Genomic DNA, 57,671 nt, shown 5'->3' with positions numbered 1-57,671 from the left:
CCGACCAATCTGGATGTGGGTTATCTAATACCGTAACTGGTGCGCCGCGCCAGTCAGAAAGTAGGGTAGTGACACGTTCAGTTACCAGATCACTGTTGAACACGCCACCGTTCAGCAATAAGCCAACTGGGATCGCGTTTTGTTTGTCGTCTTCAATGCCAAGAGCGGCACGAGACACTTGCTGATGCTGAGTTAAGAATTCGGCAACGTGCTTACTGACGGCTGGGTCAGCAACGTATGGAAGACCAAACTCGACAACCGCGCTGCGGCGTTTGTCTGGTACTTCACTGAAATCAGAAAGCGGGAAGAAGCCATCTAATGCGATTTGGTGCACTTCTTGTTTGCTTAGAGCAATACTCTTTGTGCCCCCAAGCAGCTTAGAACCACTGCCTAGCATGGTGATCTTTACTTCGTCAGGCGCGCTTGTTGAGAGCAGGTTTTCTTTGGCTTTACGAGTTTGTTGAATCAGCTTAGTCAGGCTTGCTGCAGTGAGTTTTTTGTTTTGACTGAAGCGACTTTCAGCAAGATGCGCTAACGCTAAGTCGAGGTTATCACCCCCTAGCATTAAGTGTTCACCAACGCCAATACGATCAAGTGCTAAGTCGTCATGAGTGAACTTAGCTTCGATAAGACTTAAGTCTGTTGTACCACCGCCCACATCGCAAACAAGGATTAGTGGCAGATCTTTTAATTCGTTAGCCGCGGTTTGCTGGTGGCGTGCGTACCAGTCGTAACACACCGCCTGTGGCTCTTCGAGCAAGACGATTTTTTTCAAGCCAGCAAGCTCGGCGGCTTCAAGTGTCAGTTTACGCGCGGTTTCATCAAATGATGCCGGAACGGTGACAACTACGTCTTGATCTTCGAGTTTGTTACTTGGATGACGGTAGTTCCATGCTTGACGAATGTGATTGAGGTAACTTGCACTGGCAATAACTGGCGAGACTTTATCCACGTCTTGCGCACCAGCCCAAGGAAGAATGTCTGAGTTACGATCAACCGCTTGATGTGAGAGCCAGCTTTTCGCGCTGGATACCTGACGGCCTTCTACTTTCGCGCCTAATTCGCGAGCCCATTCACCAACGATTACATTGTTAATGTCGCCGGCAACAGGTTCGTTGTCCCAAGGAAGAGTGAGGTCAGAAGGGGAGATTTGACCTACAGCTGGATGATAGCGGAAAGAGGGCAGAAGTGGTTTACGAACGACTTCGCCCGGACCAATCAGTTGGTCAATGTCAAATAGGGATACTTCGGATTGTTCAAGGTTGTCGGTTATTTCACAGTAGGCCACCACAGTGTTTGTGGTGCCAAGGTCAATACCAACAAGAAAACGAGGAGATGCCATACAAAACCAAACCTTCGTGTATTTAAAAACGGCACCCGATTGGATGCCGTTTGACTTCTAATTATTGTTCTTCGTTTGAGTCACTTTTCGCGTCTTCGCGCACATCGAACTCAACATGCCATTTTTGCCCGTTATCTGCGGCGATGGCTTCTAAGTAAAGCGTGCCAAGCTCTGTGACGCGAGAAGCTAGGGTTACTGGAACCACTTCACCTTCACGACGACCTTCAGATACAGGCAGCGTTACTTGGATTTCTGGTAGCTCTTCAAGCTCTTCTGGTGCCCAGTAGTCTAAGTGAGTACCTGCTAGGTCATCACGACGAACGGTTGAGCCGAAGAATTGGAAGTTAACTGGTTGACCGATGATCAAACCAAACTCTTGGCTTGGTACGTCAACGCTTGAACCTTCTTCCATACCAAATGGTGCGACACAAAGTGCTTCCATTGGAGGCGTCATGCCCGGAATCGCTGGCATCGCACTTTCGATACCCACGTAGTACGCCGAAGCAATACCACCACGGATACGCACACCTTGACCACGACGCACAGAGCCGTAGTAAGCCGCACCGCTAGCAACCGCAAGGTCTAAATCCACACCTGTTAGGCGTTTCGCCATTTCTGCATCTGCTTCAATTAGCCATTCATTGATCGTGTCTTCTAGACGAGTTGCTAGAAGTTTCGATTTCAGAACACCGCCGTTGAACAGGATTGCTGTTGGCTTGATAAAGTCAGCCGATTGCGCAGCATCCGCGCCAGGCATACCTGGCATGTTTGCAAATGGGTTGAAATCTTGAGCTTGAGCTGATTCACCACCGCTTTGCGCGTGTGCTTGCTTAGACAAGAATGCTGCAATGTGGCGAGTAATACCCGCATCTTGTGCGTAAGGCAGACCCATTTGTGTTAGTGCACCACGGTTGCGTTGAACAGGGTGGTCGGTAATCGCAACTTGAGGGAAGAAACCGTCAACTAATGTTTGTTGTACTTCTTCTTGAGTCAGTTCAGTTTTCAGCGTTGCACCAAGCAATTTAGAACCGCGGCTTGGTACAACGATTGGCACTGACTGAAGCTCGCTGTCGTTCAATAGCGCTTCTTTAGCATCACGACATGCGTGCGTCATCGCCTGAACTTGCCATGGCTGTAGCTCTTTGCCTTCTTGCGCGAGCTTCATCTTCAAGCGGTACGCAAGTGCAAGGTCCATGTTGTCACCGCCAAGTAGGATATGTTCACCTACCGCGATACGGTTCAGAGTTAGGTTGCCTTCGTCTTCTGTTACTTCAACTAAAGAAAGGTCGGTTGTACCACCACCGATATCGACCACAAGCACGATGTCGCCAACTTCAACTTCGTCGCGCCATTTGTCGTTGCTGTTATCAATCCAGTTGTAAAGCGCAGCTTGAGGCTCTTCTAGAAGCGTTAGGTGCACAAAACCAACGTTGCGCGCAGCTTCGGCTGTCAGGTCACGAGCCGCAGGGTCGAAAGATGCTGGAACCGTAATGGTAACGTCTTGATCGGCAAGTTTGTGGTTTGGATTCGCGTGATTCCAAGCGTCCTTTAGGTGCTCAAGGTATAACTCGGTTGCGCGAAGAGGGGATACTTTTTCCACTTCTTCTGGGCTACCTGCTGGTAGGAATGCGTCACGACGGTTTACACCAGCGTGGCAAAGCCAAGATTTTGCACTAGCAACTAAACGAATTGGTGTTTTTGAACCTAGGTTACGAGCAATCGCACCGACAAGTGCCTTTGGTTCGCTAGACCATGGTAGAACGCGTGATTGCGGGTTCATTTCGTGCTCATGCGGCTGGTATAGGAACGAGCCTAATTGGCTACGAGTTTCTACAGTACCCGGAGCTGTTAGCTGCGGGATAGGCATGACTTGTACACGAGCGTCTTCGTCTTGAGTATCAACGTAAGACATTACGCAGTGAGTGGTACCTAAGTCGATACCAACACTGAATTTAGGAGACTGTTGCTCTTGCACTGTCTCTTGAGAAAGGTTTTCTTGGTTCATGTGTTCCATTACAGCTCAACCTCAGCTGGAGCAATCACAGAAGCATCGTAGTTCTCAGCCAGTTTAGGCAGGTTCATAGACGTTGCCTTCCAACCTTTGTGAACTAGAGTGCCGTGGAACGGCGCGCTGCCTGTCACGTTACCAGTTAGGCGGATTTCTTGTGGGTTGAAGCCTTCTTCAACCGTAATACGAGTTTCTTCTTCTTCGTTACGAACGTGCGCAAGTGTCACGTAATCGTTCAATACTTTTTGACCGCCAGTGTGAATAACACGAGCCGCAGCGCCTACTTCTTCATCAGAGAACGAAGTTAGGTCTTCTTTCAAGAAGTCGATTAGACGCGCTTCTTGCTGCATGATAGAAAGCAGCTGCATTGCAGAATCAGTAGAAGCTGTTGCAAGTTTTGATTCAACTTCCACCACTTTTTCTACGACTTTCTCTACTTCTACAACCTTTTCCACTTCAACGATCTTCTCGACTGGCTTTTCAACCTCGACGATTTTCTCGACAGGTTTCTCTACCACTTTCTCAATCACTTTTGATTTGCGTGATACTGCGATCAGAAGAAGCAATACGCTCGAAGCCGCAAGGCCTGCGTGCAGCATATCGAACGTTTGAGGAATTAGGTTCAAATCAATGTTCATGACGTTTTTTCTCTTTCTATTGATTGCTCGGTGCTCAGTGTTGGCTCAATTTATTGAATAAAAGCGATCGTCTTTGCGATCTTGCACCAAGTTTAGACATTAAAATGATGACGGATGGTAGCATATTCAAGGCCTAAGGCTGTAATAATTCGTGAATATACCGTACGATCAGCGTGAAAAATCAACGATTGGACTAAGCTTGGTAGGTTGCTGCTTGATGTTTATTCGCTGGTAACGCAGTATTTCCCTAAATACCGAAGTTTAACTTACGGAAATATCAGTAGACGAGATGACCACAAGCACTGCTCAAAAGAGCTTTATAAAGAGACACTCTGATTCCATTTCTGCTTTTGTAGCGGCGCTCCTCGTCACTGCAGGCGTAGTTGGTGTGGCCTACCAAATTCAGCAACGATATACCCTCGCTACTTTTGCAACCCTTGCAGATCGACAAGCTGAATCTCTAAAAGCAAATGTTGAAAATGATTTGAAATTTATCGGAGCGGGGGCCAATTTTTATCATTCTATAGACAGTTCTTATTGGTCAGCATTTCCCGTTTATGCAGAGCAGGTTATCAATAGCTCGCACAGTTTGATTGGTTTGCAGTGGATGCAACGAGTAGAGCGAGAAGATTTAGACGCGCACATTGCTAAAATGCGTCAAACATACCCAGATTACCAAATCTTTACCGTTCCAAAAGATCAGCCCAAAACCTTTGGCTACATTCTAGAAAACAACACTCCTGTTTACGTTGCAACGGACATCTACCCAAGAACCCAAGCCAACTTATCTTTACTCGGTTTTTACTTCTCTCGAAAGCGTTTTGATTTGATCTTTGACGACATCTCGACGAACAAACGCGCAAATGTTTCCGATAAAGTTCGTCTGCTTCAAGACGGCTACGACAAATCCATCCCCAAATCGGGCTTGCTGGTATATCACCCGGTCTTTGACTTCGAGAATAAAAACCTGTTGGGCGTGGTTACAGGTGTGATTCGTAGCACTGTTTATTTCGAAGAACTGATCACCAAGACAGCGACGGAACTTGAGATGTCGGTCAGAGTGGAAGATTTAGGTTTTGATGCCTCTGACGACCCGTTTTTGTTTCAAAGTGAAAACTGGGATCGGATCAGCGGTAAAGTGATCAGCCGAACGATTCAGCTGCCTAATCGACAATGGCGAATTGATTTCAAACTTTCAGATGCCGTGTCTGCTTGGGAGCGCTCCATTTTAACGGGAACGACCATCGCAGGTCTTCTGATTGCGTTTTTGATCAGCTACATCGTTAACTTACAGTCACGAGAAAAAGAGCGTTTAGCCGAAATGCTTGATATTAAGACGGTTGAACTAAAACGCATGGCCGAGTTAGACCCTCTGACGCAATTGTTGAACCGTCGCGTGTTTAACGACAATTTGCTCAATCAAATTAATAGCGGTAAACCGTTCTCTTTGGTTGGTTTCGATATTGACCACTTTAAAGTGATTAATGATAAGCACGGCCATTTGGCGGGTGATGAAGCGTTACTTCATGTCACGAAATTGGTTAATGCCAACTTAAATGCGGGTGACCGATTCTATCGTGCAGGTGGAGATGAGTTTTGTATTCTTTCCACGGTGACGGACACAGAAGAGCTAGAAGCGTATCTTGAAAAATTACGCGGCATCGTGGCGAGCTCGTCATTTGACTATGAAGAGGCGTCTATAATTTGCACATTGAGTATTGGTGCGGTAGTTCATCACGACGAAGATCCGGAAAACTTGTACCACAAAATGGATGCTCAACTGTACTTAAGTAAGGAAAATGGCCGCAATACCGTGTCGATCGGTGATTAAATCAGCGCGCAAATTCGAGTTTTTCATAGTGTTGCGGTAGAATCGCACCCTTTCAAATTTACGCTAGGAACCAAGACAAGCTATGAACCATAACCGTATCGTCTGCTTCGATTTAGAAATGTGCTGCTGGAGCGAGAATGGCGTCGGCCGCACGGGAGAGATCATCGAAGTAGGGTTAGCTGAAATAGATTTGTCTAAAGGCGAGATCGTCAAGCGTGCTCAATACTACGTGAAGCCAGAACATGATGAAGTGTCACTGTTTTGTGCCGAGCTGACGGGCATCACGCCGCGTAAAATCGAAAAGCAAGGCAGACCATTGGCCGAAGTAATCAAATCTATGATTAAGAACTTTGGTGGTCGCAACAAGATTTATGCTTCTTGGGGACGTGACGATGTCATTCTTCTTGAAGAGTGTAAACAAAAAGGCATTGAAGCGCCGTTTACGGAATTCATCAATCTCGCGACGCTGTACCGTATTCAAAACCGTTTAAAAGACAAGCGGATTGGCCATCGAGCTGCGCAAGAAGCAAAAGGGATTGAGTGGGAAGGGCGTCAGCACTCGGGCTACGTGGATGCGCACAACCTAGCGAAGCTTGCGCTCACCATGCTGTAATTAGTTCGTCATCCAATCATTGTTGTTTTGTCATGGATGTAGCTTAGTGTAGAAGCTGTCAAACACATTCATACCTTGACCAGTATTTTAATAACAATGTCGTTGGCTGAAGAAAAAACGCGCGTAATGCGCGTTTTTTTATTGGTAGAAAATGAGCATTGAGCACAAGTTTTATTACCACAGCGTTACTGTGATTGCAGTTTTGCTCGGATAAAATCGCTGTGGTCAACGTACAAGAGTTCTGCGGTTTTGCGAATTACGGCATCCTCAAGTGGGTCGATTTGTCCATCGGCATAAGCGACTTCCCACATGCTCTTAATCAAGTTGTAGCGAGTCTCTTGTGTGAGTTCTCGAAGCTGGGAAGTAAAATCGTACAAAGAGGTAGCGTCTTGCGTTTTTTCTTTTGCCTGAGCAAGTAATTGCTCCGATTCTTGCTCGTTTAACTCGAGCAACTTCATTAGTAAAGAACGCTTTGTGCTTTCTTCTTTTTCATCAATTAGATGATCCGCACCAGACACTTCACACAGCAGACATGCGATCGCCATGTTTGGCGACAGTGCATTGGTTTTGCTCAAATCCGAGCCGTCGATAAGTTGTTTGAACAACGAAGTAAGAGAATTAAACATAGTAAGCACCAAGCTGTTTTCTTTTAAGATGGTAATAGATACGGAAAATCTCAAGGTGTCGTATCAAATTTAGCACCGCACTGACAGGTTATTTTCCTTTATCTTCTGCGCGAGTTGGAGGGAAGTTAATCTCCTCTCCGTTGCTAGTCAGAATGCCGATGTGACTCGGTTTTCCTTCATCGTCCAAGCGTAACTCTCCTATAGCACTGTGATTAACTAAGCGATAAAAATTGTGAGTGCTTGGCGCGCGTTTGTAGATCTTCAAGCGTTTACGTTTCGTAAACCAGTTGAGAGGTGAACGCGGACTGTAAAGCATTCTGTCTAGGCCATCGCAGATCGTGAGCAGTTGCGTAGGGAACTGGTTTTTAATTCCGCTACAGGTGATTTGATAAATATTCGGGCTGTTTTTTCGATAACGCAATTTGATGTCATAGGCGAACGAGTAGTGAACGTCACCAGACAAAATCACAAAGTTGGTTGGTGTTTTGGTATGCGTAAAAATACTGATGAGCGTATTGGCACTGCCCGGATGCGCCATCCAGTTTTCGGCATCGACCATCAACGGTTTGCCAAGCATTGTTACCACACGCTGCAAGGCTTCAATGAATTTCACACCAAACATGGGAGCGGCAGAAACAATAATCACTTTGTCTTGATGCACCAGCTCTTGGTGGAAGTCAATCATCGCTTCCCAATCCATCAAACCCGATGGTTTATTCATGCGAGATTCAGACCGCCAGCGGCGAGTTCGTGTGTCGAGTACCACGACCTTTGGTGAAGTAGGGATAGTGTAATGCCATTCTTCGAAGCGATAGAGATGTTGAATAAAGGCATCTTGAGCTTGCGAAGAGGGCGCGTCGAAAAAGTGGTTCGCGTGTCGCCAAAACGTCTCGTTAAACTTTTCTGGCGCGTTTCCCCAGCCTTGGCAAAGCCAGTACGCGATCAAACTGTTGCCGATAATGCGTTTTGAGAAAGCGTTGCTGTAAGCCGCTTGTTCCCAGCCGATGGTTAAGTTCCAATCGTCGGTTACGTCGTGATCATCAAAGATCATATAGGTAGGAATGTGCGCGAGCAGTCTTTGTACCTTCGCCAAACCTGCAACAAAGTTATCGATTTGGACTTTTTCCTCGCGCCATTGCTGCTGCCATTTTGGTTCGAGAGTTTTTCCACCAACCGTGAATGCATTTTCCAGCAAGCGGTCGCGTTGGATTAGATCCCAAAGGGTAGGTGACCAAACTAGCAGATACATTGCAAAGCATTCAGCGAAACTGACTAGGTGGTTTTCACACTCTTTCGCACTAAAAATGGGTGTGCCGCGATGAGGGAACAGCTTGGTTAACAAACTACCGTCATCGACATAATGTGGCAGAAGCTTATCGCGTCCATAGTAGCAATCTGGGTGTTTATACAGTGCTTTTGTATCTGCAATGGGCGCTTGCTCAAATTGCTCGTCTGGTAACCCTAGTAGCTTAACGACCTGCTCAATGGCGTCCAAAGTCGGCCCCGCTACGTGGTCTGCATAAATTTGGTCACCACTCATGAGCAGCATGTCTGGTCGCTCATCAACACGTAAGCTAGCGACCTTTTCGTCTGCAGTGACTAAAGTGTCTTTACTAAAATGGTGAGGATTTCGACAAGAGCCATGAAGAACGTAATCGGCTTTCTCGCTGATCACAAACTCCAATCCTTGATGTGAATGTTGGTCTTGTTCATAGCTCAGATGTGGTAACAGCTCAGTCAATAGACCATCTTGAGTTTGAATTTGGTAGCGAAGCGGTTGATGAGTTGGGTAATCACCTTTAATGGCGAGTAAGCTTGCCCATGCTCTCTGACCTATTTGGATCTGCTGAAGTTCATCAAGTGATTGTGATGTGTATGCGTTGTGAGTGCTTGCATCCATTATTTCAACCACGCCTTTAAGAGGCTTGGTCGTCACTAGCCAAATGTTGATTTCAGACGCGGTAACTTTGCGCAGGACAGGCCCGGCAATAACAATAGGAAGGGGAGTAGGTTCAGTATTGGTCAACGTTGTTGGCAAAGCGCTTCCTTATGTATCTGATTCTTCTTCTAATACTTCGATGACTTGAGAGCTGCTAAGTTCATGCCCCATTAAGAACAAACCTAACATCGCATCCGCTTTTGATGCGTTGTCACTGTCTTCATCCAGAATTTGTTGCAGGCGAGTGCGGATCAAATCTATTTCATGATCGACAAAACCACGGCCTTCTTCGTCACCTTGTCCATCTTCAGGTGCGTTATCGAAGTGCAAAAACAGGAGCTCACCATCGAGCTTGGTATCCACTAATCTTTCAGGTAGCCACTCTTCTCCCATCACGATGTCTGGGTTGGAGTTAGACGGCAAATTATTGAGGATAGAGATAAGTTCTGATGCTTTCACGTTTACTTCGTTATGTTTAAGTTCAAGCTAAACCCATAAGTGGCTGCTTTTAATGATTTTTGATGACGACATGCCTAGATTACTGGCATAGTTCGTTGTTAGGTTAACAACGCACTGAGATTATGTTCATGCCAACGTATCAAAGTGCATGACGCGAACTGTCACGCACATGACAACGTTAAGTATTGTAACGGCTAATATCGAAAGAACATAAGCTTAATTCACTGATTTTCTCCATCAACTTTGATTAAAACCCATGAAGAGATTGAAACAAGCCACCATGATGCTTCCGCTCGCTGCGGCTGTATCAACGGCTTATGCAACAGATGAGCAAACGTGGGGCATTGCCGCCATGTATCGCACGGCCTCGATTCCTTTTTACACTGCTAACGATGACTCTACGGTGAGCACCTTCGTGCCGATGATGTTTTTTGAAAATGAACATTTGTACATTAACGGACTCGAGGGCGGCGCTTTTCTGTTTAACGAAGAGGATTCTGACTGGCGAGTGAGCGCGATTACGCGCCTTCGTTTTGTCGACATTCCTAAATCCGTTCAAAACGCGTTTGAAGGTGATCGCGTCGATTTTGGTGGCCAACTGCGTTATGACTTCAATGAAAACTGGCGCGCTGAAGTGGAATTGATGACGGATGACGAGTTTCAGTTCCACTCAAACTACAGAATTGCAGCAAATTACGAGCTGGGTGATTGGGAGTTCGAACCATCTTTTACCATCCGTTATAAGGACTCTGATTTCAACAGCGAGTATTACGCTTTCAAAGATGTGACAGGGGAAAGAATCGGTGCTGGCGCAGATGCTAATCTTGGCATCAGAGCGCGTTATCACGTGATTTCTAACCTCTATTTGTTGGGCGAAACCAGCGTGACGCGCTTAGACAACGAAGCTTACAAGAGTGGAATTGTCGAAGATCGTTACCAAGGTGAAGTGTTTGTCGGTTTCGGCTTCTTTAACGACAAAGGCAAAGAGCGAAAATCTGACCTTCACAATCGTCCATATTTGCGAATTGCGCACGGTTGGGCGACGCCTTCCAATATGGGCGACATTTTCAAGTTCAACGCTGAAAAGGATGAATACGATAATCAGCTCACTTCGTTTTTCTACGGACATCCGTTGACTGATGAACTGTTTGGTTTGCCTCTTGATATCTATTTAACGCCTGGTTTGGTTCACCATTGGTCGTCGGATGTTCAGTCATCTAGTACCGAATATGTCATGGCGATTAAAGCGTATTACACCTTTAACTGGCCGACTCAATGGCGCTTTGGTGTTGCGGAAGGGATGTCTTACATCGACAACATCACCTATATTGAAGGTACAGAAATGGAAGAGAAGGGTTACACGCCAAGTAACTTGCTTAACTATCTGGACTTTTCATTGGATGTGAACGTCGGTGACCTATTTAACCAAAAAGATTGGGATAACATGTGGGTGGGGTATTCGTTACACCATCGCTCTGCGATCTTCGAAAACGCCTCTCAATTCGGCAGAATTAAAGGCGGAAGTAACTACAACACGATTTATTTCCAATACGAATTCTAAATACATTATTAAGCCCTGTAATCCTACAGGGCTTTTTATTATCCAATGATTGATAACAATTACTATTTTTATTCTTCTGTATTCTATTTTTGTATTTATATATTCAATTTAGATTAGTAAATATTATCTATTTTACCTAGCTCTGACCTATTCATATTTCATTAATAAAAAATCGTAAAATGAAATATAAGATTACGCATCGTGCCATTTATAAATTGATAGTGGTCAAACTTATTAACCATTAAATCTACAAGGATATCGATAGTGGTTTCTTGTCGGGCTTTAGTTGCTCAAGGCCTGATAAGTAAAGCTTGATTAATAGATCTTAGAAATGTCACTTTGACCTCAAAGTGTTTTAGATATTTCCAAATCATGCCTATTTTGAAAATACGATCTCTATATCTTATTTGTTTCTAATTAGTGTTCTTTCCCCACTTGTTATTAATTAAGCGCCACTCCCAATTTTAAATGCACTTAGGAAAAAACCATGAGTCAAAATGGTAAGTTTAATATTACTCGGCGTGATGCTTTAAAGGGCGGTTCTGCACTTGGCGCTTTAGCGTTAGCAGGAAACGCGCTTTCTCTCCCGTTCGCAACTAAAGCGGTTGCCAAAGAAACGCCAGCAAAACCCAATGAAAAAATTGTCTGGTCGGCATGTACCGTAAACTGTGGTTCTCGTTGTCCGCTTCGTATGCACGTGGTCGACGGTGAAATCAAATGGGTAGAAACCGATAACACGGGTGATGATGTGTATAACCACAACCATCAAGTACGTGCTTGTTTGCGTGGTCGCTCTATGCGTCGCCGTGTTTACTCGCCAGACCGTTTGAAATACCCACTTCTTCGCGTTGGTAAACGTGGTGAAGGTAAGTTTAAACGCATCACTTGGGATGAAGCCTTTGACCTCATTGGTGACAATTTAAAACGCATCATTAAAGACTACGGTAATGACGCGGTGTACCTAAACTACGGTACGGGTACCTTGGGTGGTACGGTAACTAAGAGTTGGGATCCTAGCGCGACATTGGTTGCACGTATGATGAACCTTTGTGGTGGCTACCTGAGCCACTATGGTGACTACTCAGCAGCGAACATTGAATGTATGTCTGAGTACTTCTACGGCACTTGGGTAGACAACAACTCGATTGACGACGTACAAAACGCAGATCTTTGTCTGATGTTCGGTAACAACCCAGCCGAGACGCGTATGTCGGGCGGTGGTCAAATCCACAACTACGTGGACGCAAAAAATATTAGCCACACACGTACGATCTGTATCGACCCTCGTTACACCGATACTGCCGCTGGCCGTGAAGACCAATGGATTCCTATCAAACACGGTACCGATGCGGCTTTAATTGCAGCCATCGCCCATGTATTGATTACGGAAGACAAAGTCGATCAAGACTTCCTTGACCGCTACTGTGTGGGTTACGACCGTAAAACTCTGCCAGCATCAGCGCCAGAAAATGGCAGCTACAAAGATTACATCATGGGCACAGGTCCGGATGGTATCGAGAAAACCCCAGAGTGGGCACAACCAATCACAGGTATTCCTGCTGATGTGATCTTGAAACTTGCGCGTGAAATCGGCGATGCAAAACGTATTTACATCACGCAAGGTTGGGGTCTACAACGCTCAGCAAACGGGGAGCAAGCGTGTAAAGCGATCATGATGCTGTCTCTGCTTCGTGGTCAGGTTGGTCTACAAGGTGGTGGTACTGGTGCTCGTGAGGGTAACCACTCTTACCCATTCCAACGCTTCCCGAAAGTGCCAAACCCAATCAGCGCTTCTATCCCAATGTTCCTTTGGACAGATGCGATTTTCCGTGGCACTGAGATGACCGATCTTACTGACGGTATCAAAGGTGTTCAGAAGCTGCAAAACAACATCAAGTTCATCTGGAACTACGCGGGTAACTGCCTGATTAACCAACACTCAGACATCAACCGCACACACGACATTCTTCAAGATGAAAAAGCGTGTGAAATGATTGTGGTGATCGATAACCACATGACGTCTTCTGCGAAGTATGCCGATATCGTACTGCCAGACTGTACAACGTCAGAGCAATCGGATTTCTGTATGGATGGTGCGGCGGCGTCAATGCCTTACTTCATCTTTGCAAGCCAAGCGATTCAACCTCGTTTCGAATGTAAGCCAATCTACGACATCATGTCTGGTGTGGCGAAGCGCATGGGCGTGTTTGATGAATTTACTGAAGGTCGCACTCAAGAAGAGTGGCTGCAATGGATGTACGCTCAGACTGTTAAGCAAAATAACGATCCAAACCTGCCGTCTTACGATGAGATGAGAAAACAGGGCATCTACAAGAAGCAATTCGACCGTCCACATGTGGCGTTTGAAGACTTCCGTCGTGACCCAGAAGCGAATCCATTGCCTTCGCCATCAGGTAAGATTGAGATCTACTCAGAGACCCTCGCGAAGATCAACGAAGAATGGGAACTGGACGAAGATGAATCCATCAAGCCATTGCCTGAATACGTATCGACGTTCAACGGTTGGGATTCACCAGATCGTAAAGAGTTCCCACTTCAGTTAACGGGCTTCCACTACAAATCACGCGCGCACTCAACGTACGGCAACGTGGACATCCTAAAAGCAGCAGCGCCACAAGAGCTTTGGATCAACCCGATTGATGCAGCGTCACGCAACATTGACAACGGCGACTTAGTGAGTGTTCGTAGCAAGTTCGGTGAAATGAACGTTCGCGTAAAAGTGACCCCACGCATCATGCCGCATGTGGTTGGCTTAGGTGAGGGGGCATGGTACGCACCAAACGCAAAAGGTGTTGACCAAGCGGGTTCAATCAACGTGCTGACAACACAACGTCCAAGCCCGTTGGCAAAATCAAACCCGAGCCATACCAACCTCGTTGAAGTGACGCTAATTAAGAAAATGGGGGCTAAATAATGAGCACAGCGAAGCAGTATGGCTTTTACATTGATTCAAGCAAATGTACTGGCTGCAAAACATGTCAGCTCTCTTGTAAAGACAACAAAGATCTGGGTATCGACCGTAACTTCCGTCGTGTTTACGAATATGTAGGCGGCAACTGGACAGAAGAAAACGGCGCGTTCCGTCAAAATGTGTTTGCGTACTACCTATCGATCTGTTGTAACCACTGTACTAACCCTGCGTGTACCAAGGTTTGTCCATCTGGTGCAATGCACAAGCGTGAAGAAGACGGCTTTGTCGTTGTCGATGAAAGCGTGTGTATCGGCTGTAAATCTTGTCACATGGCGTGTCCTTACGGCGCACCTCAATACAGCGAAGAAAAAGGTCACATGACTAAGTGTGATGGCTGTTATGAACGTGTCGCAGAAGGCTTAATGCCAGTGTGTGTTGATAGCTGTCCACTACGTGCGATTGAGTTTGGTCCAATTGATGAACTACGCGCGAAATACGGTTCAAACGCGGATGTGGCACCACTGCCAGATTCTCGCATTACCAGTCCGAACCTGATCGTGAAGCTAAATCCAGATGGTCGCCCAACCAATGACCGCACTGGTTTCCTACAGAATCCAAGAGAGGTGAAATAATGTTATACGAAGCACCATTAGTTGCCTTTACGGTTCTGGCTCAAACAGCGGTTGGCGCGCACTTAACGGTTAATGCGTTCGAGAAGTTCGGTAAGCCACCACGCGTGACAGAACCTCGTATGAACATCGCTCGCTTCGCTATCTTAGTCGTGATGGGATTGGGCTTCTTGTTCTCAACCACGCACTTAGGTAGCCCACTTCGTGCCTTCAACGCATTAAACCGTGTTGGCAGCGCGGCGCTATCTAACGAGATCTTAACGGGTGCAAGCTTTCTGTCTCTGGCGGGTTTGTACTGGTTGCTAACGATTCTAAAAATCGGCAGCGAAGGCGTGCGCAAAATCGTGAACTGGTTGTCTATCGCGGTTGGCGTGATTTTCATGTTCGCGATGGCAAATGTTTACCAAATCGAAACGGTACCAGCATGGTACTCACCAATGACAACGGTTGCGTTTTGGTTCACGGTCGTGACTTCGGGCCTGATGTTTGGTTACACGCTGATCAACGTATTGGACGTGACGGCTGAGAAAACCAATCGTCGCTTAATGTGGGCTGGTGTAAGTCTGATTGCGCTGAACCTAGCGTTCTCAGTAATGCAGACGATTCACTTCGCAGGTATCTCAACGGCGATTCACAGTGGTTTAGATCAAATCTCCATGTTATCTGGCTGTGTTGCTGGTCACGTGTTGTTGCTTGTGGTTGCGGCGGGTCTTTGGGTATTCGCTGAGTTGTTTACCGCAGAAGGTCGTCAGAAGAACTTGCTGGTTATCGTGGCATTCGTTGCCTTGTTCGTTGCAGAGATTCTGGGTCGTAACGTGTTCTACGGCATGCACTTTACATCTGGTTTGTACTAATAACCGTGATTTGTGCTGATAACCAGTAACAGAGTGGGGCGAGTGTTCGTCCCACCTCTTTTTCGTTTTACTTAATCGAAGAATAAGAACACCAGTCATCAAAGGTACTTCATGCAAATTTCTCAACTTGACCCACAAGATACCAGCATCGTTCTTAAGCTGTTTGGTGCACTGTTTTACTACCAGCCTAAAGATTATCCAGCGGCCAATCTCGATACGTTGCTGAGCAATACAGATACACCAATCGAAGCGCTTAATGACATGCTGCGCAGCTTTCAAAACGAGAGCGAAGAGGCACTGCAAATGGAGCACGATCGCATGTTTGCCGGTCTTGGTGAGATGCCAGCGCCACCTTGGGGATCGGCTTATCTAGATAAAGAGGCGGTGTTGTTTGGTGAATCAACCATTGAATATCGTTACTTTTTGCAGCGTTGTGGTTTTTCTTTGGAATCTGACCAACGTGAACCAGAAGATCAAATCGGCTTGATGCTGATGGTGTTAGGCATGTTGATTGAAACTGAACAGCAAAAACTGGCGGCTGAAATGCTACGCGAACACTTGATGACATGGTTTGGCTTTTTCAACAAGCGCTTCAAAAAAGCGGTGACTCTCACGCCTTACTCAAAACTGTCGAACCTTACTGAAGAATTACTTCAATCCCTGAGTGAACAATACCAAGTCGTTGTGCCTGTAAAGAGAGATTACTCGGATGCGCCAGTCTGAATCGGTTGATCTAAGCAAGCGGCGTTTGTTTTCGTTCCGTCGTGCGCCAGTTGAACAAGCTCAAGAGCCTCGTGTTAAAGCGAGACCTCCGTATGCGGTGGAAGAATCAATGTTCACGCGGCTTTGTGATGGATGCGGAGAGTGTGCCTCTGCATGTCCAAGCCAAATCATTGAAATGGTCGATGGCGTGGCCGCGTTAGACATCAGCTACTCAGCATGTAATTTATGCGGTGAGTGTAAGTCGGCGTGTCCTACATTGGCGCTTTCCAACCAAATAGAATCAACAGGCTTGATTGCAACTATCTCGAACAGCTGCGAAAACTTATACGGTTATTGTGGTAGCTGCGAGGACAGTTGCCCATACGATGCCTTGCAATGGCAAGACGATGCCAAACCCAAAATTGATGCAGCCAAATGCAAAGGTTGTGGGCAATGTGCGCAAAGCTGTTACACCAGCATGATCAGCTTTGACTTAAAACGATAAAAAAGGGATTGGCGTACACCAATCCCTTTTCGTTTGTATTCTTTTTGTCGTTGAAGTTATGCCATTGTGGCAAGTTGGCTTTGCGCTTCTGAAATGCCTTTCGCTGCTGCGTCATCACCCATGTTTAGCGCTTCTGCGTAAACAAACTCCACATCCGTGATACCAACAAAGCCCAATACTGTGCGTAAGTATGGAGTCATGCTGTCCGTTGGGGAGTCTTTATGAAGACCGCCACGAGTGGTGACTACGATTGCTTTCTTACCTTCAATCAGACCTTGAACGCCATTTTCTGTGTATTTGAATGTCACGCCAGCACGAGCAATCAAATCAATCCAGTTTTTAAGCTGAGTCGGAATGGTGAAGTTGTACATTGGTGCAGCTATAACCAAAGTGTCTGCGGCCTTTACTTCTTCAATCAAGGTATCAGACAAGTCGACAACCGCTTGTTGTTCTTGTGAAAGATCTTCCGTTGCGCGAAGTGCAGTGGCAACGGCGAAGTCCAAAACTGGCAGTGGGTTTGCAGCCAAATCACGAACGGTCAGTTTGTCTTGGTCTACATTTTTGATGAAGTCTTCAACCAATTTGTTTGATTGAGAGTAATCGCCAAGGATGCTTGATTTTAGAGCTAGTACACGAGACATAATGGTTATTGCTTAAATAAGTGCTTTCGACTATGGGAGCCATTATAAGCAAGGTAAGTGAGTTCAAAAGCCTAGCGATTCGCTTAACATGTTCGAAAAAATTGAATGAGCTTTCGGTTATCTTGTTGCAGACCTTGTGTGATACAATCCGCGCAGTTTTTGTAATGAAAAGAATAGGAAACGCTTTGACTTCGTCACAGCCCCCAAAAAAGGCCCCCGCTGAAGAGCAAGCGACACCGTCAAATGGTGCGCAAAAGGCGACAGCGAAACAAGCTCAAACACCTCAGGCTCAAGTGAACAGCGCGGCATCTCTGCGTAAAGCACTGAATCAGTGCATGATGCGTGACCGTTTTCGTTTGAGTAAAAGAATCTCTGGTGCAAGCAAAATTAAGAAGGACGCAGCGCGTAACGCTGTGTTTGATGAAATCGCATTAGACATTGCTAAATCGATGATGGTTGCGGAACAACGCAGCAACTACAAGCCAACAATTGAATACCCTGAAATCCTGCCAGTCAGCCAAAAGCGCGACGACATTGCGAAAGCGATCGAAGAAAACCAAGTGGTTATCGTTGCGGGTGAAACCGGCTCAGGTAAAACCACTCAACTACCAAAAATCTGTGCTGAGCTTGGTCGCGGTAAGTTTGGTCTGATTGGCCACACTCAGCCTCGTCGTCTTGCGGCGCGTTCGGTTGCGAACCGTATTGCCGAAGAGATGGAAACCAAACTGGGTGAGTTTGTTGGTTACAAGGTTCGATTCAACGATCAGATCTCTGAAAACACCCAAATCAAATTGATGACGGACGGTATCTTGCTGGCTGAAATTCAGCATGACCGTTTCTTAAATCAATACGACACCATCATTATCGATGAAGCGCACGAGCGCAGCCTTAACATCGATTTCATCTTGGGTTACTTGAAAGAGTTGCTGCCACGTCGTCCTGATTTGAAAGTGATCATCACGTCGGCAACCATCGACCCAGAGCGTTTTTCAAAACACTTCAACAATGCACCAATTATTGAAGTGTCTGGTCGTACTTACCCAGTAGAAACTCGTTACAGACCATTAAGTGGTGATGACGATAATGATCGTGACCAGCTTGAAGGTATTTTCGAAGCGGTAGACGAACTGTGTGATGAAAGTTTAGGTGACATCCTGATCTTCATGAACGGCGAGCGTGAAATCCGTGATACCGCTGATGCACTGTCTAAACGTAACCTGAAGAGCACGGAAATTGTGCCGCTTTACGCGCGCTTGTCGGCGGGTGAACAGAACAAAATCTTCCAACCGCATGCCGGTCGACGCATTGTACTGGCAACCAACGTTGCCGAAACCTCGTTAACGGTTCCGGGCATCAAGTACGTTATCGATCCGGGTACGGCGCGTATTAGCCGTTACAGTTACCGTACTAAAGTACAGCGCCTTCCAATTGAGCCAATTTCTCAGGCGAGCGCGAACCAACGTAAAGGTCGTTGTGGTCGTGTGGAAGAGGGTATCTGTATCCGTCTGTACTCAGAGGAAGATTTTGAGTCACGCCCAGAGTTTACCGACCCAGAGATTCTGCGTACCAATCTAGCGTCGGTTATCTTGCAGATGACGGCACTTGGCTTGGGCGACATTCAAGCGTTCCCATTTGTGGAAGCGCCGGATAAACGCAACATCCAAGACGGTGTTCGCTTGTTGGAAGAGCTTGGTGCGATTAACGCCGAAGCGAAGGACGCGAAAAAACGCTTAACCAGCATTGGTCGCCAACTGGCTCGCTTGCCTATTGACCCGCGTCTCGCGCGCATGGTTTTGGAAGCGCCAAAATATGGTGCACTAAAAGAAGTGATGATCATCGCAGCGGCATTGTCGATTCAAGATCCGCGCGAGCGTCCTTCAGACAAACAACAATCGTCAGATGATAAACATCGTCGTTTCTTCCATGAAGAGTCGGATTTCCTGACATTTGTGAACTTGTGGGATTACATCCAGAAGCAGCAGAAAGCGTTGACGGGTAACCAATTCCGCAAACAATGTAAGCAAGATTACTTGAACTACTTGCGCGTACGTGAGTGGCAAGATGTGTACTTCCAGATTCACCAATCTATGCGTGAAATGGAATTCAAACTTAACGATGAGCCTGCGTCTTACCATGGCGTACACAGTGCGATTCTGGTTGGTTTGTTGTCGCACATTGGTATGAAAGACCAAGAGAAGAATGAATACCAAGGCGCGCGTAACGCTCGTTTTCATATCTTCCCGGCATCGGGGCTGTTCAAGAAGCAACCTAAGTGGATCATGTCGGCTGAGCTGGTGGAAACCTCGAAACTTTGGGGTCGTATCATCGCCAAGATTCAACCGGAGTGGATCGAGCCATTAGCCAAGCACCTTATCAAGCGCAGTTACAGCGAACCGCATTGGTCGAAGAAACGCGCGGCGGTGATGGCGCATGAAAAAGTCATGCTTTACGGCGTACCAATCGTACCGAAACGTTTGGTGAACTACGGCAGTATCGATCCTACCGTTAGCCGCGAAATCTTTATTCGTAGTGCATTGGTTGAAGGTGAGTGGGAAACCAAACACGCGTTCTTCAAGCAAAACCGTAAGCTTTTGCAAGAAGTGGAAGAGCTTGAACACAAATCTCGTCGTCGTGACATCTTGGTGGATGATGATGAGCTGTTTGATTTTTATGACCAACGCGTTGGTACCGAAGTGGTGTCTGGTAAGCATTTCGATACATGGTGGAAAAAGGCATCGAAAGAAAATCCGGAACTGCTGAACTTTGAAAAAGAGATGCTGTTCAAGGGTGATGCTAGTCATGTAACCGATTTGGATTACCCGAACTTCTGGCATCAGAATGGTTTGAAGCTCAAGTTGAGTTACCAGTTTGAACCGGGTGATGATAGTGACGGTGTAACCGTACACTTGCCGTTGCCGATTTTAAACCAAGTCGAACCAGCAGGTTTTGACTGGCAGATCCCGGGTTTACGCCATGAGCTCGTGGTGAGCTTGATTAAGTCTCTGCCGAAGACAATTCGTAAGAACTTTGTGCCTGCGCCGAACTATGCGGATGCGTTTTTAGCACGCGTAACACCAATGGAAGCGCCACTGCTGGACTCGCTAGAAAAAGAACTGCGTCGTATGACGGGCGTAGAAGTGCTGCGTGAAGATTGGAACTTAGAACAAGTGCCTGAACACTTGAAAGTCACGTTCCGCGCGGTTGATCATCGAAATCGCAAGCTGAAGGAAAATAAAAATCTTCATGAACTGAAAGAAAGCTTGAAAGACAAAGTTCAAGAAACGCTTTCTAAAGTCGCGGATGACGATATCGAACAACAAGGCCTGCATACGTGGAGCTTTGGCGAACTACCGAAAGTGTATCAACAAAAACGAGGCGGCTACGATGTAAAAGCATATCCGGCGCTTGTTGATACTAAAGACAGCGTTGAAATCAAACTCTACGAAACTGAATTTGAGCAGATCACCGCAATGCACGCTGGTCAGCGTCGCTTAATTTTGTTGAACGTACCGTCGCCAATTAAATATTTGCACGCAAACTTGCCGAACAAATCGAAGCTGGGTCTGTACTTTAACCCTTACGGCAAAGTGCTTGATCTGATTGATGACTGTATTGCCTGTGGTGTCGATAAGCTTATTGAAGAGCAGGGCGGTTTGGTATGGGAGCCTGAGAAGTTTGAAGCGTTGAAAGAACACGTTCGCGCTGAACTGGGTGATACCGTGGTAGAAATTGCCAAACAGGTAGAAACCATTCTTACGACGGCTTTCAACATCAACAAAAAGCTGAAAGGCAAGATTGATTTCACCATGGCGTTTGCGTTGTCGGACATCAAAGCGCAAATCGAAAGCTTGATTTTTAAAGGCTTTGCAACGGAATGTGGCTGGAAACGTCTGCCTGATATTCTTCGCTACATGCGTGCAATTGAGCGCCGCATGGAGAAATTGCCGATCGATCCGAACAAAGACCGTTTGCACATGCTTAAAGTGGAATCTGTCACCAAGGATTACAAAGAGTTGCTGAATAAGATCCCGAAAGGGATGGTGATTCCAGAAAATGTGAAAGAAATCCGCTGGATGATTGAGGAGCTTCGAGTGAGCTACTTTGCTCAACAATTAGGCACTCCATATCCGGTTTCTGATAAACGAATCAAAAACGCGATTGATGCTTGTTAATCAACAAGTAAAATGGCGCTGTGGTTTGTTGTAAACGATGAACAAGTTACTGGTACAGTAATTGCTAGTAACTTGTCACGTGTTGTTTTTAGTTCTCGGGAGGCAATGGTTCGCCTCCCTTGTATTTGCAGTACCAACGTCTGATTTGCAAGACGTGGGGAATAATAAAGAGTAAAGGTAGATGATGAAAAAAACTCTATTAGCAGTGGCGCTACTTGGCGCATCTTCTGCGGCAATGGCAGATTCTTGGATTTACGGCGGTGCAACTGTTGGTCAATCTGACTACAAAGGCGAGACAGATACGTCTTACTCTGTGCACGTAGGTACAGGTATTCTACCTATCATCGGTATTGAAGCGGGTGTAACTCAACACGGTGAGTTCAATGTAAACGGCCAAGATACTAAGCTGACTTCTTACTACGCTGCACTTAAGCCAAGCATCGATTTTGGCCCACTGCACGTGTACGCGAAAGGTGGTATCCACCAGTGGGATAAGAAAGTAAAAGGCGGCAAAGACGATGATGATTTCGATCTAATGTACGGTGTAGGCGCTGAGTACTTCATTTTTGGTCCAATGTCTGTTGGTGCTAGCTACATGAACTACACTGCGGGCAAAGACGACATCGGTACGTTCTCTGTTAACGCGACATTGCACTTCCTATAATCATCCATTCAAGATGATGCAAATTCTGAACACCGGCATTGCGCCGGTGTTTTTTTTTTGTCTATTGATAATCCTAACTGCTCTTAATTCTACTATTCACCTGAATTGATATCACACAAACAAAAGTTGAACATAAATTATTCACTTTTTGATCTTAAATTCGCCATGCCTTCCAATATATAGTGACGAGTAGGTGCGCATGTATGCGTAATGTTCCGTTCAGGAATCGAACAGGAAGGTATAACTATGAAAACAAAACTCTCGTTATTGGCTTTGGCGTTGTGTTCAACATCAGTGCTTGCTGACTCATGGATTTATGCAGGCGGCCAAATTGGTCAATCAGATATTGATGGCGAAAACGACACAACGTATGGCGTGCATGTCGGAACGGGGATTCTGCCATTAATCGGTATCGAAGTCGGTTATTTCAACCACGGTAAAGTCGACTTGTCTTTCGGTGGCAACAAAGGGGATGCGGATTTCACTTCGTTCTATTTAGCGGCGAAACCAAGCATCGATTTTGGTCCGCTACATGTGTATGCCAAAGGCGGCATTAATGCATTTAATGTCGATTACAATGGCGGATTAAGCTCGGTCAGCAAAGATGATGGCGTGTCTTACATGTATGGCGTCGGCGCGGAATATTTCTTGTTAGACAATATCTCTGTTGGTGCAAGTTACCAATCATTTGGCGTGGATATCAGTGGGGACAGCGATAACCTAAGCAGCTTTACGGGCAACGTGACTTTCCATTTCTTGTAAACCGCAAACTGCCCGATCTTCTTTATCCAACTCACCCTTCACAGTTGGTTGAAAAACTCCACCAACCTCAAAATGGTCTCGCCCTTATGTGTGAGGCCATTTCTTTTGTTCTGAATACCGTTTGACCTTGTTGATTGACTGTTTTCCTCTGTGTATTCCAATTCTGAAAATAGTTAGATGTCGTAGTTTATTTCTGTGAGTTGAAGACACTTGCTTGGCGTTTTTTTGCTGTAAATATGCAATAAAAGTGTCATTTTTGCATAAATTTGTGATTGGTGATAAACTTCGCATCGTTTTTAAAGTTTAGAGTTCAAATTAATGGAGGGCGGTATTGGAGTTCTTCTCCCCTGAGAAGCGTTTCAAATTACGTTAAATTTGTATTTATGGATAATGCATTTAAAAAATATAGTATCGACACAACAGACTATCAGGTTGGCCAAGACAACGTTCAAAAATGGGGATTCGATATACACAATCCCGTATTCGGCATCAGTGCTGGTCTCGTTGTTTTCTGTCTTATCTCACTTCTTCTTGTCGAGCCAGTCACCGCTCGCGACGCATTAAACGGGATCAAAAACGGAATTATTGAACAGTTTGATGCATTCTTTATGTGGTCTACCAATTTTTTCTTATTGTTCGCTGTTGCTCTGCTTTTCTCGCCATTAGGTAAGATTCGTTTAGGCGGTAAAGAGGCGACGCCGGATCATTCAACCGTTTCATGGCTATCAATGCTGTTTGCTGCAGGTATGGGTATTGGCCTCTTATTTTGGAGTGTGGCTGAGCCAACGGCCTATTTCACGGATTGGTGGGGTACGCCGCTAAACGCAGAAGCGTATTCAGCCGATGCTAAATCACTCGCGATGGGCGCGACCATGTTTCACTGGGGTGTTCACGGTTGGAGTATTTACGCCCTTGTTGCGTTGGCGCTTGCTTTTTTCGCCTTTAATAAAGGTTTACCACTTTCATTGCGTGCGGCGTTTTACCCAATTTTTGGTGACCGTGCATGGGGCTGGTTAGGCCACGTTATCGATATCCTTGCTGTACTTTCGACGTTGTTCGGTCTTGCTACTTCTCTTGGTTTGGGTGCTCAGCAGGCAACCAGTGGTATTAACCATGTATTTGGTTTAAACGGCGGCATCGGTACACAAATGGTGGTGATTGCGTTTGTAACCTTTATTGCTGTGCTTTCTGTTGTTCGTGGTATTGACGGCGGTGTCAAACTCCTAAGTAACGTCAATATGATCGTTGCGTTCGCTCTGCTTATTTTTATTACGTTCATTACCTTTGATACTGCGATGGGTTCATTAGTCGACACGACAATGGCATACATCCAAAACATCATTCCGTTGAGTAACCCGCATGGTCGTGAAGACGAAACGTGGATGCACGGTTGGACAGTGTTCTACTGGGCGTGGTGGGTATCTTGGTCTCCGTTTGTGGGTATGTTTATCGCTCGCGTATCGAAAGGCCGTACCGTTCGAGAATTTTTGTTCGCAGTCATCGTGATCCCGACGTTGGTAACATTGGTTTGGATGTCAGTATTTGGTGGTATTGCGCTTGATCAGGTCGTGAACAAAGTTGGTGAATTGGGTGCGAATGGTTTAACGGATATTTCACTGACACTATTCCATGTTTACGATGTACTACCATACAGCTCAGTGATTTCTATTCTGTCGATTGTTTTGATTTTGGTGTTCTTTATCACCTCATCGGACTCCGGCTCATTGGTTATCGACAGTATCACTGCGGGCGGTAAGATTGATGCTCCCGTTCCACAGCGAATTTTCTGGGCGTGTATCGAGGGTTCAATTGCCGCGGTTATGCTCTGGGTTGGCGGTAAAGAAGCCTTACAAGCGCTACAGTCTGGTGTGGTTGCGACCGGCTTGCCATTTACCTTTGTTCTACTGTTGATGTGCGTGAGTTTGGTGAAAGGTTTACGTACCGAGCTTTCCGCTTACCGCTAATCGATGTTGATAAATTAATACTCAATGCCGAGCATTCATTGCTCGGCATTTTTATTTCTGCTTTTCTTTTTAAGAAATTCCGTTACAGTTTGGGCTTCTTTTTCATCACTCAATTGCATTATGTCGCTTGCTAAACTTATTCTCATTCGTGGCCTTCCTGGCTCAGGAAAAACAACCTTGGCGAAACAATTGGTGAAAGATTTCGATGCGAAGCATTTCGAAGCCGACATGTATTTTGAGAATGAGAAAGGCGAGTACCACTTCAATCCGTCTTTGCTTCCGCAAGCGCACGAATGGTGTTTTGAACAAACGCGAAAATGGTTGAACAAAGGGAAAATCGTGATTGTGAGTAATACCTTTGTACAACATTGGGAAATGAAGCGGTATTCAGATTACTGCCGAAAGAAATCTATCGAGGTGGAAGTGATGGTGTGTTCGGGCGAATATCAGAGCATTCATAATGTGCCACCAGCGACAATCGAGAAGATGCGTCGCCAGTGGCAAGAGTAACAAAATAGACTCGAAGCATTACTGGCCGCGTCCATCAATCATTACGATAAGCGTTTTGCTCATGATAGAAAGATCCATCGTGATCCACGAGTAAAACGACCCAAGGCTTAGTGCATAGCTGTGGTCAAAACCAACTTTTCTTCTCACGTCTTCAATGCAAGCATCGTAACCTTGGTTTACTTGCGCCAAGCCTGTAATACCTGGCAGTACGCCGTATGTGCGCTCTACAAAGTAGGGAATTTCATCTTCCAACTTTTGATAGAAGGCAGGTCGCTCAGGGCGAGGGCCAATCATAGACATTTCACCTTTCAATACATTGAATAGTTGCGGTAACTCATCGAGACGAGTCTTACGTAAAAATCGTCCGACCGGGGTAATGCGTGGATCATTTTCGGTTGCCCAAACGGCACCTGAGCGTTGTTCTGCATCGATGTACATCGTGCGAAACTTCATGATTTGAAACAGATCCATCTTCTCGGGTGTGCAGCGACCAACACGCAGTTGACGATAAATCACTGGGCCTTTTGAGCTGACCTTGATGGCAAGAGCAATGAACGGAAACAGTGGCGCGGTTACTAGCAGAATCAACAGCGCAACCAGTACATCAAACGTTCTTTTCGCGTGGCATACATTTGAGTCGTAACGTGAGTTTTTCATGATGCTTTCCTTATTGGTTGACGCGCTTCCAACGCCCGTTTTCCATGCCTAGTAGGTACTTCATACCGCCGACAAAGTTTGCGATATGGCCAACGACGATATAGCTAATCAGTTTGAAAGGTTTCACTGTGTTAAGGGCTGGTATCAGATAAGTCATTAACGCAATACCGTAAATGCCAACCTGCGCCAACAGCAACAATAGAAACACCGGATGTTGAGCAAGTAACAATGAGCACACTAAGCACACAATCATTAAATACGGCGTTGCTAAACGCAGAACCTTTCCTGATAGAAATGCAAAGGCGGTGCCACGATAGCGAGGCAGCAACAATTTTTTCAATTGCATCAGCTGCTGCATGTTTCCGGCTGAGATTCGTAGGCGGCGCTTAAAGTCCGCGTCGTCTGAGCTTTGTTCCAGTTCGAGCGCGAGCATCTTAGGTTCGTAAACCGAAGTGAAGCCTCGCAAAACGATTCTCATAGGGAGAATGAAATCGTCATTGATGGTGCCAGCTTCGAGTGGCTCAAACAGCTTAGTCCTGAACGTGTAAAACGCGCCGTGAGAACCAATCGTTGAACCAAGTAAGGATTCTTGGTGTTTAACGCGAGACTGGTATTGCCAATAAGCGGCTTCGCCTTGATTGCTAGTGCGCATAATTTGGTATGTCGCATTAACGACGCCCACGTTCTCATTTTGATAATGCTGACTTGCCAAAAGGAGAGAGTCGCAAGAAACCAGAGCAGATGTATCACTCAGCGCCGTAATGTCGGACGTAACGTGTTTCATCTCTTCATTAATCAACGCGACTTTGCCACGATTGATAGAGTGGTCGTTCACAATAAACAAGGTATCAGAGCAAATCGCTTCTTGGATGGTATCTTGTGCGATTTCTGCAGTTTTATCGGTACAACCATCACACGCGATTACCACTTTCAGCTTATCCCTTGGGTAGTCCAAACTCGCCAAGTTGCGAATTTTCTCAGCAATCCACTGCTCTTCGTTGTAAGCGGGGATGATGATGGTCACGGAAGGAAGTTTGTTATCACTGGCCGAGGCTTTGTAATGACGCTCTGCAAAGTGTTCGCCTTCGTCGTTAGATTTTGGTTTGAGTGGCAGCCATTTCAGCAGTAACGGATAACCCACATGATGGTAGATGATCAAAAACGCAGACAAACCAAAACCAGCAATCCAAATGAGATCATTCATAAGTCGACTCCTTAGCCAAACGAGTGTAGCGACCAACCATGTCACGAATATCGAAATGTTGAAGAATGTAAGCTCGAGGCGAATGGATGCTTGAATCCAATTGTTTAGATAGAGCCTCCGCGAGTGAAAATACGCGGTTAGGTTCTACCAAAGCGCTGCTTTTCGGGCACAGTGTTTCTTTCACGCCGCCAACATCCGTCGCGACGCAAGGGATGTCACACGCTTGCGCTTCGAGTGTTGAAAGCGGAAACCCTTCTTGCAGAGACGGTAAACAAAACAAGTCTAAGCTTTGGTAGAAGCTTGGCATGTCGTCGACTAAACCAAGAAAGGTGACGCGTTGCTCAAGTTTGAGTGTGCGTACCAAATTTTCAAGTTGCTCGCGTTGGCTACCGTCACCTGCAATCGCAAGGTGGGTATGAGATTCAAGGTGAGAGAAGGCCTCTATCAGCACTTTATGCCCTTTAACGGTTTCTAATCGGCCTGCTACGCCAATTACGGTTTTATCCTCAGGTAGTCCAAAGTGATTTCTTTTAGCTTGGCGATCACCGCACTGAAACTTTTGACAATCAATACCGTTGTGAATGGTGCACACATCGCGATAGTTGAGTTTGGTTGTGATTTGGTCCGCAACAAAGTGCGCATCGGCAACCACATGTGGTCGAACGGTTTTTAGCAGCACAGACTGTAAGCGCGCAGCTTTTTTATTGTTCAAATGCCAGGCATCATGTTCGGTGTGAATGATGACAGGAACGCCAGCCAAACGTGAGGCAATGCCACCGTAAAGCAAAGGACCAATATGATGTGTGTGTACAACATCTGGCTTCATGCCTTTGATCATCGCCGTAAGTGTGCCTAAGGTTTTAATGCTGAACCCCGGCTGTTTATTGAGAAAATGAAGCCGGCTTTTGTATTCGGTCAACTTAGCCCATTTCGCCAAGGATTGGGATTTGGCGCCTTCTAAGCTCACCACAAACACATCGTGACGAGGTTCTGCGAAGCGAAGCATATCCAGCACTAGCGTTTCTAATCCACCCGGTGCCAAGTGTTGCACCACATGCAAAACCACTTTTTTATGATTCCGTTTGGTGTTTTTATCTTCTCTGCGTTCCATCTTTACGCCCTCAGTAGTGTGTATCTACTCTGAACAACGTATTGCACGCTACGTGCCATTATTTATTTAAAATAAAAACAACCAGTTAGGCCTGAATGTCAAATCTGGAAGTCAACATTCTCAATTTGAGATTCATATTAATGAGAAGACAAAACCATGCGGTAAATTAACGTGGCGTAGCAAAGAAAAAGCACTCGGGTCAACGAGTGCTTTATCGTCATGGTGAGTAGGAGAGTTAACTGGCGAACGTCACTTTAGGCAAGGTGGTGATCACCGGAACGCCCAGGTGTTTTTCTAATGCTCGGCGAGAACGCACCGAGTTATCTGCCAGTTCAAGTATGGTGGCTAGACCAACGCCAAGGCCGGCACCACCGATAAAGCCTAGAATGATAAATACAATACTTGGTAGATTAGACGGAATTGTCGGAGTGAATGGCGCATCAATGATCTTCACGCGTTTGTTTTCTTCAAACACACCAAGCGATCCTGTCAATTGCGCCATTTCGTAACGCTCGACGAGGTCGTCGTACATTTCACGTTTTACGGCGACATCACGTGCTAAACGGTTGATTTCTGTTGCGGTGCTACCAAAGCGATGGGCATTGCTTTCTAACTCTTGAATCATCTTTTGCAAGCTGACGGTTTCTTCGGTGAGTGATTCAAAACGGCTACGCATGATTTGCAGTTGATGCAGCTGAGACACGAGCAATGGCTGCGCTTCTCCAAGGCTACTTACCGTGGCGTTACTCGCAATGTCCCACAATTGGTTACTGTTCAGCTCTGGCTGTTTTGAACTGAGCAGAACTGTTCGTTCTTGCTCTAAGCGTTTTAATTCGCGCAATTTTCCTTGTACTAGGCTGTGCGCTTCGGTGTATTTGGCGCGGAGCAGAGTAAGCTCGCTTCGGATCTCGATAATTTGTTCTTCAATCTTACCGATGACGGGGTTGGTTTTGGAAAGCTGTTGGTCCAAGCTCCCCAAACTGCGAGTCACACCGGCAAGCTCGGCTTCTTTCTCCGCCAAGGTTTGCTTTAAGCTGGCTAGGCGGGTCAAGCTTTGGGCCTGCATTTCTGGTGTTGCGTGTGAGTAGGTGTTTTTATACTCGGCAAAAGCGTGCTCGGCTTTGTCGAGTTCTTCTCTTCGCTTATTGATATGGATGGTCAAAAAATGACTGGAATCCTTAATCGAAGAGCGTTCCGGTGCCAACAGTTGCTCAATAAATCGGTTACTCACCGACGTTAACATTGACTCCATTCCTTGTGCTTTACCGCTTCTTAGCTGAATTTGGATAAAGTCTTTACCCAGTTGTTGAACAGACAAGCGCGAAGCAAGATCTTTGATGATGAACTCTTGTTCTTTCGCGCCCATGTCATCGTCAATCAGCCCTTGCTCTTTTGCGACAGAGTAGAGCACGTGACGGCTTTTCAGCAAAGTACTCAACGCACTCAAACGGTCTTTAAGCATGGTTGATACGGCAATATCTTGCAGAAACGGATTCATCTTTGCCGTTTCTTGAATCAACATGCTGGTGTGTGCGACGTACGTTGTTGGAACGAGCTTGCTTACGCCAAAACCAAGGATAGGTAGCACAAGCATCGGAATGACAATCATATAGCGACGTCGCCACGCGCCATGCAGTAATACGCTGATGTTTTCTCGTAAATCGCTCATAGTGCCCTCACTAATTTCTCAACTTGGTCTGCTCTTGCTTCCCAGCTTTGTTGTTGGACATAAGATGTAGAGCCGTTTGGTGGTGGTAGCAGGTGACTTAGGCTGGCACACACGTCTTCGACGTCGGCGACGATGTGTAACATGTGTTTGTAAGGCATCAGAGCCGGAAATGGCGTGCTAATAACGGGCGTACCCGTTGCTAAATACTCCAAAAGTTTGAGCGGGTTACACGCTTTGATTTGTGCGTTGTCGACAAACGGTAGCCAACTTGCGTCCCAGTGTTGGGAATAGCTTGGCAATAAATGATGCGCGCGAGGCCCCAAGTAATGAACGTTGTCTCGCTGTGGTAATGGATTGTGGGCAAACTCATTCGGTCCAATAAAAACCAAATCCCAATCCGGTGCGTGTTGGGCGACTTGGTCGATCAAACGATAGTCCAGCCAGTCAGACAAACTGCCATAAAAACCCAATACTTTACGGCCATTGTTCGGCAAGTCGCTTGCCTTTTCTGCAGGCGTTGAAAATAGACTGAAATCGACCCCGTGTGGCAGCGTTGTGGTTTTATTATCCGGAAATCGAGCGGCCAGCTTGTCGCTTGCAGCAAGAATAAAATCGGCGTTATCAACCAGTGTGCGTTCATGCTCCAAAACGGTTTGATGATCAACGCCCGCTAACGCGCCAAAATCGTCGCCGCAGTAGTAAATCAGCCCGCGCTTATTCATGGCATTACACACATCAGCGGCGGTTGGTAGGGATGTCCAAAACAATGGGTTGTCGAAGTTCAACGCTTTTAAGTGTTTTTCTAGTTGGTGCTGCATCATCTTCGCTGCCACTTTTCTTGAAAAAGCAGAATGGGGAGCCGGTATTGTCAGCAAATTTACCGTGAAAATGTTGTCTACCGCATCACAATGCATGGTTGGCTTATCTGAGCCAGTATTGCTGATAACGCGGGAAAACTTGCTCACTAAACGTTGAATGTCTTTACCCGTCGGTTTTGGTCGTCTTAAACCGATGGAATTAACCCAAAGAATGCGATGGTTGGTGGCAAGTCGCTGAACGATGTGCTGCGTTGATGATGGTAGGCCGCCGAAGTCTTCGCCAAATACTACGATATCCGTCATGTGTTTCTCCTTGAGTTCTTAAGATTGGGTTTCTGATAGAAGGAGTAATCACAATGTGTGCCAAGGATTTTAGCCTTTAAAAACAGCTAGTTGTATTGTTGTCAAAATGAAAGGATTAGGATTTCTCATTTTGACAATCAGATTGAACGATACGACTGACCACCACGGTGAGCGCGGCAAGAATGTAGATTGGCCAAGTAAAACCTTGAGTAAGAAACGTACCCGAGACAATGGTGCCGATAAGGCCGCTCAATACCGCGTTTGCGCCAACAGTCAGTGCGTAATCGGAATCGGGTGTGAGCAGCGAAATGGATTTTAAAGAGGTGCGAATCAACGAGACAATCAGCGTGATGAACACCGCTAGCCCGACAAATCCGGTTTCCGCTAACACGCCAAACCATGTACTGTGCACCGCGTGGTTGATGCCATCCCAATGTGGGCTGTAGAAGTAGTAGTTGAAGTAGAAGTTATCCAGTCCTACTCCGGTAAACGGGTGGTGGAGTGCCATTTTGAAAGCCGCTTCCCATGCGTACAAACGACCCATCGCTGATGCGTCGATACCATCTTCTGCTGCGCCGCCGGATTCACGCCCCGAAATCCCAGCAAAAGCATATAAGGCTAAAGCCGCAACCGCCCCAAGAACCAAAACCAAGGTTTTGCTTTTGATGTGTTTAAAGGCGAAGTAAGCAAACACGGAGAGCGACCCCAACAAACCGCCACGGCTTTGTGTTTGTATCACTGCGAAAAACAGGATAAAGCAGGTGATAAGCGCGAAGAGTCGTAATAGGGTTGGCGAGCGTTTTTCCATCAATTGACTAACGGTAAAGGCGAGAGGAAACATCAACACGAGTGCCAAGTCGTTAGGGTCGCCCAGCACTGAACCAATGGAACGCCCAATCGATACGCGAGTGCCTTCGACTAAATCAATGCCGTTTGCTGCGTTATTAAGCGCGACTAGCCCGATCAACATGCCGGCGACGATGATCGCTCTGGACATTTGAGCGAGCTGCTGTGGTTTGGTGATCAGCCAGGTGATCGCCAAGGTCATCACAATGATTTTCCAATACGTATTTTTAAATACCGTGATGGCAATATCTCGGCTAGAGGCGAACACAATCCCGATGATAACCAGCCCCCAGAAAATGCACAGCCACTTGAGTGAAGGGTGCCAGAATGCCGTAAGTTGACGACTTAGCAGTAGATGAAAAGCTAGCGCAGCTAACGCGCCAAGGGATAAAAGCAATGGAATTTTAAAGCTGTAAATGGCAGGAAACGCTTCGTGAATACGGAAAAAAGAGAAGATAACGAACAGTGTCACGAGCCAAAAGGTTTGATTGAGGACGAATAGCAATGCCAACGGTGCAAAGCACACTGCCACAATCAAAATGGGGTGAGGCATCACGATCCAAAGCAACGCAATCACGACGGTGATCGTCAGCGCTGCAATGGATTGTTTTGTTCTCACATCGGTTGGGCTCATATCGAATATCTCTTCACTTGTCCGCGCCATCGAATGAATTGCTGACTTAATGCGCTGCGGGCTTCTTTACTCATGTAACGAACGGCGAGCCCTGCCAGCAGGCTGCATGTCAAAATGCAAATTGCGATGGCGATTCCTATCGATTGTGAAGAGTGAAGCAGGAACAGTGCCACACCTGAGATAATTTGCAGTAAAACCATCAAACTCAAATGGAATGGTAGAGTCATACACTGTTGGCCAACCGCGTAAGTTAAGCCGAGTTTACAAAGCTGCGCGTAGTACAACGCAATGAACACGCCAAAAATACCGAGAGAAGACAAACCAAACAGCAACCCAATCGCAACGAAGGCAGAAACCACATTAATACCAAGCAACCATCGGGTTCTGCGTTTGAAAAGAATGGCGATGTTTAACAATTCGCTCCATTCCTTGAGCATCGCAATCGGTAGCAAGAACAGCGTGTAAAGTACCGCTTCATGGTAGGTTTTTGGCAAGAAGTTCGTGATCATGACCATTGCCAGTGTCGCTACAACCACGCTGAGCGCAGAAACATAAATCATCCCTAAATGGGAAACACGCACGGCTTCACTATCTCGACCATTTTCGAGGTACGTAAAGCGTCGTGGCATCCACCACATGCCAAATGGCTGCACCAAAATACACATACCCACTGCGAACTTAACCGCAATCGCATAAATGCCTAACGTCGCCAACGAAGCATTTGCACCGATGAACCAGCGCTCGGCGCCATTCAAACAAAACGCGACAAGTGCAGACAGCATTACTGGTAGGCAGTAATTCAAATACTGCTTGGCTAAGGCAATCTGAGGCAGAGCAAGGGTGTAACGGTTGATGATGTGCAACCAAACAAATTGCATGACCGCAGCGATAAGACCGCCAATCAGCACCGAGATGACATGCGGGTGCAGCGCAAGCGCCGCGACGATAAACGTGACTTGCAGTAGGGTTGTCGTCACCATCACTTGAAGCAGCGTTTTGGCTTTGTCATCTTGAGTGCGCAGCCAAGCCGTGCCAATCGCAATGCTGCCTTCCAGAACAATGGCAAGCGTGACAACAGCAAATTCGATGCGCGTAAAAGGTTCAGGAATAGAGAGCAACGCAATCAGTAACAGGAGAATCGCAGCCACCGCGCCGGCGATCAGCACCGACAATGAATAAAGTTGGTTGAGAGAAACGGTTCTTTTTTGTGCGTCTTTCTCCACGCCGACAAAACGATAGAGTGCTTCGTGCAAAGCAAAGCTGACCAACAAGGTTGTCACTACGCCAAAAGTGGTCAGTAGCTCGAGTTTGCCCATTTGCTCTGGCGTCAAAAAGTGTGGGAGCACAGGCAACATGAGTAAGCTGATGCTTTTGTTGATCACTAACGCAATCGCGAAAAGTGACATGTTGGTCATTGCTTTAGACATGGTCATATCCTTTGACGTTGTTTCGCGCTTTGGCACCGTGATGACTGGTTGGTGCATGCTCTGAACATAAATATTGAGCGATCGGCATGTAGCAGCGTTCCGCGCTGTATAGCTGTGCGACATTTAAGGCTTCAAGTCCCATTGTGACCTTCATCCACGGTGACTCATTAAGCAGACGAATTGCGTTGTGCAGAGAAGCCGCATTATTCGGTGTGTATTTGATGCAGTTCTTTCCATGAGTCAATACGCGATCCCAATAGCTATCATCGTGAGGGATAACCACACACATACCGGACGCCAGTGCTTCTAAAATGGAAAGCCCGAAAGGTTCGTTCACGCTGGTGGAAACAAAAACACCACACTGTGCACGCAATTCGTTGAGGTTGTTTGGAGATTCATACCAATCGACCCCTTTGGTATTAAAATCCGGAGTGGAATATTCAACGCCTGGTACATTCGGTTTGATGTAACAAATGGTGGATTGAATGGTGGTGGTGTTTTCTAGCGTTAGGGCATCCAGCAGTAAATCCACGTTTTTCCATTTCAACAAACTTGCTGCCCAAAACACGCGATTGGAGATTGGATTAGCTTGTTTCGGCCAGCGTTCGCGAGAAAGGCCGTTAACAAATGTGGAGGCGTTCAATGTGCTCCAATATCTTTCCGTCGCAGGTTTTGGTGTTTTTAAATAGGCTTGCAACGCGTTAATCAAGGATTCGCGAGTGTTTGACAGATAGTAGATAGCGCTGGCTTTTACTAAGCAGTAGCCGGACGATCTTGCGACGCCAACAGGTCCGTGAATCATTTGTACCACTGGCTTGCGGCTGAACAGTCTCATCAAGTACAAAGGCATGTCATTACTCGGGCAAGACAGCCCCAGATACCAATCGATTTTTGGCAGCTTCATGCACACCTTGAGCAGTTGAATTAGATAAAACGCGTTCATCAACCAATAGATGAGACCGTGAGTGGAACAAAACGGCGCAGCTTTTATGTTGAGAATCTGGATACGCGGCGTATCTTGCAAAAGTGGCGTCCAATGCTCGGGTTTGGTTGTCACCAAATAACCAATAACGTTGAGCTTATTGCACTGTTTGAGTAGCTCCGCATTGGCGATTTTGGAACCACCTTGCATTGGAATCGCATCGAACATCAATACACGTTTCATTATCTGTTCCTCAGTTGATGCTCAACCAGCGGGAAAGGGGTTTCATGCACTGCGCCATTGGCATCGGTACAACAGTTTTGTTTTCCAGCTCGGTTTCATAAATTGCTTCAATCGCTTTGACGGAAGCGGTCGTGGTCAAGTTTTGGCTAGCATGTAGGTAGGCATTTTCAGCCAGTTTTTCTCGCAAGTCGGCATCTTGCATGACCAATTGAATCGCATTCAGCAGTCCAGCCATGCCCTGGTTTGGATAAAGAAGGGCGCTATGGTTGTGCTCGAACAATTCGGGAATACCGCCAGTTTTAGGTGCTACGATTGGCAGTTTTGCTAATGCCGCTTCTCCTACGACTAGACCAAAAGCCTCTTCGTATGCGCCGCTAATGAAAGCGTCAGCATTGCCCGACATCCAAGCGCCTGCATTGGTCTGTTCTCCGACGAAGTGCACGCGGTCTTGCATACCAAGGTCGGTAACTAATTGCTTCAAGTTTTCGCGCTCTTCACCGTCGCCGACAATCACGAGATGTGGATTGGTTTGATGGTAGTTGTGCATTCGCATAGCATGAATGAGGCGATCGAACCCTTTGCGTTTGATCAGCGAACCAACCGAAAGGAAGGTGAATGCATTAGCAGGAATACCCAAGCGCGCTTTGATGTCGATAGGCGCTTCAGAGTCATCCAAAGAGACGCCGTTGTGCACTACGTGCAGTTGCTCTTCTGGATAACCATCGCGCAGAATTTCACGGCCTACATCTTTGCTCACACAGATTATTTTCGGCGAAAGGTGCAAGCCAAGCGAAAAACGATCGCGCAACGTGTAGTGACAATGCAATTGCGTGACTAGAGGTACATGATTCATGCGCGCGGCTAAGGACATCCACTGGCAAGGGCCACCACTGTTGACATGAACGAGATCGATATTGTGCTTCTCGATGAGCGCTGAACCTTGTTTGATCAGGTTATTCCAACCCGTGATGTCCCAACGCGGCGCACACCAGCCACCGACGAGGTTGAACGTAGAGTGCTCTGCTTTGATACCAAGATCTTGGCATTTCTCAATCAGAGGTTGGCAGTTCGACCAGACAATTGGCTCGAACTTGTCTCGGTCGATACCCAAGATAAGATCGAGTAGTACCACTTCACTGCCGCGAATCCAGTTATCACCATAATGAACGTAAAGAATGCGTTTTGGAGTAGTCATAAGTCACCTCGGTCTTATCGTTAATCTAATTCGACTACTGCAACCGAGATGCCAAAATATGCTATTGGTTTAAGTGATTGAAATGTATGGGTGAGGGGATGGAAACCAAGAAGCAGCGAAACAAATTCTCAATTTGAGAACCAATATGGGTTAGTTATCCATCTCAATTTGATATTGCGTTAGCAATACGGGAATAACGCTCTCTGTTGAGAACTGCTCTACGATCGTTTGGCGTGCGTTTTTACGGATTCGTTCTTGTTGGCTTTTCTCCATCGCCATCCAGTGTTGCAGATTGAGTGCGAGAGCGGGGACATCATCGGCAATAAAACCATTGTTGCCGGATTGAATGATGTCGGGTAAACGTCCGACCTTTAGACTGATCACCACAATGCCGCGTGCCATTGCCTCAAGTGCCGCCATGGGTAGTCCTTCGAAGCGAGAAGATATAATCAATACGCTGATGTTTTCCCATACCGCGTTCATATCGGTTTGATGACCATGAAAAATGACATTCGCTGGTGCGGTTGTCTCTAAGTTTTGTCGCTCAGGCCCATCTCCATAGATAGAGAAACGATAATCAGGGCAGGCTTTCGCTAACTCGATAAATTGATCTGCGCCTTTTTCATGGCTTAATCGACCAACAAACGAGATCTCTTGATAATGGTTGTTCATGCTTGGTAGCGCGACAAAGTTGTTGAGCAGTTGCGAAGGGCAGAGCACTTTATCTTGAATACTTTTGCTTACTGCAAAGCAGTGATCCGAGAGGTAGCCTGAGCATCTGTCTAACCCGTCGTAAAGCCACAGTTTGCCCGATGACGACTCACCGGCATGATAAGTTGAAACCAAACGCGGAAAAGTGCGAGTGAGCAGTTTGGCGGTGCGAGCCAGTATGCTCGCCTTGTAGCCGTGAGTGTGCAGTACACTCGGTTGGTGATGCGCGACAGCACTGGTGAGGTGCTTGATCGCAATTGTATTCAAAGGAACGCCAGATATCTGCGGTAAATAGCTTGTGGGAATGTTCGCCGCTTGTGCTTTTTCTACAAGCTGTGCTTGAGGTGTGTACTCCGTTGGCAACACTATACGCACGGCGTGCCCAAACGCGAGAATGCCTTTTGCCAGCTCTAATATGTGGCTTTCGATGCCGCCAAAAATGCGGCTATCAACAAAAATCCAAACTTCGCCCACAATGGGTACATCAGGATTGTTCGAGATTAACTTCATCCGCTTCCCACGCTTGTTTTTTACGATAGACCGTTGAAGGGCTTAGCTCCAGCATCACAGCGGCATTGAGCACGTTACCATCACAATAAGCGATCGCGTTTTGAATCGCTTCACGTTCGACTTGCCACATTGGTCGGATACTTCCGTCTGCATTAAAGTATGGCGATAAGGAATGACTCGGTGTTTCAACGCCGACAGTAGGTTGTGTTTGTTGAGCAGGCACCTCTTGAACAGGTTGCACTGGTTCAACGGGTTGTGTTTGCATTGCTGGAGCATTATGTCCGTTGAGATTGTTGCTCGGGCTTGATGATTCGACGTGCACAGAGGTTACGGTTCTTGCCTGCGTTTTCTTTTGAGTTAACTGAGCGGGCAGGTGAGCCACCGTGACTTTTTCATCATTGTTGAGTACCACGATATTACGAATGATGTTTTGTAGCTGCCTTACGTTGCCAGGCCATTCGTAATGTTTGATCACGTGCTGCGCTTCGGTATCAATGTTAGAGAATTTTTTCTTGTCCTCTTTGGCGTAAGTCGTGAGAAAATGCTTGGCTAACGTGACGATGTCACTTCCTCTTTCTCTCAAAGGTGGCATATCAATCGGCACAACGTGAACACGGTAATACAAGTCTTCGCGAAAGCGTCCTTCTTCCACTTCTGTAAGTGGATCTCTGTTGGTGGCGCAAATGATACGTACATCGACTTTCATCTCTTTCGTGCCGCCAAGTGGGGTGTAAGTGCCCGTTTGTAAGAAGCGCAGTAGCTTTTTCTGCATTTCCAGTTCCATTTCACACAGCTCGTCGAGAAATAGCGTCCCACCGTGGGCCAATGTTGCTGCGCCTTTTCTGTCTGTGGTTGCGCCAGTAAACGCCCCTTTAACGTGCCCGAAAATCTCACTTTCCATCAAATCTCGTGGTATCGCACCACAGTTGATGGCGATGAAAGGTTTGTCTCTGCGATCACTTTGGCGATGAACGGCTTCGGCGCACACTTCTTTACCCGTGCCACTTTCACCGACGATAAAGACGCTGGCCGAGGTTGGTGCGACGGCATCTATCGTTTTGTATACCGCTTGCATCGGTAGGCTTGAGCCAATGAAGCCATGATAGTTGTGGCGATCGAAGGTAGACTGAATGCTTTCTACCAAGTCTTCCAATTTGGCTCGTTTTAGATGCAGTGCCACAGAGGTTTTAAGACGGTCGGCATTGATGGGTTTTTCTAAGAAGTCTTCAGCGCCTTTTTGTATCAAGTTTACAGCTAAGTCGACGCTGCCGTGTGCGGTGGCGATGATGACCGAAGTGGGAATATCATTTTGATTGATCCAATCCAACACGTCTTCACCCGACATGTCTGGAAGTTTTAAATCTAAAATGATCAGTTGAGGCTTGCTGCGTTCAATGAATTGAATGGCTTCACGACCTGTCTCGACATGGAAAATGTCGTAAGGCTCATCTTTCACATATTGCTTATAAAGTATGGCTAATGAGGTAGAGTCTTCTACCAATAACACCCTTGGTCTCATAGTCCTATCCCAACTTAATCTGATTCATTGTTATGATTCTGCCAGCTCACTTGGAGATTGATGAGAAAGAAAAAATAGATAAGCATCCTCAAGTTGCTAGAAGATTCTCAATTTGAGAAAAGTTATAGTTAAGTATTAGCACAGGGCAGGGATATTGCGAAAATTCTTTACTTTTTAATTGATTAAGCGCGGTATGAATTTTAAAAGATGAAGACCAAATCGCACTTTAATAAGTGCGATGGTTCATATGGTTTTGCGGGTTTTCTTCTTGTTACTCAAAGCCTTGAGCCTTGCGCAGGTTGAGCGCTTCAAACGAACGTTCAGCCAGTAAAGGCAATGCGGCACACAGCTCCAATGCTTGTTGGGTTTTACCTTCGACACAATGTTTCTCGATGCTTCTGGCTTGACGAGATAATGGGCGATTGCCTAATGCCAGCGCAGAACTGCCAAGTGTATGGACTTCAAACTCGAGTTTTTCTAGGTCATGCTCACCCAACGCCCGCTCTATTTTTTGCATCCGTTCGCGAGACTCTTCGATATAGTGTTCAATCAACGTGGGAATGATCTCCGCGCAGGTGTCTTTAATCATTTGCTGGAGAATGAGCTCATCAACCAACTCTTGTTCAATGTGTTGTGCAGTATTGGAATTCATAATAAGCGCTCCCTATAACATAAACAGTTCACTTTTTTTAATCTGCTGGGCCAGTTTGTCTTTCCATTTTTTCGGTAGAAAACGCAGCTTTTCGACTTGGCGAATCAGCTCGTCTTTTAGGCTCGGAGTGTGTTTCATGTTTAGTACCGAGCCAATCAGATTGGCATCGCTTGCTTCAAGCAGCTTTTTGGCTTGCTCAAGTTGCGTTGTCGTCGTAGACCCATAATGAGCAACCAGAAGCGTTGCATCACAAACTCCCGCGATGACTTGCGGTGGAATGTTACTCTTATTCACACTGAGCAACGGAGAGGTGTCGATGACAATGCGATCATACTGAGATAACCATGTCTCGATGTTTTTCCTCAGTGCGGTTGGATCTCGATACGCCAGTTTGGTGCTTGCCAACGACGGGGCAGGCAATCCCACCAGCGTTTGGTGCGCATCTTCGCGCGTAATTAAATGACCGACATTTGCGTCATCATCAAACTCGTGCACCGTGTGATACGCGGGTTTGAATAAGTTCAAGTCCACATATAATGTGCTGTAACCTGCCAAGATAAGGCGCTCGGCAAGAGAAGAGGCGACAGACGTAACGCCTTCTTCAGATTTACAGCCCACCACGCAAATCGATCTGTGACCCTTTTGTTCACTTTGCAGATAGATTTGCTCGATTTCGGCATGAGTCGCAGGAATGGTCATTACAGCGCTCCTATTAACACGATGGTGGTGGTGATTTGAAGAATGTCTCTCAAACCAGCGCGCGCTTTTTCTGCAAAGCTTTCATCTTTATGAGGAATGTAAATCGTATCCCCAGCTCGAATGACAGGCAGATCGTAAATGTTGGCGGTTTTGCTGAAGTTTACGAGGTCGAACGTTCTCGCTTGGCCTTGGCAGCACGACATATTGACGATGCTAATTTTCTCAAGGTAAGCGCTGTTTGTTGGGCCGCCAGCTTCTGCCAATAAGTCTAAAACCGTCATGTTGTCGTTGAACACGTAGCGTCCCGGATCTCGTACTTCACCCAGTACGCGCACGGTGGATTCTTTAGAACGGTCGAGCCAGTTTTTGTTTTTCTCCGGAATGTAAATAGTGTCGCCAGGGCGCACGTCTGGCAGGATAGATTCATCTCCCGTTTCGAAATACATCGACAGATTTAGTTTGCTCACTTTTGCGTAGCCTAAGCCGCGATGAGTCACGCGAATATTGTGGATATCGGCATCCATCGTCGGGCCGTCGGCGGCCGAAAGAATATCGAGAAAGTGCATTTCGTCCGTGAAGCGATAGCGACCAGGTGCGTTGATTTGACCAAACACGTAAATGGACGCGTCTGAGCTTTGGCTGACCCATTGAGATTTGTTGTCGGAAGGGTCATCTGGCAGTGCATGAACGCGCACGACCGTGCCGGCAGAAACGCGTGGCAAGTTAGACGCTGGCGAACCATCTAAAATGTACTGGTCTAAATCGAAATTCGTCATTTGACCATTGTTGGCCACTTCAACTTTGGAGGTGTCGGCACGGCGAGTCGGGCCGCCAACGTGAGCCAGCAAATCAATGAGGTCCATTTCATCTGACCATTCGATTCGGCCTGGACGAACGACTTCGCCCATTACGGCAACGGCGCGACTTGGTGCGACTTTCAACCATGACTTTTCATTAAAGTCGGTTTTTTCCGGTACGAATATCGCGTCGCCGGCGCTCACTTTTGGTGGCGCCACGGAAGAGAGCCCTTCAGTATGCGCCGTTAAGTCGAATTTGATCACCTGACCGTCGGCTTTTATCACTCGTATTTGGCGTGATTCTGCGTAACGAGTTGGGCCCCCTGCGTTTGCCAGAATGTCCATAAAGCTCGCGCCTTGTTTACCTTCGTAAGCTCCCGGGTGCGCAACTTCACCCATGATATAAACTACGTTCGCGCCAGCTCTTATCTCTTCTTCCTGCTTAGGCACAAAGATGGTTGCACCGGGCAATATCTCAGGCAGCAAGCTTTGATCGCCTGTATCTAGGTAGGTTTTCAAGTTGAACATAGTTGGTGTGTTGTTCGTAATCACGCGAATTTGCTCAACGCTCGCGTAGCGAGTAACACCGCCAGCGCGCATAACCACATCGACAAGTGTGGTGTTTGGCTTGTAAGTAAATGAGCCCGGGGCGTTCACTTCACCGAACACTTTGATTGCGCGAGCGGAGTCGGCACTGTCACCAGAGTTGGCGAGTTTGGCTGCATCGAACTCTTGCTCAATGTTGCCGACCAATGGGGAAGCAGGCACAAATAACACGTCTAACGATTCCAGTTTTGGTAGCTGGCTGTTGTCGCCTGTATCCAAAAAGCGTTTGTAATCGAACTCGATGTTCTGATCGCCACGTTTGACGATCATTTTGTCGAGCTGCGCGCCAGCACGGAGTCCGCCAGCTTCGTAAACAAACATTTGGATGTTAGAACCTGCGGGCAACGTGTATTCACCCGGCTTAACAACGTAGCCTTGCACGGAGACAAGCAGTTGTTGCTGTTTAATGAACACGCGAGCGTTATTCACGTCTCGATAGACGGTTTTCAGCGTTTCAATAATGACATCTTGCAATTGCTGCTCGTTATAACCAGCAACAAACACCGGACCAATTTCCGGTAAGTTGATTCGTCCGCGGCGGTCCACTTGAAAACCTTGGTTTAGCGATGCTTCGCCGGGCAGGTTGATCTGTACTAAGTCACCAACTTTTACTGTGTCGTTATCTGCGGCATGTAGAGGGGTTACCCAAGCGAGCACGCACATCGCGAACAAGGCAAAAAACGTTTTGAAAATGCTCATAACGCGCCTCCTATCGAACCGCTCGCGCTCGCGCTCGTTGGCATGTTGCCTTTGTTAGGTAAATTGTGATTACTTGGCGCATTGCTATCAGAGTTTGCGCTGAGAACTTCGATGCTCACTCGACGGTTGGTTAGGCGCACGGCTGGCGTTTGTCCCTCATACAAAGGCAATGTGTCGCCAACAGATTTGGTTTGTACACGGTCTGACGTTACTCCGAACACACTTAAGTATCGTTTAACTTGCTCGGCTCGTTCCTGTGCTAGTTTTTTATTGTGCTCAGGCGTACCCGTGACGTCCGCATGGCCAGTGACAACCAGAGACAGAGCAGGGTGGTCGCGCAGAATATAAGCGGCTTCTGCCAAGTGTCCCATGTACTTCGGATTGATCTCCGCAGAATCAATGGCAAACTGATTATCGACGTTGAGCAGTGCATAAATATCGGCGACGATGTTTAAGTCATTCCTTAGCGCATCGATGTCGTCCGGCGGCGTGCAAGTGGTTTGCGTAAGTACGTAGTCGAGTTGCTGCTCAAGCTGGTTTAATCGACGACGCTGGATGACCAGGTCATTGGCGGCATCAAGCAGTAAACCGCCTTCTAGTTCACGAGCAATGCGATTTTGCTTCTCGAGTGCTTGCACCACTGCAGCAGGGAAGCACCAACGAGCGCCTTCTTGAATCAAAGCGTCGAGATGAAGCTTGGTCAACTGCCAATCGAATCGCAATCCATGCTCTGGGCCCAATGGTTCATCTGGCATAACAGGCGAGAACTGATAGTTCTCAATCGAAATATCTTGATAGCTTTCCGCCAATCCACCCTGACCATGATCGGGATAATCAAATGACGAACAACCAAACATGCCGACAACGAGACCGCTAACTACACTTCGTCGTATTAGATTTACCATGCCAACCTCCGTTTAAACCGGTATTTTTAGTGTCCTTTTGAATTGACGGGAATGGCATGGTTGATACGTAGCAAGCTCATGATTTCTAATGGCTGACCTGATACGTTTTCAATACTCATGCTTCGTTCACGTTCAACTAGGCGCTTATATAAGTAAACAATGGCACCAATCCCTGAGGAATCAAGAAATTGGACGTGCTGGAGGTTGATTTCGACTTCTTTGTGATGATTGTTGTGAATTACTTCATCAATGTGATGTTGGGCTTGACGACAGCCGTTTGCATCCAAGTCACCAAAAATCTCAATCGCTAGTTTGTCTTGGGTGATTTCAAGTTTGCGTAGTTCCATGATCCTATCTCCATTTAGGTTCTTTCCTAATCTCGTAGAGCAGGGAGCGTGCCAAAATTTAAATTCAATAATTTCAATCAATTAAAGTGATGGCAGTGTGATGTTCAAATTGAGAAACGCCCAGTTCTCAATTTGAGAATCAAAAATGAACGATGATTTAGATGCAGATTGAAAATTGAAGAGGAGAGTTTGGCTTTATAACCGTGCCATTAACGTGAGCTGAAAAAACAAATGCAATACCTGTCTAAACTTTATGATTTACATTGCAAACCATTACTTATGTTGATTGTTCTGAGTCGAATAATTAACACTGACAAATAGGTAAATCGGTGGAGTTACGTTTCAATAAAGATGCTTTTTTGTACAAGGTTCCCCCATGCCATTAAAAATGACATTGATTGCCCTTGCCGTTATGGCATCTGCGCAGCCCCAAGCGAATACACCTATAGCTCCGCCCGTCTCTCTTGCTGAAACCTATCAAGATGGAATAGATGTTTCTGAGTATTGGTACAGTGAGAAACTCGATGGAATTCGAGCCTACTGGACAGGTCAACACCTCGTGACCCGAAACGGAAACAGAATTTATGCGCCCGAGTGGTTCACTGAGTCACTTCCGAACTATCCATTGGATGGTGAGCTTTGGGCCGGACGCGGAAATTTTCACATTGTTCAGCAAACCGTTCTTGATAAAACACCAATTGATAGCGCGTGGCGCGAAATCGATTTTATGGTGTTTGACATGCCGTATTCCGCAGGAGATTACCGAAAACGTTATTACAACATTCAGGATTTAGTGTTTGATATTGATGAGCACCACATCAAATACGTTGAGCACCGAGCCATCCAAAACGAGCAACATTTGTTTGCTCAACTGGATAAAATTTCCTTGTCCGATGGCGAAGGCGTGATGCTGCGTAAAGTGTCGAGCCGTTACCAAGCGGGCAGAGGAAGCGACTTACTTAAGCTAAAGCGCTACGCCGACACGGAAGCTCAAGTGGTTGGCTACAAACCGGGAACGGGGCGTTTGCTTGGGATGATGGGCGCAATGCTCGTGCGTTTGCCAGATGGTACAGAGTTTTACATCGGCAGCGGTTTTACGGATGAAGTTCGTCGCCATCCGCCGAAAATCGGTTCTACCATTACGTTTAGATACAACGGATTTACCCAAACGGGGAAACCAAGATTTGCTCGCTTTTTGAGAGAACGATTCAAGGAGTAGGTGAGTTTCCCACTACCACGCCACAACGTTTAAAAAGACCCTGCCAGAACTTAACATGTTCGAGGGTCTTTGTTCTAAATTGCTCATGCGCTTTTATCACGCCATAACTTTCCCCATGAAGTTCCATTCTCTGCTCGATGAGTATCGCACCATCATTCAACTGCTGATATGTGCTGTCGACAAAGGCGAGGTATGGCTGTACTTCTTCAACATAAATTGACTGGAAAACATTTCTCAAATAGCGAAATTGTGTGGTGTCTCGATTCTTTCCACACACAATGCGCTCCTGATTTTCTTCTAGCAATTTTGTGGTGACATCAAGCCACTCAGAAGTGCTGTTCAAAGTGAAGTAAACCTTACCCATCAAGCGAGACTTTTCCATTTCCTCTTGATATTGCACGAAGGAGAAAGAGGGTAAGCGCGAAATGACCCCTTTAGGCGTCTCATACATGGCATTTAGCGCATGAAAGGTTTCACTGACATGAGCAGTTTGATTGCGGCTTTTGGCTGATAACCAACTTGAAGCGGTGAGTTGCTTGCGCATGGTTTCGCTTGTGAGGAGAACGTTATCAAGATGAACGGGAAGATGCTGCCATTTTTGTTCATACAGGCGAGTTAATGTCGTGCGTTCGTCTTCGCTCAAGGGGTATTCAGTCAAACAACTATTGAGCGTGTTGAGCAAAGTGGTTTGGTAATCCAGGTCATGGAAAGGGTCTTGTACTTTGCCCAATTGGGAGTTCTTTTCCGCAATCAGGTTGAACAGGCCGCATTGACGCAGCTGGTAACTCTCTAGTAACCCTAGCGACAATCTTGGCAACTCTTGATACAAAGCCCTTTTATCAGGAATCGTGATAGCGGAAACCTCGTTAAGCTCTCTCGGAGGAACGTCGAGCACGTTCGCCAAACGTTGATGGTACTTTTCAAAGATTGCGCGCTCTGGATTCGTCCAACCGTTGCAACCGCTGAGCAAAGCGAGTAATGCGAAGAATAGGATTTTCACGAACTTCCTTGTCTGTTTGCTTGTGTTACTCAATTAATACGTTGTCAAAAAGTATACCTAACAACTTGCCATGAAGATCAAAAAAGCCAGCGAATGCTGGCTTTTACGTTCTGTTGTAAACCGTCACCAATGGCGAGCAGAATTACTGCAGAGAAAAGTTAAGTTGTACATCGGGCTCTTGACGGTGCATCCAACGAAGGCGAACACCAAGCATTAACGCAGCTGCGGTCAGGCCGATGATAAAGCCAAGCCAGAAACCTTGTGCGCCCATTGGTTCAACAATCCAATCTGTACGACCAAGAATGTAACCAGTAGGAAGGCCAAGAATCCAATACGCGATGAACGTGCGGTTGAAGATCGCGCGCATGTCTTTGTAGCCACGAAGTGCACCGGCTGCGATGACTTGAACGGCGTCAGTGCATTGGTAAACCGCGGCAAACAGCAATAACTGCATCGCTAGTGTGATTACTTCTGGGTTATTGGTGTAAAGCTCAGCAATCAGTTCACGAGACAGTACTGTGATGATTGCTGTAATCGTTGCTAAAGCAAGACCAACCATAATACCGACGCGAGATGCAACGCGTGCACCGTCGACATTTTCTTCACCCAAACGGTGGCCAACGCGAATACTTACCGCAGCACCTACACTCATTGGCAACATAAATACCAACGAAGAGAAGTTAATCGCAACTTGGTGCGCCGCAACGATGATTGGGCCAAGTGGTGATACCAACAGCGCCACTACAGCAAACAGTGTCACTTCAAAGAACAGTGCCGCTGCAACAGGGAAACCCAGTTTAAACAGGCGAACTTGCGCTTTCCATTGTGGTTTATGGTATTCGCCAAACACATTGATGCTTTTTAGTCGTGATGACGTCATCACATACGCCAACAGCAACGCGAACATAACCCAATATACGATGGTGGTTGCTACGCCACAGCCTACGCCACCCAACTCAGGCGCGCCAAATTTACCGTAAACGAAAATCCAGTTAAGCGGGATGTTCAGCAGTAAACCAATAAATCCAATCACCATCGCTGGCTTGGTTAATGACATACCATCAGTGAAGCTGCGCAGAGTTTGGAAGAGAAGAAAAGCTGGCACAGCGAAAATCACAGCATGAATGTAGCCGACGGTTTTATCTGCCATCACAGCTTCTACGTCCATCAATTGTAGAATGAACTGTGTTTGCAGTAACACTCCAATGATCGGGATACTGATTAACAACGCAAGGACAACACCTTGCTGAATTTCAAATGGGATCTTTTCGCGACGCGCAGATCCGTTAAGCTGCGCCACAACAGGAACCAAAGCCATAAGCAGGCCAATACCAAACAAAATAGATGGCAGCCAAATGCTTGAAGCGACAGATACCGCAGCCATGTCAGTTGCGCTAACGCCACCTGCCATTACGGTATCGACAAAACCCATGCCCGTTTGAGCGACAGACGCGATCAAAACAGGGGTAGCCAACTTAATTAGACTCGATGCTTCTTCTTTATAGCGATGCACGAAAAATACTCCAGAGCGGAACAATAAGATTGAAAGAAAGGGAGTGCTCGAGGACAAAAGATGTGATGAACTGATCTGATGGTTGATTTTAGTCACGATAAGGTGAAAAAATGCCTCGGAGAAACTCCGCGCAAATGATAAACAATTGTATGTGCATATGCTATACCTAAGCGATTCTCATTTTGGCTTTCTTCGAAGGATTGTTTAGGTATAGAAGGCAAAATGTCGCGGGACTTCAGTGTCTGTGCGGATAGCCAACGTTTATATTGCATCAGTAGGTAAAAGACATGTTTACAGGAATAGTGCAAGGAACAGCGAAGGTTGTTCAGATTGATAAGAAAGAGCGTTTTCAAACTCACGTCATTGAACTCGATGGCGCGTTAATCGAAGGGTTAGAAATTGGTGCGTCTGTTGCGCACAATGGCTGCTGTTTAACTGTGACGAACATCGATGAAAATCGAGTCAGCTTTGACTTGATGCAAGCCACGCTTGCGTTGACCAACTTGGGGCTTCTCGAAGAAGGAAGCGCCGTTAACGTTGAGCGCGCTGCTAAATTTGGTGACGAAATCGGTGGGCACAGTATGTCTGGTCACATTAGCTTAATGGCAAACATTGTGGATGTGATTGATACGCCGAACAACCGCACAATTTGGTTTGAGTTACCACAAGAGTCGATGAAATATGTTCTTGCGAAAGGTTACATCGGTATCGACGGCTGCTCGCTAACCATTGGAGAAGTTGAAGCAAACCGTTTCTCTGTGCATTTGATTCCTGAAACTTTACAAAGAACCTTGTTTGGCAGTCGACAGGTGGGTGACAAGGTGAACATTGAATTCGATCCTCAAACTCAAGCTATCGTTGATACTGTTGAGCGCGTTTTGGCGGCTAAACAGTTGTAGCTGGAACGCAGATTTGGCCTTATATATTGGCCTCATATAGATGAAGAAAAAGGAGCAAAGAGGCTCCTTTTTCTATTTTAAATGGATTTAAAACAATACCGAGGGTGGCTACTCGTAGTTGTCATCAATAAACAACTCGACTTTATCTTGAAGTTCGTCCACGCGCATATTTAAATGAATCGCATGGCAACAAGCCGGGCAATCATCATAAAACTCTTGATCCCCATTACTGGCATCCAATGTTATGCCTATTGAGTGTCCACAATGCGGGCACTTAACATGCCTTTCAGTATAATTTTTCATACAACAACTCCTAGTATTGCAGGGCTTTTAAAACTCAATATTTAAGGAAGTACAGCCCTTTCACTTACTTTGCCTGACCATTCACAAATCGCGTAAACGCCATTTATGCCAACGGCTCAGGCACAATCTAAAGATAAGTTACTTAGATATTAGGTGGACTTGTTGCTAATTGATTCGAAATAAGTACAAAACTTGACCCCAAACTCAACCTTGAATCTGGGGTCTGTAGCTTGAGTGATGTGCCTCGAAAATTGACACAAAGCAGTGACTTGTGCCTTCCAAATTAGTAAGAAATAATTTTATTGATAGTGAGCTGAGCTTGCTCCAAATAATGCCCACCGAACAAATTACAATGATTGAGGATGTGATAGAGGTTGTAGATATCTTTTCGTTCATGATAGTTAGGCAGCAATGGCATCACCGATTCATACCCTTGATAAAACTCAGGTTGGAACCCTCCAAACAATTCAGTCATCGCGATATCGCATTCTCGGTCCCCCCAATAGCATGCAGGATCGAAACAAATCGGGCCAAACGCGGTGAGAGCGACATTACCATTCCATAAATCACCATGTAGAAGAGACGGTTCTGGCGTATGGTTCGCAAGAAGCTGTTTTACAACGTCAATAAAGTCGTCGATATCAACTAGCGTCACGCCTTTCTCTTTTAATAACTGCAGTTGCCAACCAATACGTTGCTCAGCGAAGAATATGCACCATTTTTTGTGCCATTGATTCGGCTGCAGGGTGGAACCGAGATAATTGTCGGTATCGAAACCAAACTCTTTCTGTTCTCCCCATTGATGCAGTTGAGCTAATTGCTGACCAAATTTGAAGCTGTTTTCAGGGGCATCTAGGGGTTTGGTAGGAAGGTAGTTCAAAATAATGAAAGCGTTGTTTTTGGTCTTACCGACCAATACCACTTCAGGGACAAATATTGTCGAAGTTTCGCGTAACAAGTGCAGGCTCTCGGCCTCAACTTCAAACTTGTGCAAGAATTCTCGGTCGTTGATTTTGACAAAATAGCGTTGCTCACCGTCGTTTATCATATAGCTTTCGCTAATGTCTCCGCCGGATAGTCGAACTTTTTCGGTGATCTGATATTCAAACAGTAAAGTATCAGAAAGTTGTTGCGATATTGCTTGCCACATACAAAACCTCGCGAATCTATTTGACCACCAATAGTTTAGGATAAACGACAAGAGATTGGCGCGGAGTTGAGCATACTTCGGCAAGAAAACTTTGATTAAAAACACCTATTTTTTATAAGTGTGAATCAAATCTCCTATAAGCCTATGATTTGTCGGCTTAACATATGGAGCAATTTGTTTACAACAGGTATGATTATTTTTTTGACTTTAGTTCCATTGGTGGCATGAAAATACTGATATGTGATGACTCGGCGGTTGCTCGTAAGCTTATCGCTCGAACCATCGTACAAGATACCTCATTGCACCTTATCGAAGCCCAAGACGGGAATGAGGCGCTGAAAATCTTAGCCGAACAAAATATTGACGTTTTGTTCCTCGATTTAACGATGCCTATTATGGACGGTTTCGAGGTTCTTGAGTCTTTACCCGTCAGCCATTATCCAACTCAGATCGTGATCGTGTCGGGTGATGTACAACAAGAAGCAAAGCAGCGCTGCCTAGAGTTAGGGGCAATGGATTTTATCGCAAAGCCGTTGTCAGAAGAACAAGTCATCCCGCTGTACGAGCGTCTTGGGTTGCATTATGAACAGCGAACATCAGTGGAGCTTAATTCTGCACAAAGCCAAGAAGAGCTTTCATCCCTTGCCAAGTTTCGTGAAATTGCCAACATTGCGCTAGGCAAAGGGGCGGCCATTATGGCTGATCACTTGCATGAGTTTATCCAGTTGCCAGTTCCGCATGTTGGGCCATTGTCCTATGGTGAATTGCATATGACGCTGGTGGACGTGATTGGGCGAGATAGCTCTGTAGCGGTTTCGCAGCGCTTTGTTGGCGGCGGCATACACGGAGAGGCGTTGGTTTGCCTACGTGGGAAAGATATCAATCAAATTGGCGAAAGGTTGGGGTATCTGCTCGAATTTACGCCTCATAATGAAATTATTTTAAATGTCTCTAACTTGCTGGTTTCGTCATTCCTAACCTCTTTAGGGAACCAACTTGATAAGCAGTTTTCACTTCGTCAGCCGGGCATCGTCGATACAATCACTCCTTACAATGAAGAACAAGGAGAATCAGGCGAACTCTTTACCATCGAATATACCTACATGGCGGAAGCGCTCGATTTTGAGTGTGAAGTATTATTTCTAATAGACAAACCATCAGTAGAAATTATTTATGAAATCATGGAGTTAATCTGATGTCCGATATCACGCTGGACATAGCAGACTTTCATTGGGTCACACAAATTTTAGATACCATGGATTCTGGGCTCATTGTTCTTGATCCAGAATATAACGTGTGTGTCTGGAACAGCTTTATGCAGTCTTACAGCGGTGTACTGTCTCAAGATATTTTAGGTCAATGCTTGTTCGATCATTTCGACGAACTACCACGAACGTGGTTGGAAACGAAACTAAAGGCCTCTGCTGATCTTGAGACTCGTTCCTTCTCCAGTTGGGAAAACCGACCATACCTTTTTAAATTCAACAACTTTTCACCGGTTTCCAACAGCTGTGACTTTATGTTTCAAGACATCGTTATCACGCCATTGCGTTCACTTTCTGGCGAAGTAAGCCATATTGCGATTCAAGTGAACGATGTTTCCGAAACGGCGAGAAACCGAATCCATTTGCGAGAAACCAATCAGCATTTGTCTGAGATCAGCAGAAAGGATGGTTTAACAGGTTTGTTTAATCGAGCATTTTGGGAGCAATCATTAAAAGATGAGTTTGCGCACCTCAAAGTGATCGACGGACCATGTTCTCTGGTTATCTTCGATATTGACCACTTTAAAAAAGTAAACGACACCTATGGCCACCCAACGGGTGACGAGGTAATTCGTCGTACTTCTGCTTTACTTCGTAAAACCGCGCGCAGCAGTGACATTTGTGGCCGCTTTGGTGGCGAAGAGTTTACTGTGCTATTACCGCATACCAACCAAGAGCAAGCATGCTATTTTGCTGAGCGATTACGTAAGAGAATTGAGCAAGAGATCGTGAAAGTAGAAGATTTTTTGATTAATTACACGATAAGTATTGGTGTTTGCGAGTATAAGCCTTATTTTGAAAGTCATACTCAATGGTTAAAGAGTGCTGATGCGGCGTTATACCGCGCAAAAGAAAATGGGCGAAACCAAACTTGTTTGCATGAATGCGATTAACCTAATTGGTTGAAAAGCATCCAGTTAGCGCATGAATGTTTATTAATATGAAATAAGTTAATGAAATTTTCTCGGCATGTCTTACTATTGAAACTAATTCGCTTTCAGCTACGAAGGCTTGCAATAAACGGAGAAAAACAGTGGTTGTAGAAACCGATGGGTATCTCGCTCTCATTGAGCATTTGTCGCTTAATCTAGATATTTTCACAACGGAAATTGGCGATACAGGTTCCGAAAGCATCGAAGATGTGGTTACTGACATGGTTGCTTCAAACATCATGGCGATCTTTGAGCAAAACCCTGAGCTTCACTCAAGCGTACGTTTTAAACTGCTTAAAGAAGCAGATGCCGTTGTAGAAGACCTTGGTGAAGTGCTAGCGGGCGTGTGGAGCAAGAAAGCAACGAACGAACAGATTGCTTTTCTAGATGAATACATTGCGTTAGTGAAAAACCTATTTGATACCGCAGTCGCCACTTACGATTAATGTTCAAATGCCGAGTATGCCCCCTAATATTCAGCTAAACACTATTCCAACAATAAGAAGGGTTACAAGGTAACTCTTCTTACTTGCCAAAACTTGGACGCCCAGTAAGGGTTGTCTATTCTAGAAATAATTACCCCTTTAGACGTTGATGCGTGCATAAACTGCTTGTTCCCCAAGTAGATTCCAACGTGGTAGGTGCTTCGTCGAGTTTTAAAAAACACCAAATCTCCTTGTTTGGCATCCGTCCAACTCAGCTCAACGCCTTGTGTGGATTGCTGCTTTGTCGTCCTTGGTAGGGCGAGTTGATACGCTTCGACAAAGGCTCTTTGAACGAAAGCCGAGCAGTCGATTCCAGATTTTTGCGTTCCGCCAAGTCGATAGGGTGTGCCGTGCCACTCGTTGTAAAACTGAAACAAGTCAGGGTTATTAGACAATAACTGATTGGTGGGTACAGTTACTTCAACCTGCTCACTCGGCTCTGGGCCAGACGAACAAGCTGAAAGTAGAGCACTGATTATCAAAGGAAAATATATACGACGCAAATCTTCACCTGTCATCTGTATGACTCATAACTGAAATATTAATGTCATAACCAATCCATAGTATGGGCTGAAAATCACGGTTTTGTCTCACATGTGTGACGGATTCACGACAAAGCCGACTCAACCTCAAGAAAGAATAAAAATTGATTATGGCAACGCGCAAACGCTCACGCACATCGCTTTCACTGATTCAGACTATCAGCGCAACATTTTTAACTATCATCGCACTTGTTATAGCCCTTTCTGTCTCAAGTTTCAAAGGAATGGGGCAGGTTGGAGAACAATTTGAAGATTTGTCTCAAAAAGCATTACCGATTGCGATGGCCAATGCGACTCTGACCAGAAATGTGTTGGAAATGGTGAAACTGCTCAACTATGGAATGCAGGTAACGGAAGCGAAAGAGTTACCGCTTGTAGAAGCGCAAATTGAAGCGCTGGCGAAACAGACAGAAGGTCTGATCGAGAAAACATCCGAAGTCGCTCCACAGCTTTCCAATGAGTTAAAAGATAAAGTGGAGACGTTGCACCAAATTACAAACTCCATTTTACTCAAGCAATCCGCCGTGATTCAGATGCAAGGGCACATCGACGCGAATGTTGGTGGTTTTCGCTATGGACTGAGTTCCATCGGCCCAGAGATGAACAGAATTAGCTCATTTTTAAGCCTGGACGATCCTGAGTCGAGTGACGCGGCAAACCGTTTTATTGCATCTGCGAGTTCGATGGAAAGCACTTTCCTTGTAATGATGATGCATACCGATTTACCTAAAGCGGAGAAAGAATATCGGGAGATGCGAAATCGAATTGCGGGGATTAACCTTGCTTACGAAGATTTCAAAGCCCTACACCCTGAAGTCAGTGACTACGCCAGCTTGACAGCGCCTTATGACATGGTGAAATCAGGCTTTGACGAAGAGGGCATTTTGCAACTCATTCTTGCCAAGTTGGCCCAAAGCGAACAACAACAGCGTGAGTTTCATCAAGCGTCGTTATTCGCTGACGAAACCATGAGGCTCTTGGATAGCATTTCGCAGTCGGCATCGAACTTGATTGATGAACGCGAAGCCATGGTCAATAACACCATAGGCAACGTCAGCATGATGGTTCTTGTCGCGGCGTGTGTTATCTCTCTGGTTGTTTTGGTCTCTTGGTTCGGGCTAAAAACGTGGACAAACCGAGGCTTGAAGAATGTGCTGGTACGTTTATCCGCATTAACTGACCACGATTTTCGTGCCAAAGCAGATGAGATGGGCCCCTTTGAGCTAAAAGAGGTCGCACGCAAATTGAATCAGGTGATCGATTCAACACACGACTCTATCCAAACGGTTACACGTAATTGTGAGACGCTTTATCAAACCGCAGAAATCAGCCATGATGCAGCTGAGCAAACCAATGAAGGTCTAACCACGCAAAACGAAGCGTTAGCGAGCATGGTGACTACGATTACTCAGCTAGAGGCGTCCATACGTGAAATTGCGACAGTAACGAATGCTTCGTCAGAAGATTCATTACTTGCTACACGACATACCGAAAAAGGTGTCCAAGTTGTCGAGCAAAACCGAAAGCGGTTGGAATCATTAGAAAGCTCTTTGGATATGAATGAACAATCGATGTTAGAGCTAGACCAGCGTGTTAAACAGATTCGTGAAATGGTCGATATGATCAGTGGTATCGCGGAAAACACCAATTTACTTGCGCTGAATGCAGCTATTGAAGCTGCTCGCGCAGGTGAACAAGGGCGCGGGTTTGCGGTTGTCGCGGATGAAGTCCGTAAACTGGCAAAGGATACCTCCCAACAAACGACCAATATTCGTGAAATGATGAGCGAGCTTATTACTGCGGCAGAGCGTTCTCGCCAAGCGGTAAACGATTCGCGAGAAGAAATGACCCATGCGCTGCATTCCAGCAATGAGGTGAAATCGACATTCTCTGACATCAACCTCGCGGTTAAGCACATTCAAGAGCGTGTTGAGCAGATCTCTGTTGCCACGGAAGAGCAAGAACGTGCGACGGCGGACGTGTCTCAATCCATCAATAATATTTCCGAGCTTGGAGAGCGTACAAAGCTACAACTTGAATCCATGGTTGAAAGCTCTGAACAAGTGGCAGAAATTGCAGGGCATCAACAAGCGATGTTGCATAAATACGAGCTGCATCAGTCCGCATAAGTGACATGTTTTCATCTTCTATAAGCAGAACTTCGGTTCTGCTTTTTTGTTGCTTCTACGCACCTTCTCATTGCTATTCAAATAGCAGAAGTGAGTTATATCGCATCTTGCTCATTTCTTAAGGGCTGAGTTATCACTACGTGGTGTTAATGCTATGTCGGTAAAACAAGATGGCTAGAATGTTGTCCGAATTCAAAGGAATGAATCATGCAACTATTACAAAGAGCCAGCCTTATACTGGTTAATCATCAGCAAGAACTTTTGCTTATCCAGCGTTTTCAAAACGATAGACACTATTGGGTTTTCCCCGGCGGTAGTGTTGAGGTTGGAGAGCAGCCTGTTGAAGCTGCGAAAAGAGAAGCGCTGGAAGAAACCTCATTGGAACTCAATCGAGTCCAAAAGGTTTTTGAGATCGAAAACCAAGGTCGCTTAGAAACCTATTTTCTTTCTTATGTAGGGAACTCAAAAGTGAAACTGGGGGTGGGGCCGGAACAAACCAGACAATCAGACGTTAACCAGTATCATTTAAAGTGGGTGCGTTTAGATCAACTTCATACGATTCCTTTATATCCAGAGCAAGCCAAAGTTTTCTGTTTAGACAACGAGGAGTGGTTTTATGATCGATAAAGTTTGCCCCGTTGTTCTGCGTAAGCAAAACCAAGAGATCCTACTTTTTCAGCATCCCTTAGCGGGTATTCAGTCAGTCAAGGGAACGGTTGAGACGTTTGATGAAAGTTACATCACGGCTGCAAAACGGGAGCTGGCTGAAGAATCTGGGATTACGCACGTTATCTCCGCTCGGTATTTATGTTCATGGGACAGTGGCTTTCAAAATCAAGCATGGCATTTTGTTTTGTGTGAGTGTGCAGACCTAGAGGATTCATGGACGTTTCATACGAAAGACGATGGCGGACATGATTTTGCGTTTTTTAGGCACGATATAGGGAGCGATATTTCCTCACAGGCGCATACTGTTTTTCAGTACGCACTGGAAAAAGTTCGAAAACTGATAGACCAAGGGGTGGTGTAAGTGAGGTTGCAAGTTGGAGGTTTAACAAAGAAGAACTTGTTAAAGCACCTGAGTAAAAAAGGTGTTCAATTGAATGCCTTCGCCCAACAACTATTTGATGATGACAAAGTCGAGTGCGCAGATGAGATTCAATCGTTCTTTTTAACGATAAAAACACCGTTTGACTTCGGACTTTATTTTGGCGCGACCCTTGGAGAAATGATTGAAGCGGCGTCGACACAAAATCTATCACCTTGCCCTTTAGTTGTTGCGCCATACCTCCGTTTACAAGAAATTGACTTGGTGAAGGGAGAGTACCTTACTGTGGTGTCTTCCCCGCTTTCGAATGACAAAGCTTATCCACGTGGTTTGTATCTACGGGATCTCGACGACGGATTCTGGCTACGAGGCTTTAGATGTTCGGACGATTGTATCTTTCCGCCGTCGAAAAAGTTTGTTTTTGTGTCTGAGATAGCGAAGGAGTGTTGAGTGTGACATATCTTTATCATCGCGAGCCCGACAACCTTTCTCACCTAATCTCGAGGGAAAACTAGCGGATTTGAGCGAAGTGCCAAAGCAAACACTATGCTTCTATCAGGAGCGAATAGATAAGGAAGAGCAGTCGTTACTCTTCTTTCGCACGCCTCGTGTACGGTTTAAAGGCACTGTCGATCTCAAAAATGGCTATGAGATTACAAATGTTTAATTGACTTCTATATGCTTTGCGCATTCTTTCAGATAAGGAAACGATAATGGATAAATTCGTAGTGTTTCTCTTATGCCTTTTTATGACGATAGGTGGCGTGGTTCACCTGTATGACAACATAGTTGATGGCTTTTTGCCTTACGATTTTGCTCCGCGTTGGCTAAACATTTATTGGAGCGCATTAGGTCTTTTAGATTTGTTAGCGGTGTACTTATTAGTGAAACATCGCAGAGTGGGCTTGGTGTTGATGCTATTGATTTTAATGACAAACGTGATTTTTAGTTCACACGCTCACTATACATTAGAAGTATTGGACAACAATGTGGCTCTGCAAATGAAAACGCTGTTCTTGGGCTTTTCGTTGGGCGTTTCCATCTGGCTTTGGAATGCGCGAAAGCACCAGCAATCGCGTCAGATATTTCGTTAACTTTATCTACTCACACATTTAAGGATTATCAACAGGGATTCGTTATGAACGATTTTAAAGACTTGGCGAGTTTTGCCGGTTTTAGTGCGTTAACAGGTTTGAGTTTTGGCACCATTTTCTTCAGTCTCGCTTTTGTGTACAGCTCCTTCGAAACGCAGCAACACGTCAACACTAGCGCTTTAGTTTGTGCTGTTTTTGGAGTCATAGGCTTGGTTGTTGGCATTACGCAATTAAATAAAAAACGCCAATTAGTCGAAAGTTAATTC

At 46.0% G+C, this 57,671-nt stretch carries 52 protein-coding genes (1 of these 52 cut by a window edge); 24 read left to right on the top strand and 28 right to left on the bottom strand.

Annotated elements, in window-relative coordinates:
* The 3 genes from NL646_RS05980 to NL646_RS05970 all read right to left on the bottom strand — a co-directional run.
* Nucleotides 1-1,342, bottom strand: the 5' portion of a protein-coding gene (locus NL646_RS05980) for an Hsp70 family protein (RefSeq protein WP_253663977.1). The gene continues 1,466 nt to the left of window position 1, outside the view; 1,342 of the gene's 2,808 nt are visible here — the first part of the coding sequence; the start codon lies at nucleotides 1,340-1,342; its stop codon lies off the left edge, out of view.
* A gap of 61 nt (nucleotides 1,343-1,403) precedes the next feature.
* Entirely contained in the window at nucleotides 1,404-3,356 is a 1,953-nt protein-coding gene (locus tag NL646_RS05975) for an Hsp70 family protein (protein WP_253663976.1), read from the bottom strand.
* On the bottom strand, nucleotides 3,356-3,988 hold the full coding sequence (locus NL646_RS05970; protein ID WP_005454971.1) for a DUF2760 domain-containing protein: 633 nt from the start codon (nucleotides 3,986-3,988) through the stop codon (nucleotides 3,356-3,358). Before NL646_RS05970 ends, NL646_RS05975 begins: the two co-directional genes overlap by 1 nt.
* A 289-nt stretch (nucleotides 3,989-4,277) precedes the next feature.
* Between NL646_RS05970 and NL646_RS05965 the strand changes: the two genes are divergently transcribed.
* Nucleotides 4,278-5,819: a sensor domain-containing diguanylate cyclase gene (locus tag NL646_RS05965; protein ID WP_021486717.1), complete on the top strand. Its 1,542-nt coding sequence runs from the start codon at nucleotides 4,278-4,280 to the stop codon at nucleotides 5,817-5,819.
* An 82-nt stretch (nucleotides 5,820-5,901) separates the two neighbouring features.
* Nucleotides 5,902-6,432 (top strand): 3'-5' exonuclease, encoded by a 531-nt coding sequence (locus NL646_RS05960; protein WP_005454828.1) that lies wholly within the window; start codon nucleotides 5,902-5,904, stop codon nucleotides 6,430-6,432.
* Between the two features lie 185 nt (nucleotides 6,433-6,617).
* Here the strand turns inward: NL646_RS05960 and NL646_RS05955 are convergent, their stop codons facing one another.
* The 3 genes from NL646_RS05955 to NL646_RS05945 all read right to left on the bottom strand — a co-directional run bounded on the left by NL646_RS05955 (nucleotide 6,618) and on the right by NL646_RS05945 (nucleotide 9,456).
* Nucleotides 6,618-7,058 carry a TerB family tellurite resistance protein gene (locus NL646_RS05955; RefSeq protein ID WP_005454910.1) on the bottom strand — a complete coding sequence of 147 codons (441 nt, stop codon included), beginning with the start codon at nucleotides 7,056-7,058 and terminating at the stop codon, nucleotides 6,618-6,620.
* Nucleotides 7,059-7,146: 88 nt separating this feature from the next.
* A complete protein-coding gene (locus NL646_RS05950) occupies nucleotides 7,147-9,096 on the bottom strand; it encodes an alkaline phosphatase D family protein (protein WP_253663975.1) in 1,950 nt (649 codons plus the stop codon).
* A 9-nt stretch (nucleotides 9,097-9,105) separates the two neighbouring features.
* The gene (locus NL646_RS05945; protein ID WP_015296697.1) at nucleotides 9,106-9,456 is read right to left on the bottom strand and encodes a hypothetical protein; all 351 of its coding nucleotides are present in this window, start codon (nucleotides 9,454-9,456) and stop codon (nucleotides 9,106-9,108) included.
* 280 nt (nucleotides 9,457-9,736) lie between these two features.
* Here NL646_RS05945 and NL646_RS05940 point away from each other — a divergent pair, with 280 nt between their 5' ends.
* The 6 genes from NL646_RS05940 to NL646_RS05915 all read left to right on the top strand — a co-directional run bounded on the left by NL646_RS05940 (nucleotide 9,737) and on the right by NL646_RS05915 (nucleotide 16,639).
* Nucleotides 9,737-11,017 (top strand): MipA/OmpV family protein, encoded by a 1,281-nt coding sequence (locus tag NL646_RS05940; protein ID WP_253664106.1) that lies wholly within the window; start codon nucleotides 9,737-9,739, stop codon nucleotides 11,015-11,017.
* Between the two features lie 487 nt (nucleotides 11,018-11,504).
* Nucleotides 11,505-13,952, top strand: a complete 2,448-nt coding sequence (locus tag NL646_RS05935) for a DmsA/YnfE/YnfF family dimethyl sulfoxide reductase (protein WP_253663974.1) — start codon at nucleotides 11,505-11,507, stop codon at nucleotides 13,950-13,952.
* Nucleotides 13,952-14,581: a DMSO/selenate family reductase complex B subunit gene (locus NL646_RS05930; protein ID WP_253663973.1), complete on the top strand. Its 630-nt coding sequence runs from the start codon at nucleotides 13,952-13,954 to the stop codon at nucleotides 14,579-14,581. The genes NL646_RS05935 and NL646_RS05930 overlap by 1 nt, the downstream gene beginning before the upstream one ends.
* Complete coding sequence (locus tag NL646_RS05925) at nucleotides 14,581-15,432, top strand: DmsC/YnfH family molybdoenzyme membrane anchor subunit (RefSeq protein WP_253663972.1); 852 nt, start codon at nucleotides 14,581-14,583, stop codon at nucleotides 15,430-15,432. Before NL646_RS05930 ends, NL646_RS05925 begins: the two co-directional genes overlap by 1 nt.
* A 111-nt stretch (nucleotides 15,433-15,543) precedes the next feature.
* Complete coding sequence (locus tag NL646_RS05920; RefSeq protein WP_253663971.1) at nucleotides 15,544-16,155, top strand: molecular chaperone; 612 nt, start codon at nucleotides 15,544-15,546, stop codon at nucleotides 16,153-16,155.
* On the top strand, nucleotides 16,142-16,639 hold the full coding sequence (locus tag NL646_RS05915) for a 4Fe-4S binding protein (protein WP_058964472.1): 498 nt from the start codon (nucleotides 16,142-16,144) through the stop codon (nucleotides 16,637-16,639). Before NL646_RS05920 ends, NL646_RS05915 begins: the two co-directional genes overlap by 14 nt.
* A gap of 56 nt (nucleotides 16,640-16,695) precedes the next feature.
* On the opposite strand, the gene NL646_RS05910 is transcribed toward NL646_RS05915, so the two are convergent.
* A complete protein-coding gene (locus NL646_RS05910; protein ID WP_253663970.1) occupies nucleotides 16,696-17,280 on the bottom strand; it encodes an FMN-dependent NADH-azoreductase in 585 nt (194 codons plus the stop codon).
* Between the two features lie 185 nt (nucleotides 17,281-17,465).
* Here NL646_RS05910 and hrpA point away from each other — a divergent pair, with 185 nt between their 5' ends.
* The 5 genes from hrpA to NL646_RS05885 all read left to right on the top strand — a co-directional run bounded on the left by hrpA (nucleotide 17,466) and on the right by NL646_RS05885 (nucleotide 25,352).
* Complete coding sequence (hrpA, locus tag NL646_RS05905) at nucleotides 17,466-21,452, top strand: ATP-dependent RNA helicase HrpA (RefSeq protein ID WP_253663969.1); 3,987 nt, start codon at nucleotides 17,466-17,468, stop codon at nucleotides 21,450-21,452.
* A 184-nt stretch (nucleotides 21,453-21,636) separates the two neighbouring features.
* The gene (locus NL646_RS05900) at nucleotides 21,637-22,116 is read left to right on the top strand and encodes an outer membrane beta-barrel protein (RefSeq protein ID WP_005483427.1); all 480 of its coding nucleotides are present in this window, start codon (nucleotides 21,637-21,639) and stop codon (nucleotides 22,114-22,116) included.
* A gap of 246 nt (nucleotides 22,117-22,362) precedes the next feature.
* Entirely contained in the window at nucleotides 22,363-22,878 is a 516-nt protein-coding gene (locus tag NL646_RS05895; RefSeq protein ID WP_253663968.1) for an outer membrane beta-barrel protein, read from the top strand.
* 383 nt (nucleotides 22,879-23,261) lie between these two features.
* Entirely contained in the window at nucleotides 23,262-24,842 is a 1,581-nt protein-coding gene (locus tag NL646_RS05890) for a BCCT family transporter (protein ID WP_005495123.1), read from the top strand.
* A 120-nt stretch (nucleotides 24,843-24,962) separates the two neighbouring features.
* Nucleotides 24,963-25,352: an AAA family ATPase gene (locus tag NL646_RS05885; protein WP_025788753.1), complete on the top strand. Its 390-nt coding sequence runs from the start codon at nucleotides 24,963-24,965 to the stop codon at nucleotides 25,350-25,352.
* A gap of 18 nt (nucleotides 25,353-25,370) precedes the next feature.
* Here the strand turns inward: NL646_RS05885 and NL646_RS05880 are convergent, their stop codons facing one another.
* The 16 genes from NL646_RS05880 to NL646_RS05805 all read right to left on the bottom strand — a co-directional run bounded on the left by NL646_RS05880 (nucleotide 25,371) and on the right by NL646_RS05805 (nucleotide 43,826).
* Nucleotides 25,371-26,009, bottom strand: coding sequence for a sugar transferase (locus tag NL646_RS05880; RefSeq protein ID WP_005495117.1), 639 nt, complete (start codon nucleotides 26,007-26,009; stop codon nucleotides 25,371-25,373).
* 10 nt (nucleotides 26,010-26,019) lie between these two features.
* Nucleotides 26,020-27,213, bottom strand: coding sequence for a glycosyltransferase family 2 protein (locus NL646_RS05875; protein WP_025515802.1), 1,194 nt, complete (start codon nucleotides 27,211-27,213; stop codon nucleotides 26,020-26,022).
* The gene (locus tag NL646_RS05870; RefSeq protein WP_180797660.1) at nucleotides 27,206-28,324 is read right to left on the bottom strand and encodes a glycosyltransferase; all 1,119 of its coding nucleotides are present in this window, start codon (nucleotides 28,322-28,324) and stop codon (nucleotides 27,206-27,208) included. The genes NL646_RS05875 and NL646_RS05870 overlap by 8 nt, the downstream gene beginning before the upstream one ends.
* A 235-nt stretch (nucleotides 28,325-28,559) precedes the next feature.
* Nucleotides 28,560-29,993 (bottom strand): chain-length determining protein, encoded by a 1,434-nt coding sequence (locus tag NL646_RS05865; RefSeq protein ID WP_029842445.1) that lies wholly within the window; start codon nucleotides 29,991-29,993, stop codon nucleotides 28,560-28,562.
* Nucleotides 29,990-31,114 (bottom strand): glycosyltransferase, encoded by a 1,125-nt coding sequence (locus NL646_RS05860; RefSeq protein ID WP_069507647.1) that lies wholly within the window; start codon nucleotides 31,112-31,114, stop codon nucleotides 29,990-29,992. Before NL646_RS05860 ends, NL646_RS05865 begins: the two co-directional genes overlap by 4 nt.
* Before the next feature lie 115 nt (nucleotides 31,115-31,229).
* On the bottom strand, nucleotides 31,230-32,594 hold the full coding sequence (locus tag NL646_RS05855) for an O-antigen ligase family protein (protein WP_021452987.1): 1,365 nt from the start codon (nucleotides 32,592-32,594) through the stop codon (nucleotides 31,230-31,232).
* Entirely contained in the window at nucleotides 32,591-34,021 is a 1,431-nt protein-coding gene (locus NL646_RS05850; RefSeq protein ID WP_069507649.1) for a lipopolysaccharide biosynthesis protein, read from the bottom strand. The genes NL646_RS05855 and NL646_RS05850 overlap by 4 nt, the downstream gene beginning before the upstream one ends.
* Nucleotides 34,014-35,186 (bottom strand): glycosyltransferase family 4 protein, encoded by a 1,173-nt coding sequence (locus tag NL646_RS05845; protein ID WP_069507650.1) that lies wholly within the window; start codon nucleotides 35,184-35,186, stop codon nucleotides 34,014-34,016. The genes NL646_RS05850 and NL646_RS05845 overlap by 8 nt, the downstream gene beginning before the upstream one ends.
* Nucleotides 35,187-35,196: 10 nt before the next feature.
* Nucleotides 35,197-36,381: a glycosyltransferase gene (locus tag NL646_RS05840; protein WP_069507651.1), complete on the bottom strand. Its 1,185-nt coding sequence runs from the start codon at nucleotides 36,379-36,381 to the stop codon at nucleotides 35,197-35,199.
* A gap of 150 nt (nucleotides 36,382-36,531) precedes the next feature.
* Nucleotides 36,532-37,602 carry a glycosyltransferase family 4 protein gene (locus NL646_RS05835; protein ID WP_253663967.1) on the bottom strand — a complete coding sequence of 357 codons (1,071 nt, stop codon included), beginning with the start codon at nucleotides 37,600-37,602 and terminating at the stop codon, nucleotides 36,532-36,534.
* The gene (locus NL646_RS05830; RefSeq protein WP_253663966.1) at nucleotides 37,577-39,121 is read right to left on the bottom strand and encodes a sigma-54 dependent transcriptional regulator; all 1,545 of its coding nucleotides are present in this window, start codon (nucleotides 39,119-39,121) and stop codon (nucleotides 37,577-37,579) included. Before NL646_RS05830 ends, NL646_RS05835 begins: the two co-directional genes overlap by 26 nt.
* A gap of 271 nt (nucleotides 39,122-39,392) precedes the next feature.
* A complete protein-coding gene (locus NL646_RS05825) occupies nucleotides 39,393-39,773 on the bottom strand; it encodes an Hpt domain-containing protein (protein ID WP_005454845.1) in 381 nt (126 codons plus the stop codon).
* Between the two features lie 12 nt (nucleotides 39,774-39,785).
* Nucleotides 39,786-40,472, bottom strand: coding sequence for a CpsD/CapB family tyrosine-protein kinase (locus NL646_RS05820; protein WP_005454821.1), 687 nt, complete (start codon nucleotides 40,470-40,472; stop codon nucleotides 39,786-39,788).
* Nucleotides 40,472-42,538 (bottom strand): SLBB domain-containing protein, encoded by a 2,067-nt coding sequence (locus tag NL646_RS05815; RefSeq protein WP_253664105.1) that lies wholly within the window; start codon nucleotides 42,536-42,538, stop codon nucleotides 40,472-40,474. Before NL646_RS05815 ends, NL646_RS05820 begins: the two co-directional genes overlap by 1 nt.
* Nucleotides 42,539-42,570: 32 nt before the next feature.
* Nucleotides 42,571-43,479, bottom strand: coding sequence for an OmpA family protein (locus tag NL646_RS05810; protein WP_140140064.1), 909 nt, complete (start codon nucleotides 43,477-43,479; stop codon nucleotides 42,571-42,573).
* A 26-nt stretch (nucleotides 43,480-43,505) separates the two neighbouring features.
* The gene (locus NL646_RS05805; RefSeq protein ID WP_005454817.1) at nucleotides 43,506-43,826 is read right to left on the bottom strand and encodes an STAS domain-containing protein; all 321 of its coding nucleotides are present in this window, start codon (nucleotides 43,824-43,826) and stop codon (nucleotides 43,506-43,508) included.
* Between the two features lie 376 nt (nucleotides 43,827-44,202).
* Between NL646_RS05805 and NL646_RS05800 the strand changes: the two genes are divergently transcribed.
* Complete coding sequence (locus tag NL646_RS05800; protein ID WP_017448527.1) at nucleotides 44,203-45,045, top strand: DNA ligase; 843 nt, start codon at nucleotides 44,203-44,205, stop codon at nucleotides 45,043-45,045.
* On the opposite strand, the gene NL646_RS05795 is transcribed toward NL646_RS05800, so the two are convergent.
* A complete protein-coding gene (locus NL646_RS05795) occupies nucleotides 45,035-46,045 on the bottom strand; it encodes a DUF3080 domain-containing protein (protein ID WP_024703661.1) in 1,011 nt (336 codons plus the stop codon). The two genes, NL646_RS05800 and NL646_RS05795, sit on opposite strands and share 11 nt — an antisense overlap.
* 142 nt (nucleotides 46,046-46,187) lie before the next feature.
* Complete coding sequence (locus tag NL646_RS05790) at nucleotides 46,188-47,558, bottom strand: MATE family efflux transporter (RefSeq protein WP_015296717.1); 1,371 nt, start codon at nucleotides 47,556-47,558, stop codon at nucleotides 46,188-46,190.
* 287 nt (nucleotides 47,559-47,845) lie between these two features.
* Here NL646_RS05790 and NL646_RS05785 point away from each other — a divergent pair, with 287 nt between their 5' ends.
* Nucleotides 47,846-48,457, top strand: a complete 612-nt coding sequence (locus tag NL646_RS05785; RefSeq protein WP_021486681.1) for a riboflavin synthase — start codon at nucleotides 47,846-47,848, stop codon at nucleotides 48,455-48,457.
* Nucleotides 48,458-48,565: 108 nt separating this feature from the next.
* Here the strand turns inward: NL646_RS05785 and NL646_RS05780 are convergent, their stop codons facing one another.
* Together NL646_RS05780 and NL646_RS05775 are read right to left on the bottom strand one after the other, a co-directional pair.
* A complete protein-coding gene (locus NL646_RS05780) occupies nucleotides 48,566-48,760 on the bottom strand; it encodes a CPXCG motif-containing cysteine-rich protein (protein WP_005396219.1) in 195 nt (64 codons plus the stop codon).
* Nucleotides 48,761-49,043: 283 nt separating this feature from the next.
* Nucleotides 49,044-49,910, bottom strand: coding sequence for a fructosamine kinase family protein (locus NL646_RS05775; RefSeq protein ID WP_029559994.1), 867 nt, complete (start codon nucleotides 49,908-49,910; stop codon nucleotides 49,044-49,046).
* A 224-nt stretch (nucleotides 49,911-50,134) separates the two neighbouring features.
* On the opposite strand from NL646_RS05775, the gene NL646_RS05770 reads away from it, so the two are divergent.
* From NL646_RS05770 to NL646_RS05760, 3 genes are all read left to right on the top strand, one after another.
* Complete coding sequence (locus NL646_RS05770) at nucleotides 50,135-51,106, top strand: response regulator (RefSeq protein ID WP_253663965.1); 972 nt, start codon at nucleotides 50,135-50,137, stop codon at nucleotides 51,104-51,106.
* The gene (locus NL646_RS05765; RefSeq protein WP_005453915.1) at nucleotides 51,106-52,068 is read left to right on the top strand and encodes a sensor domain-containing diguanylate cyclase; all 963 of its coding nucleotides are present in this window, start codon (nucleotides 51,106-51,108) and stop codon (nucleotides 52,066-52,068) included. Before NL646_RS05770 ends, NL646_RS05765 begins: the two co-directional genes overlap by 1 nt.
* A gap of 140 nt (nucleotides 52,069-52,208) precedes the next feature.
* Nucleotides 52,209-52,553 carry a DUF3802 family protein gene (locus tag NL646_RS05760; RefSeq protein WP_005453925.1) on the top strand — a complete coding sequence of 115 codons (345 nt, stop codon included), beginning with the start codon at nucleotides 52,209-52,211 and terminating at the stop codon, nucleotides 52,551-52,553.
* A 62-nt stretch (nucleotides 52,554-52,615) separates the two neighbouring features.
* On the opposite strand, the gene NL646_RS05755 is transcribed toward NL646_RS05760, so the two are convergent.
* Nucleotides 52,616-53,110 carry an NlpC/P60 family protein gene (locus NL646_RS05755; RefSeq protein WP_015296721.1) on the bottom strand — a complete coding sequence of 165 codons (495 nt, stop codon included), beginning with the start codon at nucleotides 53,108-53,110 and terminating at the stop codon, nucleotides 52,616-52,618.
* A 134-nt stretch (nucleotides 53,111-53,244) separates the two neighbouring features.
* Between NL646_RS05755 and NL646_RS05750 the strand changes: the two genes are divergently transcribed.
* The 6 genes from NL646_RS05750 (at nucleotide 53,245) to NL646_RS05725 (ending at nucleotide 57,668) form a co-directional block, all read left to right on the top strand.
* Complete coding sequence (locus tag NL646_RS05750; protein ID WP_253663964.1) at nucleotides 53,245-55,263, top strand: methyl-accepting chemotaxis protein; 2,019 nt, start codon at nucleotides 53,245-53,247, stop codon at nucleotides 55,261-55,263.
* A gap of 207 nt (nucleotides 55,264-55,470) precedes the next feature.
* On the top strand, nucleotides 55,471-55,890 hold the full coding sequence (locus NL646_RS05745; protein ID WP_023625020.1) for an NUDIX domain-containing protein: 420 nt from the start codon (nucleotides 55,471-55,473) through the stop codon (nucleotides 55,888-55,890).
* The gene (locus NL646_RS05740) at nucleotides 55,880-56,293 is read left to right on the top strand and encodes an NUDIX domain-containing protein (RefSeq protein WP_140317884.1); all 414 of its coding nucleotides are present in this window, start codon (nucleotides 55,880-55,882) and stop codon (nucleotides 56,291-56,293) included. Before NL646_RS05745 ends, NL646_RS05740 begins: the two co-directional genes overlap by 11 nt.
* 36 nt (nucleotides 56,294-56,329) lie before the next feature.
* The gene (locus tag NL646_RS05735) at nucleotides 56,330-56,761 is read left to right on the top strand and encodes a hypothetical protein (RefSeq protein WP_228490563.1); all 432 of its coding nucleotides are present in this window, start codon (nucleotides 56,330-56,332) and stop codon (nucleotides 56,759-56,761) included.
* Between the two features lie 263 nt (nucleotides 56,762-57,024).
* A complete protein-coding gene (locus NL646_RS05730; RefSeq protein WP_025515713.1) occupies nucleotides 57,025-57,405 on the top strand; it encodes a hypothetical protein in 381 nt (126 codons plus the stop codon).
* Nucleotides 57,406-57,449: 44 nt separating this feature from the next.
* Nucleotides 57,450-57,668, top strand: a complete 219-nt coding sequence (locus tag NL646_RS05725) for a membrane protein (protein ID WP_005453864.1) — start codon at nucleotides 57,450-57,452, stop codon at nucleotides 57,666-57,668.
* Nucleotides 57,669-57,671: the final 3 nt, after the last annotated feature.

The organism is Vibrio sp. Y20_XG_PY13 (assembly GCF_024181925.1).
In the GTDB taxonomy this organism is placed as follows: Bacteria; Pseudomonadota; Gammaproteobacteria; order Enterobacterales; family Vibrionaceae; genus Vibrio; species Vibrio parahaemolyticus.
The sequence above is the reverse complement of the archived record's forward strand: the minus strand, read 5'-3'. Positions and strand labels throughout refer to the sequence as shown.

Bases quoted from the DNA above. Each gene is read 5' to 3' on its own strand.
- NL646_RS05975 (WP_253663976.1), bottom strand. From the start codon at position 3,356: ATGGAACACATGAACCAAGAAAACCTTTCTCAAGAGACAGTGCAAGAG.
- NL646_RS05970 (WP_005454971.1), bottom strand. From the start codon at position 3,988: ATGAACATTGATTTGAACCTAATTCCTCAAACGTTCGATATGCTGCAC.
- NL646_RS05965 (WP_021486717.1), top strand. From the start codon at position 4,278: ATGACCACAAGCACTGCTCAAAAGAGCTTTATAAAGAGACACTCTGAT.
- NL646_RS05960 (WP_005454828.1), top strand. From the start codon at position 5,902: ATGAACCATAACCGTATCGTCTGCTTCGATTTAGAAATGTGCTGCTGG.
- NL646_RS05955 (WP_005454910.1), bottom strand. From the start codon at position 7,058: ATGTTTAATTCTCTTACTTCGTTGTTCAAACAACTTATCGACGGCTCG.
- NL646_RS05940 (WP_253664106.1), top strand. From the start codon at position 9,737: ATGATGCTTCCGCTCGCTGCGGCTGTATCAACGGCTTATGCAACAGAT.
- NL646_RS05935 (WP_253663974.1), top strand. From the start codon at position 11,505: ATGAGTCAAAATGGTAAGTTTAATATTACTCGGCGTGATGCTTTAAAG.
- NL646_RS05930 (WP_253663973.1), top strand. From the start codon at position 13,952: ATGAGCACAGCGAAGCAGTATGGCTTTTACATTGATTCAAGCAAATGT.
- NL646_RS05925 (WP_253663972.1), top strand. From the start codon at position 14,581: ATGTTATACGAAGCACCATTAGTTGCCTTTACGGTTCTGGCTCAAACA.
- NL646_RS05920 (WP_253663971.1), top strand. From the start codon at position 15,544: ATGCAAATTTCTCAACTTGACCCACAAGATACCAGCATCGTTCTTAAG.
- NL646_RS05915 (WP_058964472.1), top strand. From the start codon at position 16,142: ATGCGCCAGTCTGAATCGGTTGATCTAAGCAAGCGGCGTTTGTTTTCG.
- NL646_RS05910 (WP_253663970.1), bottom strand. From the start codon at position 17,280: ATGTCTCGTGTACTAGCTCTAAAATCAAGCATCCTTGGCGATTACTCT.
- NL646_RS05900 (WP_005483427.1), top strand. From the start codon at position 21,637: ATGAAAAAAACTCTATTAGCAGTGGCGCTACTTGGCGCATCTTCTGCG.
- NL646_RS05895 (WP_253663968.1), top strand. From the start codon at position 22,363: ATGAAAACAAAACTCTCGTTATTGGCTTTGGCGTTGTGTTCAACATCA.
- NL646_RS05890 (WP_005495123.1), top strand. From the start codon at position 23,262: ATGGATAATGCATTTAAAAAATATAGTATCGACACAACAGACTATCAG.
- NL646_RS05885 (WP_025788753.1), top strand. From the start codon at position 24,963: ATGTCGCTTGCTAAACTTATTCTCATTCGTGGCCTTCCTGGCTCAGGA.
- NL646_RS05880 (WP_005495117.1), bottom strand. From the start codon at position 26,009: ATGAAAAACTCACGTTACGACTCAAATGTATGCCACGCGAAAAGAACG.
- NL646_RS05875 (WP_025515802.1), bottom strand. From the start codon at position 27,213: ATGAATGATCTCATTTGGATTGCTGGTTTTGGTTTGTCTGCGTTTTTG.
- NL646_RS05870 (WP_180797660.1), bottom strand. From the start codon at position 28,324: ATGGAACGCAGAGAAGATAAAAACACCAAACGGAATCATAAAAAAGTG.
- NL646_RS05865 (WP_029842445.1), bottom strand. From the start codon at position 29,993: ATGAGCGATTTACGAGAAAACATCAGCGTATTACTGCATGGCGCGTGG.
- NL646_RS05860 (WP_069507647.1), bottom strand. From the start codon at position 31,114: ATGACGGATATCGTAGTATTTGGCGAAGACTTCGGCGGCCTACCATCA.
- NL646_RS05855 (WP_021452987.1), bottom strand. From the start codon at position 32,594: ATGAGCCCAACCGATGTGAGAACAAAACAATCCATTGCAGCGCTGACG.
- NL646_RS05850 (WP_069507649.1), bottom strand. From the start codon at position 34,021: ATGTCTAAAGCAATGACCAACATGTCACTTTTCGCGATTGCGTTAGTG.
- NL646_RS05845 (WP_069507650.1), bottom strand. From the start codon at position 35,186: ATGAAACGTGTATTGATGTTCGATGCGATTCCAATGCAAGGTGGTTCC.
- NL646_RS05840 (WP_069507651.1), bottom strand. From the start codon at position 36,381: ATGACTACTCCAAAACGCATTCTTTACGTTCATTATGGTGATAACTGG.
- NL646_RS05835 (WP_253663967.1), bottom strand. From the start codon at position 37,602: ATGAAGTTAATCTCGAACAATCCTGATGTACCCATTGTGGGCGAAGTT.
- NL646_RS05830 (WP_253663966.1), bottom strand. From the start codon at position 39,121: ATGAGACCAAGGGTGTTATTGGTAGAAGACTCTACCTCATTAGCCATA.
- NL646_RS05825 (WP_005454845.1), bottom strand. From the start codon at position 39,773: ATGAATTCCAATACTGCACAACACATTGAACAAGAGTTGGTTGATGAG.
- NL646_RS05820 (WP_005454821.1), bottom strand. From the start codon at position 40,472: ATGACCATTCCTGCGACTCATGCCGAAATCGAGCAAATCTATCTGCAA.
- NL646_RS05815 (WP_253664105.1), bottom strand. From the start codon at position 42,538: ATGTGCGTGCTCGCTTGGGTAACCCCTCTACATGCCGCAGATAACGAC.
- NL646_RS05810 (WP_140140064.1), bottom strand. From the start codon at position 43,479: ATGGTAAATCTAATACGACGAAGTGTAGTTAGCGGTCTCGTTGTCGGC.
- NL646_RS05805 (WP_005454817.1), bottom strand. From the start codon at position 43,826: ATGGAACTACGCAAACTTGAAATCACCCAAGACAAACTAGCGATTGAG.
- NL646_RS05800 (WP_017448527.1), top strand. From the start codon at position 44,203: ATGCCATTAAAAATGACATTGATTGCCCTTGCCGTTATGGCATCTGCG.
- NL646_RS05785 (WP_021486681.1), top strand. From the start codon at position 47,846: ATGTTTACAGGAATAGTGCAAGGAACAGCGAAGGTTGTTCAGATTGAT.
- NL646_RS05780 (WP_005396219.1), bottom strand. From the start codon at position 48,760: ATGAAAAATTATACTGAAAGGCATGTTAAGTGCCCGCATTGTGGACAC.
- NL646_RS05775 (WP_029559994.1), bottom strand. From the start codon at position 49,910: ATGTGGCAAGCAATATCGCAACAACTTTCTGATACTTTACTGTTTGAA.
- NL646_RS05770 (WP_253663965.1), top strand. From the start codon at position 50,135: ATGAAAATACTGATATGTGATGACTCGGCGGTTGCTCGTAAGCTTATC.
- NL646_RS05765 (WP_005453915.1), top strand. From the start codon at position 51,106: ATGTCCGATATCACGCTGGACATAGCAGACTTTCATTGGGTCACACAA.
- NL646_RS05755 (WP_015296721.1), bottom strand. From the start codon at position 53,110: ATGACAGGTGAAGATTTGCGTCGTATATATTTTCCTTTGATAATCAGT.
- NL646_RS05750 (WP_253663964.1), top strand. From the start codon at position 53,245: ATGGCAACGCGCAAACGCTCACGCACATCGCTTTCACTGATTCAGACT.
- NL646_RS05745 (WP_023625020.1), top strand. From the start codon at position 55,471: ATGCAACTATTACAAAGAGCCAGCCTTATACTGGTTAATCATCAGCAA.
- NL646_RS05740 (WP_140317884.1), top strand. From the start codon at position 55,880: ATGATCGATAAAGTTTGCCCCGTTGTTCTGCGTAAGCAAAACCAAGAG.
- NL646_RS05730 (WP_025515713.1), top strand. From the start codon at position 57,025: ATGGATAAATTCGTAGTGTTTCTCTTATGCCTTTTTATGACGATAGGT.
- NL646_RS05725 (WP_005453864.1), top strand. From the start codon at position 57,450: ATGAACGATTTTAAAGACTTGGCGAGTTTTGCCGGTTTTAGTGCGTTA.